Annotated in this window: 52 protein-coding genes, 1 pseudogene and 1 riboswitch (2 of these 54 cut by a window edge); of the genes and pseudogenes, 27 read left to right on the top strand and 26 right to left on the bottom strand. The window is 63.3% G+C overall.

Annotation, left to right across the window (positions count from 1 at the left end; genetic code table 11):
* From F3Y30_RS08005 to F3Y30_RS08015, 3 genes are all read left to right on the top strand, one after another.
* Positions 1-30, top strand: partial view of a F0F1 ATP synthase subunit C gene (locus tag F3Y30_RS08005; RefSeq protein WP_112598859.1) — the 3' portion only. It extends 198 nt beyond the left edge of the window; 30 of the gene's 228 nt are visible here — the last part of the coding sequence; its start codon lies beyond the left edge, outside the window; the stop codon is at positions 28-30.
* A gap of 78 nt (positions 31-108) precedes the next feature.
* Positions 109-741: a F0F1 ATP synthase subunit B gene (locus F3Y30_RS08010; RefSeq protein ID WP_203425933.1), complete on the top strand. Its 633-nt coding sequence runs from the start codon at positions 109-111 to the stop codon at positions 739-741.
* A 12-nt stretch (positions 742-753) separates the two neighbouring features.
* A complete protein-coding gene (locus F3Y30_RS08015) occupies positions 754-1,239 on the top strand; it encodes a F0F1 ATP synthase subunit B (RefSeq protein WP_203425934.1) in 486 nt (161 codons plus the stop codon).
* Between the two features lie 444 nt (positions 1,240-1,683).
* Here F3Y30_RS08015 and F3Y30_RS08020 read toward each other — a convergent pair whose 3' ends face one another.
* Together F3Y30_RS08020 and F3Y30_RS08025 are read right to left on the bottom strand one after the other, a co-directional pair.
* Positions 1,684-2,403 (bottom strand): ribonuclease HII, encoded by a 720-nt coding sequence (locus F3Y30_RS08020; protein ID WP_203425935.1) that lies wholly within the window; start codon positions 2,401-2,403, stop codon positions 1,684-1,686.
* Between the two features lie 213 nt (positions 2,404-2,616).
* Positions 2,617-3,774 (bottom strand): PA0069 family radical SAM protein, encoded by a 1,158-nt coding sequence (locus F3Y30_RS08025; RefSeq protein ID WP_203425936.1) that lies wholly within the window; start codon positions 3,772-3,774, stop codon positions 2,617-2,619.
* Positions 3,775-3,975: 201 nt separating this feature from the next.
* Here F3Y30_RS08025 and F3Y30_RS08030 point away from each other — a divergent pair, with 201 nt between their 5' ends.
* On the top strand, positions 3,976-4,503 hold the full coding sequence (locus F3Y30_RS08030; RefSeq protein WP_203425937.1) for a glycosyl transferase: 528 nt from the start codon (positions 3,976-3,978) through the stop codon (positions 4,501-4,503).
* An 18-nt stretch (positions 4,504-4,521) separates the two neighbouring features.
* Here the strand turns inward: F3Y30_RS08030 and moaB are convergent, their stop codons facing one another.
* The 4 genes from moaB to F3Y30_RS08050 all read right to left on the bottom strand — a co-directional run bounded on the left by moaB (position 4,522) and on the right by F3Y30_RS08050 (position 8,985).
* Positions 4,522-5,064 (bottom strand): molybdenum cofactor biosynthesis protein B, encoded by a 543-nt coding sequence (gene moaB / locus F3Y30_RS08035; RefSeq protein ID WP_203425938.1) that lies wholly within the window; start codon positions 5,062-5,064, stop codon positions 4,522-4,524.
* Positions 5,065-5,973: a 4-(cytidine 5'-diphospho)-2-C-methyl-D-erythritol kinase gene (locus F3Y30_RS08040; protein ID WP_203425939.1), complete on the bottom strand. Its 909-nt coding sequence runs from the start codon at positions 5,971-5,973 to the stop codon at positions 5,065-5,067. It lies immediately after the preceding gene.
* Between the two features lie 6 nt (positions 5,974-5,979).
* Entirely contained in the window at positions 5,980-7,818 is a 1,839-nt protein-coding gene (locus F3Y30_RS08045; RefSeq protein WP_203425940.1) for a tetratricopeptide repeat protein, read from the bottom strand.
* 150 nt (positions 7,819-7,968) lie between these two features.
* Complete coding sequence (locus tag F3Y30_RS08050) at positions 7,969-8,985, bottom strand: polyprenyl synthetase family protein (protein ID WP_203425941.1); 1,017 nt, start codon at positions 8,983-8,985, stop codon at positions 7,969-7,971.
* A 110-nt stretch (positions 8,986-9,095) separates the two neighbouring features.
* On the opposite strand from F3Y30_RS08050, the gene F3Y30_RS08055 reads away from it, so the two are divergent.
* Positions 9,096-9,317, top strand: a complete 222-nt coding sequence (locus tag F3Y30_RS08055; RefSeq protein WP_203425942.1) for a DUF2007 domain-containing protein — start codon at positions 9,096-9,098, stop codon at positions 9,315-9,317.
* A complete protein-coding gene (locus F3Y30_RS08060) occupies positions 9,314-10,111 on the top strand; it encodes a methyltransferase (protein WP_246752908.1) in 798 nt (265 codons plus the stop codon). The genes F3Y30_RS08055 and F3Y30_RS08060 overlap by 4 nt, the downstream gene beginning before the upstream one ends.
* A gap of 7 nt (positions 10,112-10,118) precedes the next feature.
* On the opposite strand, the gene F3Y30_RS08065 is transcribed toward F3Y30_RS08060, so the two are convergent.
* Complete coding sequence (locus F3Y30_RS08065) at positions 10,119-11,447, bottom strand: Nramp family divalent metal transporter (protein WP_203425943.1); 1,329 nt, start codon at positions 11,445-11,447, stop codon at positions 10,119-10,121.
* Positions 11,448-11,679: 232 nt separating this feature from the next.
* Between F3Y30_RS08065 and F3Y30_RS08070 the strand changes: the two genes are divergently transcribed.
* The 4 genes from F3Y30_RS08070 (at position 11,680) to F3Y30_RS08085 (ending at position 15,212) form a co-directional block, all read left to right on the top strand.
* Positions 11,680-12,555 (top strand): S49 family peptidase, encoded by an 876-nt coding sequence (locus F3Y30_RS08070; RefSeq protein ID WP_203425944.1) that lies wholly within the window; start codon positions 11,680-11,682, stop codon positions 12,553-12,555.
* A gap of 148 nt (positions 12,556-12,703) precedes the next feature.
* Positions 12,704-12,895 (top strand): hypothetical protein, encoded by a 192-nt coding sequence (locus tag F3Y30_RS08075; protein WP_203425945.1) that lies wholly within the window; start codon positions 12,704-12,706, stop codon positions 12,893-12,895.
* A gap of 185 nt (positions 12,896-13,080) precedes the next feature.
* Entirely contained in the window at positions 13,081-14,151 is a 1,071-nt protein-coding gene (locus F3Y30_RS08080) for an NAD-dependent epimerase/dehydratase family protein (RefSeq protein ID WP_203425946.1), read from the top strand.
* Positions 14,152-14,249: 98 nt separating this feature from the next.
* On the top strand, positions 14,250-15,212 hold the full coding sequence (locus tag F3Y30_RS08085) for a glycine--tRNA ligase subunit alpha (RefSeq protein ID WP_203425947.1): 963 nt from the start codon (positions 14,250-14,252) through the stop codon (positions 15,210-15,212).
* A 49-nt stretch (positions 15,213-15,261) separates the two neighbouring features.
* Here F3Y30_RS08085 and F3Y30_RS08090 read toward each other — a convergent pair whose 3' ends face one another.
* Both F3Y30_RS08090 and F3Y30_RS08095 read right to left on the bottom strand, forming a co-directional pair.
* The gene (locus tag F3Y30_RS08090) at positions 15,262-15,450 is read right to left on the bottom strand and encodes a hypothetical protein (RefSeq protein WP_203425948.1); all 189 of its coding nucleotides are present in this window, start codon (positions 15,448-15,450) and stop codon (positions 15,262-15,264) included.
* Between the two features lie 130 nt (positions 15,451-15,580).
* Positions 15,581-15,778 carry a hypothetical protein gene (locus tag F3Y30_RS08095; protein ID WP_203425949.1) on the bottom strand — a complete coding sequence of 66 codons (198 nt, stop codon included), beginning with the start codon at positions 15,776-15,778 and terminating at the stop codon, positions 15,581-15,583.
* A gap of 247 nt (positions 15,779-16,025) precedes the next feature.
* On the opposite strand from F3Y30_RS08095, the gene F3Y30_RS08100 reads away from it, so the two are divergent.
* The 4 genes from F3Y30_RS08100 (at position 16,026) to F3Y30_RS08115 (ending at position 21,422) form a co-directional block, all read left to right on the top strand.
* Complete coding sequence (locus F3Y30_RS08100; RefSeq protein ID WP_203425950.1) at positions 16,026-16,574, top strand: LemA family protein; 549 nt, start codon at positions 16,026-16,028, stop codon at positions 16,572-16,574.
* Between the two features lie 31 nt (positions 16,575-16,605).
* Positions 16,606-18,552, top strand: coding sequence for a DUF2207 domain-containing protein (locus F3Y30_RS08105; RefSeq protein ID WP_203425951.1), 1,947 nt, complete (start codon positions 16,606-16,608; stop codon positions 18,550-18,552).
* A 161-nt stretch (positions 18,553-18,713) separates the two neighbouring features.
* Positions 18,714-20,828, top strand: a complete 2,115-nt coding sequence (gene glyS / locus F3Y30_RS08110; protein ID WP_203425952.1) for a glycine--tRNA ligase subunit beta — start codon at positions 18,714-18,716, stop codon at positions 20,826-20,828.
* A 99-nt stretch (positions 20,829-20,927) separates the two neighbouring features.
* Positions 20,928-21,422, top strand: a complete 495-nt coding sequence (locus F3Y30_RS08115; RefSeq protein WP_203425953.1) for a DUF523 domain-containing protein — start codon at positions 20,928-20,930, stop codon at positions 21,420-21,422.
* A gap of 109 nt (positions 21,423-21,531) precedes the next feature.
* On the opposite strand, the gene F3Y30_RS08120 is transcribed toward F3Y30_RS08115, so the two are convergent.
* Positions 21,532-22,023, bottom strand: a complete 492-nt coding sequence (locus tag F3Y30_RS08120) for a plant virulence effector HPE1-like domain-containing protein (protein ID WP_203425954.1) — start codon at positions 22,021-22,023, stop codon at positions 21,532-21,534.
* A 126-nt stretch (positions 22,024-22,149) separates the two neighbouring features.
* On the bottom strand, positions 22,150-23,421 hold the full coding sequence (gene purD, locus F3Y30_RS08125) for a phosphoribosylamine--glycine ligase (protein WP_203425955.1): 1,272 nt from the start codon (positions 23,419-23,421) through the stop codon (positions 22,150-22,152).
* Between the two features lie 256 nt (positions 23,422-23,677).
* On the opposite strand from purD, the gene F3Y30_RS08130 reads away from it, so the two are divergent.
* The 3 genes from F3Y30_RS08130 to ubiA all read left to right on the top strand — a co-directional run bounded on the left by F3Y30_RS08130 (position 23,678) and on the right by ubiA (position 26,155).
* Positions 23,678-24,061, top strand: a complete 384-nt coding sequence (locus tag F3Y30_RS08130; RefSeq protein ID WP_203425956.1) for a VOC family protein — start codon at positions 23,678-23,680, stop codon at positions 24,059-24,061.
* A 337-nt stretch (positions 24,062-24,398) separates the two neighbouring features.
* The gene (locus F3Y30_RS08135; RefSeq protein WP_246752909.1) at positions 24,399-25,145 is read left to right on the top strand and encodes a MipA/OmpV family protein; all 747 of its coding nucleotides are present in this window, start codon (positions 24,399-24,401) and stop codon (positions 25,143-25,145) included.
* A 56-nt stretch (positions 25,146-25,201) separates the two neighbouring features.
* Positions 25,202-26,155: a 4-hydroxybenzoate octaprenyltransferase gene (ubiA, locus tag F3Y30_RS08140; RefSeq protein WP_203425958.1), complete on the top strand. Its 954-nt coding sequence runs from the start codon at positions 25,202-25,204 to the stop codon at positions 26,153-26,155.
* Between the two features lie 138 nt (positions 26,156-26,293).
* Here the strand turns inward: ubiA and F3Y30_RS08145 are convergent, their stop codons facing one another.
* On the bottom strand, positions 26,294-26,860 hold the full coding sequence (locus tag F3Y30_RS08145) for a DUF6101 family protein (RefSeq protein ID WP_203425959.1): 567 nt from the start codon (positions 26,858-26,860) through the stop codon (positions 26,294-26,296).
* A gap of 391 nt (positions 26,861-27,251) precedes the next feature.
* On the opposite strand from F3Y30_RS08145, the gene F3Y30_RS08150 reads away from it, so the two are divergent.
* On the top strand, positions 27,252-29,558 hold the full coding sequence (locus tag F3Y30_RS08150; protein ID WP_203425960.1) for a DUF1217 domain-containing protein: 2,307 nt from the start codon (positions 27,252-27,254) through the stop codon (positions 29,556-29,558).
* Positions 29,559-29,577: 19 nt separating this feature from the next.
* Here F3Y30_RS08150 and F3Y30_RS08155 read toward each other — a convergent pair whose 3' ends face one another.
* The 3 genes from F3Y30_RS08155 to F3Y30_RS08165 are packed head-to-tail and all read right to left on the bottom strand — an operon-like array spanning position 29,578 to position 32,359.
* Positions 29,578-29,949 (bottom strand): winged helix-turn-helix domain-containing protein, encoded by a 372-nt coding sequence (locus F3Y30_RS08155; RefSeq protein WP_203425961.1) that lies wholly within the window; start codon positions 29,947-29,949, stop codon positions 29,578-29,580.
* A complete protein-coding gene (locus F3Y30_RS08160) occupies positions 29,946-31,382 on the bottom strand; it encodes an FAD-binding oxidoreductase (RefSeq protein ID WP_203425962.1) in 1,437 nt (478 codons plus the stop codon). Before F3Y30_RS08160 ends, F3Y30_RS08155 begins: the two co-directional genes overlap by 4 nt.
* Before the next feature lie 2 nt (positions 31,383-31,384).
* On the bottom strand, positions 31,385-32,359 hold the full coding sequence (locus F3Y30_RS08165; protein WP_203425963.1) for an L-threonylcarbamoyladenylate synthase: 975 nt from the start codon (positions 32,357-32,359) through the stop codon (positions 31,385-31,387).
* Positions 32,360-32,531: 172 nt separating this feature from the next.
* Here F3Y30_RS08165 and F3Y30_RS08170 point away from each other — a divergent pair, with 172 nt between their 5' ends.
* Positions 32,532-33,623, top strand: coding sequence for a diguanylate cyclase (locus F3Y30_RS08170; protein ID WP_203425964.1), 1,092 nt, complete (start codon positions 32,532-32,534; stop codon positions 33,621-33,623).
* A 29-nt stretch (positions 33,624-33,652) separates the two neighbouring features.
* Here the strand turns inward: F3Y30_RS08170 and F3Y30_RS08175 are convergent, their stop codons facing one another.
* Positions 33,653-34,252: a DUF6656 family protein gene (locus F3Y30_RS08175; RefSeq protein ID WP_203425965.1), complete on the bottom strand. Its 600-nt coding sequence runs from the start codon at positions 34,250-34,252 to the stop codon at positions 33,653-33,655.
* Positions 34,253-34,585: 333 nt separating this feature from the next.
* Positions 34,586-34,783, top strand: a riboswitch (cobalamin riboswitch).
* 120 nt (positions 34,784-34,903) lie between these two features.
* Here F3Y30_RS08175 and F3Y30_RS08180 point away from each other — a divergent pair.
* Together F3Y30_RS08180 and F3Y30_RS08185 are read left to right on the top strand one after the other, a co-directional pair.
* Positions 34,904-36,148, top strand: coding sequence for an aromatic ring-hydroxylating dioxygenase subunit alpha (locus F3Y30_RS08180; RefSeq protein WP_203425966.1), 1,245 nt, complete (start codon positions 34,904-34,906; stop codon positions 36,146-36,148).
* Between the two features lies 1 nt (position 36,149).
* Entirely contained in the window at positions 36,150-37,247 is a 1,098-nt protein-coding gene (locus F3Y30_RS08185) for a hybrid-cluster NAD(P)-dependent oxidoreductase (RefSeq protein WP_203425967.1), read from the top strand.
* 95 nt (positions 37,248-37,342) lie between these two features.
* Here the strand turns inward: F3Y30_RS08185 and F3Y30_RS08190 are convergent, their stop codons facing one another.
* Positions 37,343-38,488: a GH25 family lysozyme gene (locus tag F3Y30_RS08190; RefSeq protein ID WP_203426529.1), complete on the bottom strand. Its 1,146-nt coding sequence runs from the start codon at positions 38,486-38,488 to the stop codon at positions 37,343-37,345.
* A 273-nt stretch (positions 38,489-38,761) separates the two neighbouring features.
* On the opposite strand from F3Y30_RS08190, the gene F3Y30_RS08195 reads away from it, so the two are divergent.
* Positions 38,762-39,340 (top strand): BA14K family protein, encoded by a 579-nt coding sequence (locus F3Y30_RS08195; protein WP_203425968.1) that lies wholly within the window; start codon positions 38,762-38,764, stop codon positions 39,338-39,340.
* Between the two features lie 83 nt (positions 39,341-39,423).
* On the opposite strand, the gene F3Y30_RS08200 is transcribed toward F3Y30_RS08195, so the two are convergent.
* Positions 39,424-40,416 (bottom strand): transporter, encoded by a 993-nt coding sequence (locus F3Y30_RS08200; RefSeq protein ID WP_203425969.1) that lies wholly within the window; start codon positions 40,414-40,416, stop codon positions 39,424-39,426.
* Positions 40,417-40,615: 199 nt separating this feature from the next.
* Here F3Y30_RS08200 and F3Y30_RS08205 point away from each other — a divergent pair, with 199 nt between their 5' ends.
* Both F3Y30_RS08205 and F3Y30_RS08210 read left to right on the top strand, forming a co-directional pair.
* Positions 40,616-42,397: an acyl-CoA dehydrogenase gene (locus F3Y30_RS08205; protein ID WP_203425970.1), complete on the top strand. Its 1,782-nt coding sequence runs from the start codon at positions 40,616-40,618 to the stop codon at positions 42,395-42,397.
* Between the two features lie 23 nt (positions 42,398-42,420).
* Positions 42,421-43,170, top strand: a complete 750-nt coding sequence (locus tag F3Y30_RS08210; RefSeq protein ID WP_203425971.1) for a crotonase/enoyl-CoA hydratase family protein — start codon at positions 42,421-42,423, stop codon at positions 43,168-43,170.
* Between the two features lie 68 nt (positions 43,171-43,238).
* Here F3Y30_RS08210 and F3Y30_RS08215 read toward each other — a convergent pair whose 3' ends face one another.
* The gene (locus F3Y30_RS08215; RefSeq protein WP_203425972.1) at positions 43,239-44,129 is read right to left on the bottom strand and encodes an SDR family oxidoreductase; all 891 of its coding nucleotides are present in this window, start codon (positions 44,127-44,129) and stop codon (positions 43,239-43,241) included.
* Between the two features lie 92 nt (positions 44,130-44,221).
* Between F3Y30_RS08215 and F3Y30_RS08220 the strand changes: the two genes are divergently transcribed.
* On the top strand, positions 44,222-45,049 hold the full coding sequence (locus F3Y30_RS08220; protein WP_203426530.1) for a helix-turn-helix transcriptional regulator: 828 nt from the start codon (positions 44,222-44,224) through the stop codon (positions 45,047-45,049).
* A 59-nt stretch (positions 45,050-45,108) separates the two neighbouring features.
* On the opposite strand, the gene F3Y30_RS08225 is transcribed toward F3Y30_RS08220, so the two are convergent.
* Together F3Y30_RS08225 and F3Y30_RS08230 are read right to left on the bottom strand one after the other, a co-directional pair.
* Positions 45,109-46,359 (bottom strand): class I SAM-dependent RNA methyltransferase, encoded by a 1,251-nt coding sequence (locus F3Y30_RS08225; RefSeq protein WP_203425973.1) that lies wholly within the window; start codon positions 46,357-46,359, stop codon positions 45,109-45,111.
* Positions 46,356-47,108, bottom strand: a complete 753-nt coding sequence (locus F3Y30_RS08230; protein ID WP_203425974.1) for a TlyA family RNA methyltransferase — start codon at positions 47,106-47,108, stop codon at positions 46,356-46,358. Before F3Y30_RS08230 ends, F3Y30_RS08225 begins: the two co-directional genes overlap by 4 nt.
* 463 nt (positions 47,109-47,571) lie before the next feature.
* Between F3Y30_RS08230 and F3Y30_RS08235 the strand changes: the two genes are divergently transcribed.
* Both F3Y30_RS08235 and F3Y30_RS08240 read left to right on the top strand, forming a co-directional pair.
* The gene (locus F3Y30_RS08235) at positions 47,572-49,785 is read left to right on the top strand and encodes a HAMP domain-containing methyl-accepting chemotaxis protein (RefSeq protein ID WP_246752910.1); all 2,214 of its coding nucleotides are present in this window, start codon (positions 47,572-47,574) and stop codon (positions 49,783-49,785) included.
* A 290-nt stretch (positions 49,786-50,075) separates the two neighbouring features.
* Positions 50,076-51,083, top strand: coding sequence for a DUF4424 domain-containing protein (locus F3Y30_RS08240; RefSeq protein ID WP_203425975.1), 1,008 nt, complete (start codon positions 50,076-50,078; stop codon positions 51,081-51,083).
* Positions 51,084-51,132: 49 nt separating this feature from the next.
* Here the strand turns inward: F3Y30_RS08240 and dxs are convergent, their stop codons facing one another.
* From dxs to F3Y30_RS08265, 5 genes and pseudogenes are all read right to left on the bottom strand, one after another.
* The gene (gene dxs / locus F3Y30_RS08245; RefSeq protein ID WP_203425976.1) at positions 51,133-53,052 is read right to left on the bottom strand and encodes a 1-deoxy-D-xylulose-5-phosphate synthase; all 1,920 of its coding nucleotides are present in this window, start codon (positions 53,050-53,052) and stop codon (positions 51,133-51,135) included.
* Positions 53,053-53,248: 196 nt separating this feature from the next.
* A complete protein-coding gene (locus F3Y30_RS08250) occupies positions 53,249-54,172 on the bottom strand; it encodes a pirin family protein (protein WP_203425977.1) in 924 nt (307 codons plus the stop codon).
* A gap of 108 nt (positions 54,173-54,280) precedes the next feature.
* Positions 54,281-54,535, bottom strand: a complete 255-nt coding sequence (locus tag F3Y30_RS08255; RefSeq protein WP_203425978.1) for an exodeoxyribonuclease VII small subunit — start codon at positions 54,533-54,535, stop codon at positions 54,281-54,283.
* Between the two features lie 2 nt (positions 54,536-54,537).
* Positions 54,538-55,464 carry a histone deacetylase family protein gene (locus F3Y30_RS08260; RefSeq protein WP_203425979.1) on the bottom strand — a complete coding sequence of 309 codons (927 nt, stop codon included), beginning with the start codon at positions 55,462-55,464 and terminating at the stop codon, positions 54,538-54,540.
* Positions 55,465-55,574: 110 nt separating this feature from the next.
* Positions 55,575-56,007, bottom strand: a pseudogene (locus F3Y30_RS08265) (biotin transporter BioY); it runs 130 nt beyond the window's last position.

Consider the following 56,007-nt stretch of genomic DNA (forward strand, 5'->3'; position numbering starts at 1 on the left):
ATCGCTCTCCTCCTCCTCTTCGCCGTCTAATATCGGCTGAAGTCTGGACCATGGCCCGGCAACGGGCCGTGGTCCATGTAACATCTGAGAGTGCACCTGGAGGTGAGCATGTCTGCGACCCCGGCTCTGGCCGAGTCCACCCCTATCAAGATCGCTCAGGCTGAGACGACGACGGAAACGCACGACGCCGCTCCTGCGGGCGAGGTGCATACCGAAACCGGTGTCCCGCACGGCGAAGAACACGCGACCGGCGTCTTCCCGCCTTTCGACCAATCCACATTTGCTTCGCAGCTCCTCTGGCTGGCGATCACCTTCGGCGTCTTCTACCTGATCATGTCGAAGATCGTCATTCCGCGTATCGGCGGAATTCTGGAGAACCGCCACGACCGTATTGCTCAGGATCTCGACGAAGCGTCCCGTCTGAAGGCTGAAGCCGACGCCGCGATCGCGACATACGAGCAGGAACTCTCGGCCGCCAAGTCCAAGGGTCATGCTATCGCCGCTGATGCGCGCGACAGCGCCAAGGCTCGTGCCGACGCTGAACGTGCCAAGATCGAAACCTCGCTCCACGAGAAGATCGCGGCTGCTGAAACCCGGATCGCCGACATCAAGTCGAAGGCCCTGGCAGATGTTGGCTCGATCGCCGAGGAAACGGCAGCGGCTGTTGTCGAAAGCCTCATCGGCGGCAAGGTCGCCAAGGCGGACATCTCGTCTGCCGTCAAGTCGGCCGCGGCAGAGTAAGGAGCGCTTCTCATGGCATTTGATGCAACTTTCTTTGCATTCGTCGGTCTCGTACTCTTTCTCGCCCTGATCGTTTACCTGAAGGTGCCGGGCATGATGGCGAAGTCGCTTGACGCGCGCGCCGACAAGATCGGCAACGAGCTGGCGGAAGCCAAGCGCCTGCGTGAAGAGGCCCAGCACCTGCTGGCCGAATACCAGCGCAAGCGCAAGGACGCCGAAGCCGAGGCTGCAAGCATTGTCGCTGCCGCCGAGCGCGAAGCGGAAATGCTGACCGCCGAGGCCAAGCAGAAGACCGAGGAATACGTCACCCGTCGCACTGCTCTTTCCGAGCAGAAGATCAAGCAGGCCGAAGCGGACGCGATCAATGCAGTTCGCTCCGCAGCGGTTGATCTCGCCATTGCGGCTGCCGAAAGCGTCATTGTCGCCAAGAGCGATGCCGAGACCGGCAAGGCTCTGTTCGACAAGGCGATCGGTGAGGTCAAGTCTCGTCTGAACTGAGACACCAGGCAGATTGCATGATTTCAAAAGGCCGGAGAGATCCGGCCTTTTTTCGTTGTTGAACGTTCCTCCGATCCCCCGCTTCTCCGGATTGCCGGTTGGGGCAGCGCGACACCACTCAGGTGACGACGCTCCTTCTGCATGCTCCGACAGGCAGAGGAGGGTGGTAGATGTCCACCTGGATCACTCGAGGCTTCTCTGTCGCTGCAAGCAGATGTACTCGCACGAACCATTCGCTCGGCTGCACAACGGCCGGACCAGCGCGCTCCCGCCGGTGAATTCTGCTGCAGCATGGCACCGAAAGGTGGAAGCGGTCTCGGGAACAGGATGTGCTGAAGGATAGCGGGTAGAAGCCTGCAGAGCCGAATTCACGGATAGCCGCACGTGTTTTGCAGCGTAGGAGACGACCGTTAGGTCTGCAGACTGCGTGCGAAGCGCCCCGTATCAAAGATCGATCGGCAGTTCACCTTCTGCCGCGGCGTGCAGGATGTCATCGTCGTCCGTCTTGAAGGGACGGAAGCTCATACGGTGAATGGAGCAGGCGCCGAGTGTCGTGATCGCCTGGCGATGGACCGCAGTGGCGTAGCCGGCGTGAACAGCGAAGCCGTATCCGGGGTGAGTGGCATCCGCGCGCGCCATCATCCGGTCGCGCACGACCTTGGCGACGATCGAGGCTGCCGAGATGGAGAGCGACCGGGCGTCCCCCTTCACCACGGCCCGCCCGTCGCAGGAGAGTCCCGGAGGAACGTCGCGTCCGTCGGCGAGCACCAGCTTTGGTGTCACTTCCAGCCCCGCAACGGCCCGGCACATGGCGTCGAGGCTAGCCTTGCGGATATCCGTGCGGTCGATATGGCGCGCACCACTGGAAGCGACTGAGACAATCGAGGAGGCCAGGATCATAGAAAACAGGCTCTCCCGGATCTCGGCCGTCAGTTGCTTCGAATCGTGCAGGCCATCTGGAATGTTGTCGGGATCGAGAATCACGGCCGCGGCGACGACAGGGCCCGCAAGCGGTCCGCGGCCGGCCTCGTCGGTTCCCGCCACCGGCCACAGCCCGGATTTCATTGCAGAGAGTTCCATCTCGAAGTCCGGCCCTGAGGGCAGGTCGAAAAGGAGGCGGGAATCGGAGGATGCGCGTCGAGACATGCGGCGAAACTCGCACATCCTGCCGATTCCCTGCAAGTCCCCGGCAAGGGGCGGCGCCGGGGGAGGCCGGCGCCGCCGGGACAGGAGGGCGGGGCCGGAAGGTCGAATGCCTGTTGCGCGTCGACACGCGCCGCAGTCGGGGTGATGGGCCGCTAGACGCCGCGGCCGTTTCGATATCGCACTGCGCTTGAAGCAGCTTCGCAGGCGGCGTCCGGTTCCGGACGGCGCATCTCAGAGCAAGGATAGCTGCACGCCGCTACCGGATGGTGGCACGAAGAGGTCTGTCGCAAGCGATCTGCGGCTGCGGGTCAGTTCCAGCCGCTTCGTCGCCATCTCGAAACGCCGCGCGATCTGCCATGCATAGGGGCCGGCGCCCTTCATCCGCTTGCCGAATTCGGCGTCATAGTCCTTGCCGCCACGCATCGAACGCACCAGCGACATGACGTGCCTGTAGCGATCGGGATAGTTTCGAAGCAGCCAGTCGCGAAACAGCGGGCTCACCTCGAGCGGCAGGCGCAAAAGCACGTAGCTTGCCTCCGAAGCGCCGGCTGCCTTGCCTGAATCGAGAACCCGCTCGATCTCGTGATCGTTGAGGCCGGGTATGACCGGCGCCATCATCACGGAAACCGGAACGCCGGCATCGGACAACGACCTGATGGCCTCGAGGCGCTTGGCCGGCGTGGATGCGCGCGGCTCCATCGTGCGGGCGAGCTTGCGGTCGAGCGTCGTCACCGAGAGACCGACCCACGACAGTCCGCGCTTGGCCATGCGCGACAATATGTCGATGTCACGCATGATCATGGCCGACTTGGTGACAATGGAGACGGGATGGTTGGCCGCTTCCAGGACTTCGAGGATCTGGCGCATGATGCGCCACTCCTTCTCGATCGGCTGGTAGGGGTCGGTGTTGGTGCCGATCGCGATGACCCGCGGCTTGTAGCCCGGTTTCGATAGTTCCCGCTCGAGCAGCCGCGGCGCATCCGGCTTCGCAAAAAGCTTCGCCTCGAAATCGAGCCCCGCGGAAAGCCCCATATAGGCGTGGGACGGACGAGCGAAGCAATAGATGCAGCCATGCTCGCAACCCCGGTATGGGTTGACCGAGCGGTCGAAGGGAATATCCGGCGACTCGTTGCGGGTGATGATCGTGCGCGGCTTCTCGACCTGTACCTCGGTCTTGAAGGGCGGAAGATCCTCGATCGAATCCCAGCCGTCGTCGAATGCCTCGCGCGCCAGCGGTTCGAAACGCCCGGAGAAATTGAGCCCTGCACCCCGCCCGCGCCGACGATCGATTTCGATCCTCATGCCCGACTGCGCCATCATGGCTTCGGCAACGTCTTTCGTATTGGCGGGCGCAAGCGCACCCTGCCTGATGTCGGCAAGTTCGTTCATGGGGTTCTCCTGGCGAAGAAGCGACTCTCCGTTCCAATGACTATATTCCTATCCGGAAAAAGAGAACATTGCAAGAACAAACTTTATCGCCCCGGCAAGCGAAACCCGCATGAGGCGTACTGCCGCGTTGTGCGGTAACCATGGTTGCATTCTGTGACAATGCCGGTGGCATTCGTTGGTGCGATGCGGTATGTCAGGAAAATGCTGACAATCATGATGGAATGCAGGGACAACGAGGCCGAACTGGCCCAAACCTTGTCCGCGCTGGTTTCGGGCGCGGTCGAGGGTCTCGTGCGTGACGTCATTATCCTCGACCTCGGCTCGCGTGATGGTTCATGCCGAGTGGCTGATGCCGCCGGCTGCCGGTTCCTGACGCATTGGGACATGAAGGACGTCGTGCGCTCGGCGCGCGGCGACTGGCTGATGCTGCTCGAGCCGGGTTCGCGGCCGCTCACGGGCTGGGTGGATGTCGTGCAGGAATATGTGGCCCTGAACCGTTCCCCAGCGCGTTTCACCGGTTCGCGCAATCACAGGCGACCGTTCTTCAAGCGCTTCGGAAGGCGGCTTGCACCGCTGGAACGCGGATACCTGGTGTCGAAGCGGCAGGCGTCAGCCGTCGTGCGCACGGGGATGCGACTGGAACAGATCGCCACGGGCCATGCGACGAGAAATCTCGTGGCGGAGATCGTTCCTGCCTGGGCAGTGAAGGCGCTTCGCGCCGAGGACTGACGGACGCAAGCGGCCGGTTCAGCCGCGTTTCAGATGCTCGTCGAGACGGGGCATGATCTCCACGAAATTGCAGGGCAGGTGACGATAGTCGAGCTGCAGTCGCAGGATGCCATCCCAGGCGTCGCGACAGGCGCCCGGCGAACCCGGCAGCACGAAGATGAACGTCGAGTTGAGAACGCCGCCGGTCGCGCGGGACTGAATCGTCGAGGTTCCGATCTTGTCGTAGGAGATGCGGTGGAAGACCTCGGAGAAGCCGTCCATGCGCTTCTCGAACAATGGCTCCAGCGCCTCTGGCGTGACGTCGCGGCCAGTGAAGCCGGTCCCTCCAGTGGTGATGACGACGTCGATTGCCGGTTCGAGCGTCCAATCCGTTACCTGGGCGCGGATGAGCGCAATTTCGTCCGGCAGGATCTGCCGTGCCTCGAGCCTGTGCCCCGCGTCCTGGATCCGCTGGGCCAGCAGGTCGCCGGAGCGGTCATCGGCCATCGTGCGGGTGTCGGAAACGGTCAGAACCGCTATTCCCACCGGTATGAAAGGTCTTGTCGTTTCGAGTGTTGCCATTCAGGGGCTCCCCGCAAGGGTTTCTGTCGCGGCGACGAACCAGTCCGGCCGAAGCCGCGAAAGCGTCTCCTGTGCCTTCACTGCATCGGACCGGGGCCCGTATATCCCAAAACACGTTGCCCCAGAACCCGACATCCGCACAAGGCTTGCCCCGCTCTCCTCGAGCAGCGCTGCCGCCTCGCCAATCTCCGGCACCAGCACCCGCGCGGGCGGCTCGAGATCGTTTCGCATGCCTTCGAGGATGAAGGGCCACTCGACCCGTGTCCGGGGACTGTCGGGAAGAACGAGCGGATCGTTCGCCTTGGAGGTGAGCAGCCGGAAGACGAGGGGCGTCGAGACGGAAACGAGAGGGTTGACGAGCACCAGGGAAAGCGCGGGGAAATCCCTGAGCGGCAGAAGCTCTTCGCCGATCCCGCGCGCGAGCAGTGGGGTGGAGGCAACGCACATCGGCACGTCTGCGCCGAGCTGAGCCGCCATATCCATCAGATCGCCTTCCGCTATCGGTGCCCGCCAGAAGCGGGGAAGGGCGCGCAGCACGGCCGCCGCATCCGCCGAGCCGCCGCCGATGCCGGAAGAAACCGGAAGGTTCTTTTCGAGGTGGAGATGAAGCGGCGGTGCGGCCATGGCGCGGCTGGCGAGCCGCTGGCGCAGGAGATCGCGTGCCCTGATCACGAGGTTGTTGCCGGCATCGCTCTCGCCGAGCGCACCCGCAAAGGGACCGGAAATGGTGAACTGGTCCTCTTCGGCTGCCATCACCCCGAGCCGGTCGCCGAAGGCGCAGAAAGTCACCAGGGTCTCGAGGAGATGATAGCCGTCCTCGCGCTGGCCTACGACGTGGAGCGCGAGGTTGATCTTTGCCGGCGCCGGCTCGACGATGGCAAAGCCGGCAAGCCCGTCATGTCCGCTCATCCGGAATCAGGACTTCTTGTCCGCCTCCGTTCCTTCCGGAGAAGGATTCTTGACCGGCTTGGCACCGTCGGAGGCTTCTGCTGCAGCCGGAACGCTCTTGGTCAACGGCGGAAGGCCGTTTGCGATCTTTTCCTTGATCTTCGGGATCTGGTCTTCTTCCGGCTTCAGGCCGAGCGCGCGGTTCCACTGGAAGGTCGCCTCGAGCTTGCGCCCGACACGCCAGTAGGCGTCGCCAAGGTGATCGTTGATGGTGGCGTCGCCGGCCTTCAGCTCCGCTGCCCGCTCGAGCTCGTTCACCGCGTCATCGAACTTGCTGAGGCGGAAGTACGCCCAGCCGAGCGAGTCGACGATGTAGCCATCATCGGGCTTGAGGTCGACGGCCTTGCGGATCATGTCGAGCCCCTCGTCGAGGTTCTCGTTCATGTCCACCCAGGAATAGCCGAGGTAGTTCAGCACTTGTGGCTGGTCCGGATTGAGCTCCAGCGCCTTGCGGAAGTTCGGCTCCGCGAGGTCCCACTTCTTCTGGCGCTCATAGGCGATGCCGCGCTGGAAGAAGACACTCCAGTGATTGCGGGAAGGCACGGAACCGATGATCTCGACGGCGCGATCGTAGTTCTCGCCCATCTCCTTGTATTCCTTGGCATCGGACAGCACGCTTCCGTAGGCGAGATAGCTGCGCAGGTCCGTGGGGTCCGCTTCGATCAACGCCTTGAGGTGCTTCTTCGCCTCGTCCACCTTGCCGGTGTCCGCGAGGTTCAGGCCGAGCTGCAGTTCGGAAATCCGCCGCATCGGCGATTTCTCGGGAACGGCGCGGTAGTACTTGATGGCGTTTTCCGGCTTTTGCTGGTTTTCCGCCAGGCCGCCGAGAAGAACCAGCACGTCGTCGCTTTCGGGGTCGAGCGCGCGGGATGCCTGCAGATAGAGCGTGACGATGTCTTCCGCGCCCTCGCGGTTCAGTGCCCCGCCGACGGAGAACATGACGGCCGCCGCACCCTGGGCTGCGGTGCGAACCTGCTGCTCCTGCTTCTCGCCCTTTTCGATGCTCTGGCGAAGCGCCTTCAGGGGCGCATAGCTCGGAACGAGATTCTCGCCGACGGCGATTGCGTCGAGTGCCTTCTGCTTGTTGCCCTCGCGAGCCTCGAGGCGCGCCAGCGCCTGGACCGCCCGCATGAACGTGTCGGGAGCGGCCGCGCCGCCGTTGCGATCGAGGATGGCGTCGTTGAGGCGCGCACGCGCGGTCGTCTTGTCACCGGCAGCCGCGGCCAGAACGCCGGCATGATAGTTCTTGAAGATGCCGAACCATTCCGGGCCCTTCATGCCTGAAATCAGCGAGAGCGCCTCCTTCGGATGGCCGTCGCCGAACTTGGCCCAGGCTACCAGAAGGTTGTTCATCAGCCGGTCGAGGTCGTTCGGTCCTTCATAGTTCAGGATCTTCTGGGCGCTCTTGTATTCCCGCTTGCGGATGGCTTCCATGCCGCGCATGACGGTCGTGATGCGCTCCACCGACGCGTCCGATTTGAGGGCGTCGGCGATCTTTACGCCTTCGCTGAAATCGCCGTTCATCAGCAGGGTGATCATCAGCCTCTGCTTGACGTCCGCATTGGTCGGATCGAACTGCAGCGCAATCTTGTACAGCGCGACGGCTGTCGCATAGTCCTTGTCGAAGTCCGCCGTTCTGGCAGCCAGGAAAGCGCCGGAGAACGAATTGGTCGTCATCGGGTCGAATGGCGTTTCGGCAGCCGGCGGAGCAGCATCCTCGGCAAGAGCGGGCGGGAGGGTCGCCAAGGCGACGCCAGCCACGACGGCCACGCTCGAGAGAAGACGGAAGATAAGTGAATGCCGCATCAACATGCCTTTCGATTGTGATCGCCCGCGCGCCCGCGCGGGCCATCTCCGTCATGACCGATCCAGAGGTGCTGGACTCATGACGTTAGAGAATGGCTTTTTTGGCGCGGTGCGGCAAGAATTTCCTGATGGTCCGAAAACAACTTTTGGTTAGCTGACGCGAGCGATCGAGAAGTCGATCACTTCAAGCAGCGCCGCTTTCCACGGTGTCTCCGGCAGAGGCGCGAGAGCGTCACGGGCGATTGTGCCGTAGTGACGTGCGCGTGCGATCGTATCGGAGAGCCCGCCATAGCGGTTGATGAGCGCGAGCGCACGTTCCAGATTGGCGTCGCTGCTCTGGCCGTCCTCAAGCGCCTCGCGCCAGAAAGCCCGGTCCTCCGCAGTGCCACGCCGCCAGGCGAGAATGACCGGCAGCGTGATCTTGCCTTCGCGGAAGTCGTCGCCGGTGTTCTTGCCGAGGTCGGCGGCCTTTCCGCCGTAATCCAGGGCGTCGTCGACGAGCTGGAAGGCGAGGCCGAGGTTCATGCCGTAGGATTTCAGCGCATTGCGCTCGGCCTTGCCCGCATTGGCAATGATCGGTCCGACTTCCGAGGCAGCTGCGAAGAGAGCCGCCGTCTTGGCCTTGATCACCTCCAGGTAATCGTCCTCGGTCGTCTCCATGTTCTTGGCGACCGAAAGCTGCATGACTTCGCCTTCGGCAATCACCGTCGCCGCGGTGGAGAGCACGTCAAGTGCGTCCAGCGAACCGACCTCGACCATCATCTTGAAGGCCTGCCCGAGCAGGAAGTCGCCGACGAGAACGCTGGCCTGGTTGCCCCAGATCATCCGGGCGGTCGATTTCCCGCGCCGGAGATCGCTTTCGTCCACCACGTCGTCGTGGAGAAGCGTCGCCGTGTGCATGAATTCGACGCTTGTCGCCAGCTTCACGTGATGATCGCCGCCATAGCCGAACATCGAGGCCGCCGCGAGCGTCAGCATCGGCCGCAGGCGCTTGCCGCCCGAGGAGATCAGATGGTTCGCCACTTCCGGAATCATCTGTACGTCGGAACCGGCCTTCGACAGGATCAGCTGGTTCACACGCTCCATGTCAGCCTTGGTCAGATCGACCAGCGGCTTCACCGAAGCCTGTTTGTTTTTGCTCTCTTCAAGCGGTATCACGACGCCCAACTGCCCGGACTCCTGTTCATTTCCGTCGCGAGACAATAGAAAGGGGGGCTTGGCCGGGCAAGAGGCGAAATGTCCCGACCTGCGAAAACTGACGGGAAAATGAAGAGAAAATGATCGAGCTGATACGCACCAACGATGCAGTCCTCCTGTCCTTCGCTGAAAGCCTGATGAAGGAAGCAGGCATTCATTGCTTTATCGCTGACCGTGCCATGAGCGTGCTTGAGGGTTCCCTCGGCATGCTGCAGCAACGCCTGATGGTGGACGAGGAGCGGGCCGACGAGGCGCGCCGCATTCTCAAGGATGCCGGCCTTGAGGGGGAGCTCCGGTCTTGACCACGCCGAGGCCGCCCAAGGCGGATACTGTCGATGCCTTTCACCGGGGTCGTTTCCATCTGGTGCAGCCAGGCGGCGAGGGACATCGCTCCGGGATGGACGCCATGCTGCTTGCCTCGCTTGTCGCCGCCGAAGGGCCGATCCTGGTCGCCGACCTCGGGGCCGGCGCGGGTGCGGCGGGGCTTGCCGTGGCGTCGCGGATCGAGGGCGCCGAGGTCCTGCTGATCGAACGCTCTCCCGTCATGGCGGAGTATGCCCGCAGGAGCATTGCGCTCGGGGAGAACGTTCGCCTCGCCGGCCGGATAACGGTTCTCGAAGCGGACGTCACGCTGACCGGAAAGGCGAGACTCGCGGCCGGCCTGCAGGACGAGATTCACGACCACGTGATCATGAACCCGCCGTTCAACGATCTGGCCGATCGCAGGACCCCGGACCGGCTGAAAGAAGAGGCCCACGCCATGGAGCATGGCCTGTTCGAGAGCTGGCTGCGCACGGCGGGCGCGATCATGAAGCCGGGCGGTCAGCTGTCCCTGATCGCTCGGCCCCAGTCCATTGCCGACATCATTGCAGCCTGCGGCAAGCGCTTCGGCGGCATCGAAATCACGCCACTTCATCCGCGTTCCGGCGAAAACGCCGTGCGCATTCTCGTGACCGCCATCAAGGGATCCCGGGCCCGCCTGTCGCTGCGGGCACCTCTGATCATGCATGACGGGGAGGGACACCGTTTCTCCGCCTTCGTCGACGATCTCAACAATGGCAGGGCGGCCTACCCGAGAAAGCGGCCGGCCGCTTAGCGGGTGGTCAGCTGACGAAATCGAACAGCAGCTTCACGTTCAGCACTGCGATCGTAACGGCAACAAGGTAGGCTATCGCCACGAGCCAGCGGGGTGCGACCATTTCCCCCATCTTCGCCCGGTCGGCCGTGAACATCACCAGCGGAAAGACCGCGAAGGACAGTTGCAGGCTCAGCACGACCTGGGTGAGGATCAGCAGCGCCGAGGTGCCGCCGTCGCCATACCATATGGTGACGCCGGCGGCGGGCACGATGGCGATCGCACGCGTCATGAGCCTGCGCATCCAGGGCTTCAGCCGTATGCGCAGGAAGCCTTCCATCACGATCTGTCCCGCAAGCGTCGCCGTCACGGTCGAGTTGATGCCGCAGCAAAGCAGGGCGATGCCGAACAGCACCGGTGCGATCGCGGCGCCGAGGAGCGGGGAGAGCAGGGAATGTGCCTCGCCAAGTTCCGCGACCTCCGTGCGGCCCGTGGCATGGAAGGCGGAGGCGGCCAGGATGAGGATGGACGAGTTGATGACGAGGGCGAAGGTGAGCGCGATCGTCGAATCGATCGTCGCAAAGGTCAGTGCCTCCCGTTTCTCGGCGAGCGTCTCGCCATAGGCGCGAGTCTGTACGATGCCCGAGTGCAGGTAGAGATTGTGAGGCATTACCGTCGCGCCGAGGATGCCGAGTGCGAGGTACAGCATGTCGGGATTCGTGACGATCTCGGTGGTCGGCGCAAAGCCCTTGATCACCTCGCCCCAATTGGGATCGGCCAGCACGATCTGGACCGCGAAGCAAATGGCGATCACGCCGAGGAGCGCAATGATCAATGCCTCGATCCAGCGGAAGCCGAGCCGCTGCAGATAAAGGATGAGAAAGACGTCGAACGCGGTGATGAGAACGCCGATTTCGAGCGGGATCCCGAAAATGAGATTGAGGCCGATCGCAGTGCCGATCACTTCCGCGATGTCGGTTGCGATGATGGCGATCTCGGCGAGAAACCAGAGGACGATCGACACGGGCTTCGGATAGGCATCGCGGCAGGCCTGTGCGAGGTCCCGTCCGGCCCCGATGGCAAGGCGGGCGCACAGCGACTGCAGTATGATCGCCATGATGTTCGAAAGCAGGGCGATGGTCAGGAGCGCGTAGCCGAATTTCGATCCGCCGGCGAGCGAGGTCGCCCAGTTTCCCGGATCCATGTAGCCGACGGCGACCATGTAACCCGGTCCCATGAAGGCTGCGGCCCGTCGAAATGCGGAACGGCCGCCGACCGCCACGCTGCGGTACACTTCCGAGAGCGACGGATCGCCCGGTTGGTGCTTCCATCCTGCCTGCCGATTGCGTTCGAGCATGGTGCTGGCCGTTATCCCAAAAGCATAAATGATAATAAGAATGATTTGCAATAATGCCGCATTCGCGCGCTTTGACAAGGCCGTATCTTCGCGAAGATGGCTGAAACGCCTCGTTCGGTGCCGCCGGGGCGCAGGTCCAAGGGGTTTTTGAGTTGTCGGCATTGTGTTTTTCGGTCGCGTGCATACATCTGGCGCATGTGGTGAATGAATGAACGGGAGACCGGAAGTCGACATGGGTGGATTACTGAGGAAGCTGGTGCCGAAGCGGTTCCGCAAGGAGGGCATCACCATTCCCGTCGTGAGACTGCATGGCACGATCATGGTTGGCGGCAACCAGTTTCGGCCGGCGCTCAATCTGGCTTCCGTATCGCAGCCGCTGGAGCGGGCATTTTCCTACAAGTCTGCCCCCGCCGTCGCAGTGTCGATCAACTCGCCCGGCGGCTCTCCCGTACAGTCTCGGCTGATCTTCCAGCGCATCCGCGACCTCGCAGCCGAGAAGGACAAGCGCGTTCTCGTGTTCGTCGAGGATGTCGCGGCATCCGGCGGCTACATGATCGCTCTGGCCGGAGACGAGATCATCGCCGACCCCACCTCGATCGTCGGTTCCATCGGTGTGGTTTCGGGCGGCTTCGGCTTTCCCGAACTCTTGAAGAAGATCGGCGTCGAGCGCAGAGTGTACACGGCCGGCGAAAACAAGGTGATCCTGGATCCCTTCAAGCCGGAACGCGAAGCGGACATCGAGTATCTGAAGTCGCTTCAACTCGAGATTCACGACGTTTTCATCCGCATGGTCCGTGAACGCCGTGGGCCGAGATTGGCGGACGCTCCCGATATTTTCTCGGGTCTGTTCTGGACAGGGCAGCGGGGGCTTGATCTGGGCCTGGTGGACGGCCTCGGCGATATGCGCAGCGAGATCCGCAAGCGCTTCGGCGACAATGCGCGTCTTGAACTCGTCTCAGCTTCGCGCGGGCTCTTCGGTCGCAAGCTTCCGGGCGTGATCGGCGGCGGGTGGGGCGCCGACATGCCGGAACGGCTCGGTTCGGCCGGCGTTCAAGCCATTGCCGAACTCGCCGAGGAAAAGGCGCTATGGGCGCGTTACGGCCTGTGAGTACGGAGCTGGTGATTGTCTCCCGAAGGCAGGGAACGGTTTCGGGACTAGACAAGCGCGAAGACAAGAACACGCCATGCGTTGTACACGGATCTGAAAGACTGCGCCACGCAACAAAGAAACGGAACGACCCCAGGGGAATGTGCAGATGCCGCAACTGATATTCCTGCTCATCGTGGCGGCCGTCATCTGGCTCGGTTACCGCAAGTTCGTAAAGGATGCGGAGCGTCTCACCCGCGCCCGCCGGCAAGCGGAGAAGGAACGGGAAACCGGCGCGATCGGTACGCTCGTAAAGGACCCGGAAACCGGCGAGTATCGGGTGCGCCGAAACGGGGAATAGGCACCAGGTCATTCTGTTCCCCTTCGGGACGCGCCATGCCTCGACCTGTCGCAGGATGAGGCATTAACCACGCGGCGTAAGGTTAACCGTCGATAAAGGTTCATCGAGCGGGGCTGCACCATTGGTGGCGGCTACATTTTCAGCGAACGTGTGCCCATAGAGGCTCGAATCGCTGTGCAGGTGCCATGTCGTCGCTTGATCTATCCAGTATCCGTACAATCGTCGTGACCGGCGGTGCCGGCTTCGTCGGCTCGCACGTGGTCGACGATCTGCTGCGAACCTGCCCCCAGGCGCAGATCCGCGTGGTGGATGCGTTCACCTCCACAGGCCTGATGTCCAATCTCGATGCGGCGTTCCTTACTGGAAGGGTGATGTTGCGCCAGGGCGACGTCGGCAATCTCGATCTCATGACCGAGGTCATGAGGGATGCGGACCTGGTGGTGCATGCAGCCGGTGAAAGCAGTCTGGAACGCTCCTACACGGCTCCGGAGCGCTTCAGTCTCTCCAATGCCATCGGGACGCAGGTCGTGGTCGAGGCCATGGCGCGCACCCGGGTGCCCTTGATGATCCATATGAGTTCGGTCGAGGTGTATGGCTCGGGCGCGGTAACTGCGCTCTCGGAACAGGCGGCGCTCCGCCCGGACAATCCCCGGGGCGGATCGAAAGCCGCGGCCGAGATGCTCATCGCCGGGCTTTGCCAGTCCTATGGTCTCGACATTCGCGTCTTGAGGCCCGTCAACATCGTCGGGACCCGCCAGAATGTGGACAGGCTCGTCCCGCGTTTCGTCGAGTTCGCACTGGTAGGCAAGCCGTTGACCATCCACGGCGATGGCATGCAGAGGCGCGGCTTCGTGACCGTTTCGGATTTCTGCGCGGCACTTCGCACGGTCGTCTCGCGCGGGATGCGCAATGCTGTCTACAACGTCGCGAGCGGAGAGGACCACGCGGTGCTCGACGTCGCGCAGATGGTCCTCGATCACCTGCCTGGCTCCGGTTCCGAAATCGTGTTTTCCGGCGGACGCGCCCAGAATGTCAGTCATCCCGAGATCGACGCCTCCGCGCTCGAGGCCCTCGGCTGGAAGGCGACGGGCAGGCTCGCGAGCGCACTCCCGGCAATTGCCTCCTGGCATCGGGGGCGCATGCCGGCCGCCGCACGTCAGGCGGTCGCCGCGGTGCCGGAACTCGCGCCAAGAAGCGTTCGCGCGGTTGTCCAGCCGGCAGGCTCCGGCCTGTTCCGCTCACTCGAGCGCCATTGACAGGGACCTCTGCAGGAAAGCCGGGTCGCGGCCCTTGACCCTTCGGTCGCGCCGTGGCACCTGTCCGCCACCTCTTTGACGACTGCCGGACCGGACCGATGACCTCTGCCGCCCTTCCAGATCACATGCACCCCACGCGCTCCTTCCAGGGGCTGATCCTGACGCTCCACAACTACTGGGCGGACAAGGGTTGCGCGGTGCTGCAGCCCTACGACATGGAAGTCGGCGCAGGGACGTTCCATCCCGCGACCACGCTGCGCGCGCTCGGCCCGCGCCCCTGGAAGGCTGCCTACGTGCAGCCGTCCCGGCGTCCGTCCGACGGACGCTACGGCGAGAACCCGAACCGGCTCCAGCATTACTATCAGTATCAGGTCATCCTGAAGCCGAATCCTTCCAACCTGCAGGAACTCTATCTCGGGTCGCTTGCTGCAATCGGCCTCGATCCGCTGCTGCACGACGTCCGCTTCGTAGAGGACGACTGGGAAAGCCCGACGCTCGGCGCCTGGGGCCTCGGCTGGGAGTGCTGGTGCGACGGCATGGAAGTATCGCAGTTCACCTATTTCCAGCAGGTCTGCGGCATCGAATGCTCGCCGGTTTCGGGCGAGCTGACCTATGGTCTCGAGCGCCTCGCCATGTACGTGCAGGGCGTGGACAACGTCTACGACCTCAACTTCAACGGCCGCGAGGGCGACGAGAAGATCACCTACGGCGACGTCTTCCTGCAGGCCGAGCAGGAATATTCGCGCCACAATTTCGAATTTGCCGACACCGAAATGCTTCACCGTCATTTCATCGACGCGGAAAGGGAGTGCCTGGCGCTTCTCGCGGCCGGCGCTCCCGGCGACGAGGGCAACCAGCAGCTCCACAAATGCGTGCTGCCCGCCTATGACCAGTGCATCAAGGCATCGCACGTCTTCAACCTGCTGGATGCGCGCGGCGTCATCTCGGTCACCGAGCGCCAGAGCTACATCCTGAGAGTACGCACTCTGGCGAAGGCCTGCGGCGAAGCCTTCCTGCTGACGGATGCGGGTGGGGTGAACTGGGCAAGCAAGGCGGCCTGAACGAATAGGGGGCTGTTCTGCCCTCTGCCTGGACTTTCGACTGACGGATCTAGCGTGACCGGCGCTTCTGGACCCTGACCGGGACTGGGCAGCGCTTCACGGCCCTCTGGCGAAGCACGAAGCTTGCACCCCAGGCGGCGGCGAGGGCGAGGATAACGGGATACAGCATCTCTATGGTCGTCATGGCCGGCTGCGCTTCTGCTCTGGAGTTGGTGGCAAACGCGGTGGATACAGGCATGTACCGCCCTGTGGCGGGCATTCGACTTGGTATGGTTCAGAGATAGCCTATTTCAGCGGATCGTCATATCGCGAGAATCAACTAGATCCGATCCTCGCACGGCAGACGGCTCTTCGGCAACTGGCAGTTGTCAGACGACATCGCTCCACTTGATGCCGAGTTCCCACATTGGCTTCAGCGTCGGGAAATCGCCCGTCGGAACCTGGCCGGCGTAGGTCTGGAGCGCCCGGCGCACACCCGTCGGCCGGTCGTCTGCGGAGCCCGTCGTGTAGGCGAGGAACAACGCGCTGAAAGCGATGATGTTGAGGGTGAGCGCGAAGGTTTTCATGGCGACGGTCTTCGGATTGGAGTGGCTGCTATGACGCCACTATCGACCCGATCGCCGGTTCGCGCGGTTCCCTGGGAAACATCGTGGTGGAAGGGTGGGCGTGCGCAGGTTTCGCTCACCACAAAGTCCAAAAATCGGCATCGATTTTCCGGATGGATTGTGCACTAACTGAACGCACCCGCCACTGGTCGTGCGTGCCGGTCGCGAAACGCCACGCGGGAGCGAGAAAAAGACAACGGAGGGTGGGATGATCGGTTTGGCAATTGCCGTCGTGGTGGTTCTCTACGGAGTGATCATCTACAACGGGCTGGTCAAGGCGCGGCAGACCAAGGAAGAGGCCTGGTCCGGCATAGACGTCCAGTTGAAGCGGCGTGCGGATCTCATTCCCAATCTCATCGAGACCGTGAAGGGCTATGCGGCCCACGAAAAGGGCACGCTGGAAAGCGTCGTCGAACTGCGCAACAAGGCCCAGTCCGTGCCGCCCGGCGACGTTGCGGGGCGCGCCCAGGCGGAGGGCCTGTTGAGCCAGGCGCTTGGAAAGCTCTTCGCGCTCGCCGAGGCCTACCCGGACTTGAAGGCCAACCAGAACTTCGCCGAACTTCAGAAGTCCCTCGAAACGATCGAGGGCGAGATTCAGATGTCGCGCCGCTACTACAATGGCGCGGCCCGCGACCTTAACGTCAGGGTGGAGAGCTTCCCCTCCAATCTCATCGCCAACGTCTTCAAGTTCGACAAGGCTAGTTTCTTCGAGATCACCAATGAAGCCGACCGGGCGGTTCCGAGCGTCAAGTTCTGATACCGGCAGAAGGGAGCTGGGAGGCGCGCAGATGACGAGATGCGGGGTTCTTCTCACGGTCGTTCTGGCGCTGTTTTTCGCCGGTGCCGTCCGGGCGGCCGAATTCATCGACAGTTTTCACGCGGAGATCGTCGTCGCCAAGGACGGCACACTGACGGTCACGGAGACGATCAGGGCGAACGCCGAGGGCAACCAGATACGGCGCGGCATCTATCGCGATTTTCCGCTGACGTTTCTCGATGACGCGGGCCGCAAGCACTGGGTCGGGTTCGACATCGTGCGTGTCGAACGCGACGGCAAGGAGGAGCCCTACCATACCGAGAGAAGCAGCGACGGCATCCGCATCTATTTCGGCGCCGAGGATGTCTTTCTTTCGCCCGGCATGCACGACTTCCGCCTGACCTACGAGACAACGCGTCAGATCCGCTTCTTCGAAGGCCATGACGAGCTCTTCTGGAACGTCACCGGCACGGAATGGGCATTTCCGATCGAGACCGCCACCGCGAGCGTCTCGCTGCCGACAGGTGTAGAGCCGGACGACCTTACCGTGTTCACCGGTGCCTATGGCGCGACCGGCAAGGATGCCAATGCCAGCTACGAGGGCGGAAAGGCGGAATTCATAACGACCCGGCCGCTGCGTGCCCACGAGGGATTGACGATCGGCGTCCGGATGCCGTCGGGGAGCATCGATCGCCCGTCAAAGACCCAGGAGCACATGTGGTTCCTGCTGGATCATCTCAACGTCATCCTCGCTTTCGCCGGGCTCGCCGTGGTGGGCGCGTACTATACGACGTCGTGGACGTCCGCCGGGCGCGACCCTCCAGGAGGCGTGATCGTGCCGCGGTGGGATGCCCCGGAAGGGGCTTCTCCAGCGCTCGTCAACTACATCGACGGCAGGGGGTTCGGGGGGCAGGGCTGGACGGCCCTTTCCGCCTCTTTCCTCAATCTTGCGGTCAAGGGCTATGTGGTGCTCGAAGACCTCAAGCAATCGATCGTGGCGACACGGACCGAAAAACCGGTGCAGGACAAGCTTCCGACCGGTGAGGCGGTGCTGATGAAGGCGATCGGCGGGACGGGCTCGCGGTTCATCATCGACAAGGGCAACGGCACCCGAGTCCAATCGCTGGGGGGTGATTTCCGTGATGCGATGGAGAAGGAGCACCGCAACCAGTACTACCACGCCAACTGGGGATACATTGCAGGCGGCATCGCGCTTTCGGCCGCCTCGATCGCCGCGCTGGTGATTTTCGGAAACCTGTCCGAGAACGGCATCGCCATGGTGGTCATGCCGGTGTTCATTTCCTTTTTCGTGGCGATCTTCGCCGTGACCTTCGGGCGATCCCTGAAGGGCACGCGCGACATCAAGTCGAAGATCCTGGCGATCGCCGTCATCGCCTTCATCCTGTTCGTCGGCTTGAGCATCCTGGTCTCGATCGTCGTTGCCGTGATGACGACGGCGTCGCTCACCGACGATCTGCCGCTCCTGGGCGCCATCGGCGGAATCATTCTGGTCAACCTGCTGTTCTATTTCCTGATGGGCGCTCCCACTCCGATCGGCCGCAAGATGATGGATGGCATCGAGGGGCTTCGTCGCTATCTGACGCTCGCCGAGCAGGACCGGATGAACATGATGGGGGCGCCGCAGATGTCGCCGCGCCACTTCGAGACCCTGCTGCCCTATGCCGTGGCGCTCGGAGTGGAAAAACCCTGGACCGATACTTTCGAGCGCTGGCTGGTGGCAGCCACTGCCGCCGGCGTCGCGGCGGCGGCCTATCAGCCCCTCTGGTATGCTGGCGACCGCTTCAATCCTGATCGCTTCTCCGACCGTATCGGCGGCTTTGCCGGCTCCATGGCCGACAGCCTCACCTCGTCCCTGCCGCCCCCGCCGAAGAGTTCGTCCTCGGGATTTTCCTCCGGCAGCAGCGGCGGCGGCTTCTCCGGTGGCGGTGGAGGCGGTGGAGGCGGAGGCGGATGGTAGTGCCCGCGATCCGGTGACGGCCGCTGAATACGCAAAAAAGCTGCCACCACTCCGGTGCCTACGCCACGCGGTCGACTTTTCCTCATTGCATGGATGACTTTTGCCGCGTGGCTTGCTAAGTCCGCCCCAGTCCAACGATCCTCACGAAAAAGCATCCATCCATGCCCGATCTCCTGCTCGAACTCCGCTCCGAGGAAATCCCCGCCCGCATGCAGCGCAAGGCTGCCGGGGATCTGAGAAAGCTCGTCACCGATGCACTCGTGGATGCGGGGCTCACCTACGAAGGTGCCAAGGAATACTGGACGCCGCGTCGCCTTACCCTCGACATCCGCGGTCTGAACGCCCGGTCGGCCGATATCCGCGAGGAGCGCAAAGGCCCGCGAACCGACGCCAACGAGAAGGCGATCGAAGGATTCCTGCGCGGCGCCGGGCTGAGCTCGATCAGCGAGGCGCACGTTCACAGCGATCCCAAGAAGGGCGATTTCTATGTCGCCCACATCGTCAAGCCCGGCCGCGGAGCCGAGGAGATTATCGCTGAGGTCATGCCGGGCATCGTCCGCGACTTCCCCTGGCCGAAGTCGATGCGCTGGGGGGCAGCGTCCGCAAGGCCGGGCGCGCTGCGCTGGGTTCGCCCGCTGCAGTCGATCGTCTGCCTTTTCGGCTCCGAGACCGAGGAGACGCGCGTCGTTGCCTTCGAAGTCGACGGGATTGCTGCCGGTAACGTCACCTTCGGGCATCGCTTCCATGCGCCCGAGGCCTTCACCGTCCGGCGCTTCGATGACTACGTGGCGCAGCTGGAAAAGGCGAAGGTGATCCTCGATGCGGAGCGCCGCAAGCAGATCATCGCGGCAGATGCCGCCAATGTAGCCTTCGCCAACGGCCTTGAGCTGGTCGAGGATGAGGGCCTTCTCGAAGAGGTCTCCGGCCTCGTCGAATGGCCGCAGGTGCTGATGGGCACCTTCGAGGAGGAGTTCCTGGCGATCCCCTCCGAGATCATCCGCTTGACGATCAAGACCAACCAGAAGTGTTTCGTCACGCGCGCGCCCGGCGAAGAGAAGCTCTCCAACCGCTTCGTCCTCGTCTCCAACATCGAGGCAAAGGACGGCGGCAAGGAAATCGTTCACGGCAACGGCAAGGTGGTGCGCGCGCGCCTTTCGGACGCCAAGCACTTCTGGACCCGGGACCAGGGGGACCTGCCGGATCTCGAGACGCTCAAGCCGTCCGCGGAAAAATTCGGCCTCGATCTCGCCAGACCGCTCGACCAGCGCATGGCCAAGCTCGACGCCCTGAACGTGACCTTCCACGCAAAGCTCGGCTCGCAGGGCGAGCGCGTGGCGCGCATCCGGACGCTGGCCGCCGCTCTTGCAAAGGCGACCGGCGCAGATCCCACGCTGACGGACCGGGCGGTCGTGCTTGCCAAGGCCGATTTGCGCACCGAGGCAGTCGGGGAGTTCCCCGAGCTCCAGGGCATCATGGGCCGCAAGTACGCCCTTCTCCAGGGAGAAGCGCCTGCCGTCGCGGAAGCGATAGAGGACCACTACAAGCCGCAGGGACCCTCGGACCGCGTCCCCACCGATCCGGTGGCGGTAACGGTGGCGCTCGCGGACAAGCTGGATACGCTCGTCGGCTTCTGGGCCATCGACGAAAAGCCGACGGGATCCAAGGACCCCTACGCCTTGCGCCGGGCAGCACTCGGCGTCATCCGCATCCTTCTCGAACGCGGCATCCGGTTGCCTCTGTTGACGGTTGCAAGTGATCTCGACCTGCTCTCCTTCTTCCACGATCGTCTGAAGGTCTATCTCCGCGATCTCGGCGCGCGCCATGACCTGATCGATGCCGTCCTGACTCCCGACGCCGACGACCTCCTGATGGTCGCGCGCCGCGTCGAGGCGCTCACGGCCTTCATCACCTCGGAAGACGGCCAGAACCTGCTTGCCGGCACGAAGCGCGCCACGCAGCTCCTCGCCGCTGAGGAGAAGAAGGGCACGACGATCGCGGCTGCCGTTTCGGCGCATCTGTTCCGTCTCGACGCGGAAAGGGCACTGTTTGCAGCGGTCGAAGTCGCCGCCCGGGATGCTGCCGCCGCTGTCGCGGGCGAAGACTTCCGTTCCGCCATGGAGGCGCTGTCGAAGCTTCGCGCACCCGTGGACACCTTCTTCGACGACGTTCTCGTCAACGACGAGGATCCGGCGATCCGGGCCAACCGTCTGGCCCTTCTGAAGATGATCCGTACCGCGACCGGCGCCGTCGCCGATTTCTCCAAGATCTCGGGCTGACGGAAGCGCTCGAGCGACGGCTGCATGTCAGTCGGCCGTCGCCGCCACCGCGCCAAAGCGCGCTTGCGCCTGCGCCCCGGTTGGGATTAACAGATCGGCATGCTGCCGAAGATCCTCATCAGTGCCTGTCTCATGGGACTGCCAGTCCGCTACAACGGTTCTGCGAAGCCGCTCCTGCACGAAGCGGTCGACCGTTGGAAGGCGGAAGGCAGGCTGGTGAGCCTCTGCCCGGAGCTTGCGGGTGGCTTTGCCGTGCCGCGTCCGCCGGCGGAAATCGAGCGCGCGATGAACGGCGACGATGTTCTGGACGGCCGGGCCCGGGTGCTGGAGGTGACCGGCGGTGACGTGACTGCAGCCTATATCGATGGCGCGCGGATCGCCCTTGCGGTGGCGCGGGAAAACCACTGTCGCTTCGCACTCCTGATCGATGGCAGCCCTTCCTGCGGGTCAGGCTTCGTGTATGACGGCAGCTTTTCTGGGCGCAGGCACGCCGGGCAGGGGGTCACTGCTGCCTATCTCCAGCGCAACGGCGTGGAGGTGTTTTCCGACAGCGAAGTTGATTTTCTTGTTGAGAAAATCGCGGCATTACCCTGAAAACGCTTGCGCCCCCGCTTCTCTTCAGGGGCGCAAGACATCCGCCGAGGCGGATGCCCGATCGGGCCCGTGGGGGCCGATGGGGCAGGGAACGTTGATAAATATGCGATCAATTGAGGCGTAATTCAAACCGGGACGGATCAAACTCGCGTGATTCGCCCGCGGAGGCGGCATTGGCCGGCATGGCGCCACTTGCCGCCGCCGCATCCAGCGCACCCGTCTTGAGATTGGAGTCGACAGGGGTGATCGCCGCATCGACGGCGGTGTCCGCCGCTTGGGGTTCCGCCTTGGCCGCTGCCGAGGGTTGGTCCGGAGCCGTGTTGACGAAGACAACAGGTGAACCGCCGAACCAGGCTTCGGTGCGGAACATTTTCTTCTCGCCGTTGACGTCGCGGATCTCGATCTTCTGCGTTCCCGGAGCGATCTCGCCCACGTTATAGCTGTGGGCCTTTTGCTCTTCCTTGAGAGCCGGGCAGTGGTCGCAACTGATCACTTCCACGCTTTTTTCCGACTGGTCGCCGGGTACAAGGCGCTCCACGGACCCCGCCAAGGCTGGCGTGGCAAGGACCGCAATCGCAAATGTGGACAACAGACGGCGCATTCGGAGCTACTCCCCTGATCTTTCAACCGGAGAATATGCGTTCTCCGTTACGTTCCGGTCAGGAGAAATGGTAAAATTTGAATGACTTGCCGGTTTTTCTTCGTAAACCTTTGAAAGGCCTCGAGGCTACGCCTTCTCGCGCGCCACCGCCCGCCAGCCGATGTCGCGACGGCAAAAGCCGTTCTCCCATACGACCTTGTCGAGCTCGGCATAGGCTGCCTTCTGTGCCGCCTCCACGGTCGAAGCCACGGCGGTGACATTGAGTACGCGGCCGCCGGTCGCCACCAGTTTGCCGTCCTTCAGCGCTGTGCCGGCATGAAACACTTTGGTGGAGGCGCCATCGGCCGGGATGCCGTCGATCGGCGTATTCTTCGCGTACGAACCCGGATAGCCCTTGGAGGCCATGACGACGGTCAGTGCCGTATCGTCCTTCCACTCCGCGGAGACCTGGTCGAGCGTGCCCGTCGCAGCGGCGTAGAGTAGCGGCAGAAGGTCGGTCTTCAGCCGCATCATCAGCACCTGGCATTCCGGGTCGCCGAAGCGGACGTTGTACTCGATGAGTTCGGGCCCCTTCTTCGTCACCATCAGCCCGGCAAACAGCACGCCGGTGAAGGGATGGCCGTCCTGCTCCATGCCCCGTATGGTCGGCTCGATGATCTCCTTCATCGTCCGCTCGACGATGTCCGCGGTCATCACCGGCGCCGGGGAATAGGCGCCCATGCCGCCGGTGTTCGGTCCCGTGTCGCCGTCGCCGACGCGCTTGTGATCCTGGGCGGAGGCAAACGCCAAGGCGGTCTTGCCGTCGCAGAGGCAGAAGAAGCTCGCCTCCTCGCCGTCGAGGAAGGCCTCCACCACCACCTCGGCGCCCGCGGAACCGAAGGCACCGTCGAAGCAGTCGTCGATCGCAGCGAGAGCTTCCTCGAGCGTCATCGCCACGGTCACGCCCTTGCCGGCGGCAAGTCCGTCTGCCTTGACGACGATCGGCGCGCCTTCGGCCCTGACATAGGCCTTGGCCGCCTCCGCATCCGTGAAGCGCTGATAGGCACCGGTCGGGATGTCGTATTTGGCGCAGAGATCCTTGGTAAAGCCCTTCGAGCCTTCCAGTTGTGCGGCAGCGGCCGATGGGCCGAAGACCGCTACGCTAGCCGCGCGCAGCTTGTCGGCAATACCAGCGACGAGCGGCGCCTCAGGCCCGACCACGACGAAGGTGACGCCGTTTTCGCGGCAGAACCGGATCACCGCCTCGTGATCGTCGGTATCGAGCGCCACGAGTGTCGCGCATTCCGATATGCCGGGGTTTCCCGGGGCCGCATAGAGCGTCGTAAGCTGCGGGGATTGCGCCAGCTTCCACGCCAGCGCGTGTTCGCGTCCACCAGATCCGATCAGCAGAACTTTCATTGCAAGACCCTCGAGCCACTGTTTGAAGGCGGGTTAAGGGCGTGCGTCCCAAAGGTCAAGGGCCGGGGCACCCAAAGGATCCCGCGGATGCGTCTCTCCTCTGGAAGGGAGGGCTTCGGCAATCTACCCGAGGTCAAACGCGGACGTTCACTTCATTCCCTGAAAATTCCTCTGTAGAATGCCGGTGACTTCCATTTTCAACCCGCGCCGCGGCCGCCGGAAGGTGGCCCGGCAATTCCAGTGTCGGGAGACAGGAATGTCAGACACTTCAGTCAATGTGCGTTACATGGTCGACGACGTCGATGCTGCCGTCGAATGGTATGTCCGGCATCTGGGCTTTTCGCTTATCTCCAACCATGCCCCCGCTTTCGCTGACGTCAAACGGGGGGCGTTGCGGCTGTTGCTCAGCGGGCCGACCAGCTCGGCGGGAAGGCCGATGCCCGACGGCGAACAGCCGCGGCCCGGCGGCTGGAACCGCATTCACCTCGTCGTCGATGACTTGCTTGCCGAGGTCGCTCGCTTACGCATTGCCGGAGTGCGCTTGCGCAACGATGTCGTCACAGGGCCCGGCGGATCGCAAATTCTCCTGGTTGACCCCTCCGGGAACCTTGTAGAGCTATTCCAGCCGGCCCGGCGCTGACCTTCGATCTCGTGGCAAGGTCATCGACGCGTCGCCACGCGGCATGTCGGCCACCATGGCAAGGTCCACCCATCCGCAGGCTTGCCCATTGCGGGCAATCAGAAGAGTTGCAGTATATTTTGGCCACAATGCCGGAAAATGTGGGTCACCTTTCTCCGGACTTAAGGCGAATGGTTAGTGCATCGGTAACGCAACCCGGTTAGTGTTCGCCGTCCCGCCCGGATTCGTCCTGACGATACCGGGGTGAATGTCGTTGCATCGTCGAGGTTTCGTTTTGAGTTTCTGCTTCCGTCCCGCGCTTTCGATAGGTCTTCTTCTGGCATCCCCGGTGGTCTCCTTGGCCGCCGATGGTTCCCACTGGTGGTCGGGCGACTGGTACCTGAAGCTCGGAGCATCCGGTTTCTATGCGCCGCGCTACGAGGGCTCCGACAGTTACCTGCTGCAGGCGAGCCCGATGATCTCTCTCGGCAAGCATGGCAATCCCGTGCGCTTTTCATCGCGCAACGACAATGCATCGTTCGGACTGTTTGACTATGGGGCAATGAGGGCCGGCCTCACCGGCAAGCTCGTCATGCCGCGGGACAAGGACGATTCCGATGATCTGAAGGGCCTGAAGCCGATCGATTTCGGCGTCGAGATCGGCGGTTTCGCCGAAGCCTATCCGACCGACTGGCTGCGCGTTCGCGGCGAAGTCCGCCAGGGCATCCGCAGCCACACCGGCGTCGTCGCTGACTTCGCCGCCGATGCGTTCACGGATGTGGCGCCGGACATCCGCATTTCCGCCGGCCCGCGCCTTTCCTTCGCGTCGAACGACTACATGGACGCCTACTACGGTGTGAACGCGTCTGAATCGGCCAAATCCGGGCTGAGCCAGTACAATCCGGGCGGTGGCATCCATTCGGCCGGCGTCGGTGCCGAGATCACCTGGAAGGCGACGGACAAGATCGATACGAGCGCCTTCGCCGAGTATACGCGGCTCCTCGGGGATGCCGCCGATTCCAGCCTGGTCAAGGAGCGCGGCTCCGCCAACCAGTTCCTGGTCGGGGTGTCGGCGACCTATCGCTTCGATTTCACCGTTCCTTGACGGCGGGCCGTTCGGTCGGGGTTGACGAACGCTTCGCTTGAGTTCAGACCTCGCCAATGAGCTTCCATTCCTCCGACAACGGGCGCGTCGCCGACGCGCCATCCGACAACTGGGTTTACCGCGTTCTGCCGCGCTCTGCCTGGCCCTATGCGCAGCTTGCGAGATGGGACAGGCCGATCGGCTGGCAGTTGCTGATGTGGCCGTGCTTCTGGTCGGCGGCCCTTGCGGCCAATGTCGCCCGTGAGATCGGAACGCTGGATTTCGGACGGTTCGCCTTCTACCTGTTCCTGTTCTTCGTCGGCTCGGTGGCCATGCGCGGCGCCGGCTGCACCTACAACGACCTTGTCGACCATGAGATCGACCAGGCGGTGGCGCGCACGCGTTCGCGCCCCCTGCCGTCCGGTCGTGTCAGCCGCGGGCAGGCAAAACTGTTCCTCGTGCTCCAGGCCCTGATCGGGTTGGTGGTGCTGCTGCAGTTCAACGTCTTCTCGATCGTGCTCGGGATCGCGTCCCTCGTCGTCGTCGCGATCTATCCCTTTGCCAAGCGCTTCACGGACTGGCCGCAGTTCTTCCTCGGTCTCGCATTTTCCTGGGGTGCCCTGATGGGGTGGGCCGCGGAGCTTGGTAGCCTTGCGCTTGCGCCCCTCTGCCTCTTTGCCGCGGCGGTGACCTGGACGGTCGGCTACGACACGATCTACGCCCACCAGGACAAGGAAGACGATGCTCTGATCGGGGTGCGGTCGACTGCGCGCCTTTTCGGCGAGAACACGGCACGCTGGCTGATCGCGCTCTATAGCGCGACCGTGCTGCTGATGGCTCTTGCCTGCTATCTGGCAAATGTCGGGATCGTCGCCTATCTCGGCCTCGGCGTTGCAGCGCTCCTGCTCGCATGGGAGATCGTGACGCTCGACATCGACGATCCGGAGCAGTGCCTCGTGCTGTTCAAGTTCAACAGCGTCGTCGGCCTGACCATTTTCGCAGGCTTCGTCGCGGCACTTCCCTTTGCCTGAGCGGTGAGGTGCCGGTTGCCGGACCGGAGCGTCTGACGGCCAAAATCCAAACGTAGAGTAAGTCTGCCGCTCTCCGAAAACGGCGAAAGCCGGCCGCAGGGACGGCCGGCTTTCGGTGGAGGTCATGCCTTGGAGCGATTAGCTCCGGGCGATGATCTCGCGACCGTTGATCCGCAGCTGGCATCCGAGATTGCCGATGGAACGGCGTACCAGGAAGCGCGGGCGGCGATCCGCGAAATAGGAGTGGCGGCGGCGGGGCTTGGCCGGCCGGGTCTGCACTTCGCCGAGGTGCTCCTCGAGCGGGCGGGCGATCCCGTCTGCTTCGACCATCATCATCGGGATGCGGTAGGCTTCCGCCCAGCTGCGCCAGTCGGCGGCGATGTCGCACAGGTCATGCGCCACCAGCAGCGGGATGCAGAGATCCGGATCGTCGTGATGCAGTTCGAGCGTGACGGTCACCTGGCCGTTTCCGTGATCGATCGCACGGGCGGCGACACCTTTGAAGGCCCGGGCCGGAAGCGCGATGGAGAGCGGAAGCCCGCTCGACGGAAGGATCTTGCGCAACACTGCGCCTCGCTCGTCCAGGCTGATGGTGACATCGCCCACATGTCCGCGCAGCGCATAAGTGACCTGCTGGGGAAACCGCTTGGGGTCCAATCGAAGCGTGCTGCCGGCCCATGCCGGCTTGGTTACAGTGTTCAACATGTCTTTCACCCTTGTCTTCCTTGAGAGCCGTTTCCCGGTCTTCTCGTTGGGACTTTTTCGTCCTCTGTAGGCTCAGACTAGGGCCGCCCCCTTCCGGCGAGCTTAAAAATCGCGGTTAAGAAAACTTTGCGTTCCCCGATGGTTAGCGAAAGTAAATCCGACAGGGTTTCCAAGAAATAAAAACTGCCGCCGGTCGGGCGATGCTGGACGAAATCGAAACGGCCTGCGGCAGGCGCCCATGCAAAAGGTCGAGGCAAGCCTCGTAGGATACAATGCGCGCGTGTAGTCAGGCATTTCTCCGTTTCGCACCTGCGCCGAAATGGGATGCCTTCAAGTGTTTGCCGTGCCTTCGGCTGGGGTCGTCGGTCGTCGGGGAAGAGGGTGGTCCGGGATGGTGTCGACCTACACCAGCTATAATTCCATTATCAACAATCTTCTGGTGAGCCTGAACCGGGTATCCGAAGACAGCGTCAATGCGCGCGAGGAATCATACTTCAAGGAAAACATCGCCAAGGTGACGTCCGTCGATGAGTTCCTCGACGACTACCGGCTCTACAGCTACGCCATGAAGGCATACGGTCTCGAGGAGATGACCTACGCGACCGCCTTCATGCGAAAGGTTCTCGAAAGCGACACGACGGACGAAAGCAGCTTCGTCAACATGCTGTCGGACAACCGCTACCGTGATTTTGCGCTGGCCTTCAACTTCCAGGAAGATACGGCAACTGCCCAGACCGATGCCCAGCTCGACGATGTGATCGGGCTCTACACCGCGTCCGTCGAGGGGGCGGGTGCGGCGATCACGGAGGAGAACCGCTACTACAACATCGTCATCGACGAGATCTCGTCGGTCGACGAACTCCTGCAGAATGATCGCATGCGGGACTATGTCTTCTCGGTTTTCGGAATTGACGAGAGTACTTACTCTTACTCCAACGTCAAGAACGTCCTGACCAGCGACTACGACGACGAGAACAGCTACGTTAACACGACCTATCTGCCCTATATCGAAGAGCTCGAGGCGAAGGTCGAGACGCTTACGACCAAGTTGTCCGATTCCACCCTGACGACGGCTGAGAAGACCGCGATCAGAACCCAGATCTCGACCTATAACGGTTACATGTCCAACGCGGAGAACATGCTGGCGCTTTCCGCGGCCTTCAATTTCAACACGGACGGTACGGTACCGACGGGCGAGACGGCGCAGACGGAAGAGCAGAAGGCCACGATGAACGAGGCCTATACGCTGTCCACCGATCGCGTCACCTCCGCTGCAGCCTTGCTGAACCAGGCCTATTTCGAGGAGCAGATCGCAAGCATCACGACGGTCGATGAGCTTATCAGCGACGACCGGCTGCTGTCCTATATCAAGACCTCCTACAATCTGACGTCCGTGACCGTCGTTTCCGCGACGATCGAGAACATCCTGACGAGCGACCCCGACGATCCGGATAGCTACGTCAATACCTTTGGCGGCGGCGACGAGAACTACCTCGCGCTCGCAAGGGCGTTCAACTTCCAGGATGATGGCACGCTTGCGACGGGCGATTCGGCGCAAACCGCGGCGCAGACCAAGGCGACGAAGAACCTCTATATGAGCCGCTACAACGACGCGGACGATGAGGCCGACGAGACACTGATCGCCAACTACAAGTCCGACATGTCCGAAGTGACGTCTGTCAGCGATTTCATTGATAGCGACGACGTCTATACGCTCGCACTGACCGCGTTCGGCCTCGATCCCGATACCGAGTGGCCGTACCGGATCAAGCAGGTTCTGATGAGCGACCTCAACGACCCGAACAGCTACGTCTACAAGCTCAAGGACGAGCGCTACGTCGAGCTTGCCAAGGCCTTCAACTTCGACAGCGAAGGTAACATCGACGCTCCTGTCCTCGCGCAGGGCGAGTCCGAGATCCTGGCGATCTCGAAGGCTTACGTGGTCGAGAAGTCGCGTTTCGCGACGGAGGACGAGCAGACCGCGGCGGAGGAGGAGGCGACTTATTACTCCGAGCAGATGCAGAGCATCGAGTCGGTGGACGATCTCTTGTCCAATTCACGCCTCACGGATTTCATTCTGGAGGCCTACCGCATCGATCCGGAAACCGTCGATGAGGAGTTTCTGCGCAACATCTTCTCCTCCGATCTCGACGACCCCGATAGCTTCGTCAATCAGCAGTCGGACCGCTCTTACCGCCAGATCGTAGCGTCGTTCAACTTTGACGAAGACGGCAATGTCGTTGCCGAGGAAACCGCCGGCGCGATGAGCAGGCGCGGTATCTACGAGACGATAGACAACTACGTGCGCCAGATGATGGAAGAAAACGCCGGCGATCAGAATGCCGCCGTGCGACTGGCTCTCTATTTCGAGCGGACGGCACCGACTATTTCGAGCGCCTACTCCATCATTGCCGACGACGCTCTTTACGAGGTGTTCAGAACGACCTTCGAGATAGCGGACGAAGTGGCGAACTCCGACGTCGACGCCCAGGCGGAGATGATCGAGCGGTACCTCGATCTCGAGGATCTCCAGGACCCCGAGAAAGTTCAGAAGCTGATCGTCCGCTTCTGCGTTCTCTATGATTCCGAGAACATGACGGACCAGTCCGGCGCGCTCACGCTGTTGTCGGGAACCAGCGGCAACATCAGCGCGGACACGCTGCTCTCGATGGCGCAACTCAAGACCGGCGGGCTCTGACCGCCGGCGCGCCCGCGGCTCAGTCCTGCTCTTTTTTGAACGCCGGGTTCATGTGCGCGGCAAGCCAGGCAAGATCGTCGGCATGGATAAGCCGCGCTTTGGCTTCCATGTCCCGGTAGCGCGAAAGCACCTGCTCCCCGAAAGGAGTGAGCGCCGCACCGCCGCCGCTCTTGCCGCCGTGTCTCGCGGCGATGACCGGCTCGTTGAACATCCGGTTTGTCTCGTCCGCGAGCAACCATGCGCGACGATAGGACATCCCGATCGCCGCTCCTGCTGCCCGGATCGACCCATGCTCGCGCACGAGTGACATGAGTTCGATCTTGCCGGGACCGAGCCGCGCGCCGGTCGCAAAGTCGAAACGCAGACTCGGCCAGGTAGTCTCATCCGTCATTGCGATGTTCCGATCACTTTGCCGGGGTTCATGATGCCGGCGGGATCGAAGCTGCGCTTGATCCTGCTCATCAGGTCTATCTCGATCGCGGGTCTGATCTCCGCCAGTTCGTCGCGCTTCAGCTGGCCGATCCCGTGTTCGGCGGAGATCGATCCGCCGTACTTCAGCACGATGCCGTGGACGATCGCGTTGAGCTCCCGCCAGCGGTCCAGGAACGCCTGCTTGTCGGCGCCGACGGGCTGCGAGATGTTGTAGTGGATGTTTCCGTCGCCCATGTGGCCGAAGGAGCAGATGCGCGCTCCCGGCATCGCCTTCATGACGGCTGCATCGGCCTCGTGCATGAAGGCCGGAATGCTGGAGACCGGCACGGAGACGTCGTGCTTGATCGAGCCGCCTTCAGGCTTCTGTGCCGGCGACATGCTCTCGCGCATGTGCCAGAGCGCTCTGCGCTGCTGCTCGCTTGCAGCTATCACCGCATTCTCCGCAAGCCCGCTTTCGATTGCGTCGTTGAGCAGCGCCTCGATCATGCGGGTGGCCGTCTCGGCGGAGTCGGAGGTCGAGATGTCGATCAGGGCATACCAGGCATGCTGCGTCGCGAGCGGATCGCGCACGCCCGGAATGTGGCGGGTGGTGAAATCGACGCCGATGCGCGGCATGAGCTCGAAGCCGGTCAGAGCGGTCCCGCAGAGGCTGGAGGCCTTGTCGAAGAGGCTGAGCGCGTCCTCGACCGTCTTCAGTCCCACGAAGCCCACTTCATGACCGAGCGGCCGGGGGAAAAGCTTCAGCACCGCACCGGTGATGATCCCGAGCGTGCCTTCCGCGCCGATGAAAAGGTCGCGCAGGTCATAGCCGGTGTTGTCCTTCTTCAGTCGGCGCAGGCCGTCCCAGATTTCACCGGTCGGCAGCACCACTTCCAGCCCGAGGCAGAGATGGCGCATGTTGCCGTAGGCAAGCACGGCCGTGCCCCCGGCATTGGTGGAGAGGTTGCCGCCGATCTCGCAGGAACCCTCCGAACCGAGCGACAGGGGGAAAAGCCGGTCGGCGCCCTCGGCGGCTTTCTGGATATCGGCGAGTATCACGCCCGCATCCGCCACCATCACATTGCCGACGGGATCGACGTCGCGGATGCGGTTGAGACGGGAAAGCGAAAGCACGACGTCCGAGCTGCCGTCACGCGGCACGCCCCCGCCCACGTGGCCGGTGTTGCCGCCCTGCGGCACGATCGCGGTACCCGTCTCGGTCGCGAGCTTCAGGATCGCGGAGACTTCCTCGACGCTGCCCGGCCTCAAGACGAGCGGGGAGGTCGGGTGATACATCCCCCGGCTCTCGACGAGATAGGGTGCGATGTCGGCCTGTTCCGTCAGCGCGTGGGACTGGCCGGTGATCGCAATGAAACGCTGGACGAGATCGGAGGGGAGGGTGGATGGCTTCATTGTTATTCCCTTGGTGCGGCGGCGCGTTGCAGCCGGTCGTTGATCGCCTCGCCAAGCCCGTCCATGGGGACCGGCGCGAAGGCAATTGCGGTCGCACCGCTGGCATCCGCCTTCTGCATGTAGCCGAAGAGGTTGGCAGCCGCCTCGCGGAGGTTGCCTGAGGGACTGAGATCGAGCACGATCGCCGCCTGCTCTTCGCCCGGAAGCGGCTTTCCTCCGAAGCGGATCAGCGCTTCTCCGGGACGCACGTCCTTGGCCATCAGGCGCACGCCGGCGCGCGGCGCGTAGTGGGATGCGAGCATTCCAGGTGCTTCGATCGCTGCCCCGGCAGTCTCCGGACGGAGCACCTTTTGGCCGGCGATCCGCTCGGCGTCGGCGATGTCGAGCCCGCCTGGCCGCAGCATCCGGATCTCGCCATCCTCCACTTTGAGGATGGTGGATTCGAGGCCGATCCCCGCCGCGCCCCCATCAAGCACCAGCTCGAGCTTGCCGCCGAGATCGGCTGCCACATGCGCGGCCGCGGTCGGGCTGATGCGGCCCGAGGTGTTCGCGCTCGGTGCGGCGAGGGGACGTCCGTAGGCGGCGAGCAGACGGCTCGCGAAGCCGGTCGGGACCCGGATCCCCACGGTGTCCAGTCCGGCACGCGCAAGCGGGTGGATCGAGCTGTCCGGTCGCACCGGCAGGACAAGCGTGAGAGGCCCCGGCCAGACCGCTTCGGCAAGGCGTCGCGACAGCGGATCGAAGATTGCATGTCGTTCCGCCATCGCGAGATCGGCCATGTGGCAGATAAGCGGGTTGAAACGCGGCCGTCCCTTCATTTCGTAGATGCGGCCGACGGCTTCCGGATTGGTTGCGTCGGCGGCCAGCCCGTAGACGGTTTCCGTCGGAATGGCGACAGGTTCGCCGCGCGCGAGCGTCTCTGTCGCGAGCTCTAGGGCCAGCTCGGGCTCCACGCGTGTATCGACGATCCTCGTCATCAGTCTCTGTTCCTGGCTTCCCGTTCCTTGCTCGACCGGTTCTTTACAGGTCTAGCGGGGCAGATGCCAAGAGGTCGGGGCCGAAGCGGGCCACAAGTAGGGAGGCCAGAAGGAATTCGCTAAAAATAGCAGGGGCATCTTAGAATAATCGAAAGGGGGGAGATGGTAGTCCTTGAAAAACACTGCCGGAACCTTGCTGATGGTCAACAAGAAAACCTCCACAAACGACATAGCGCTTCGCGTGGCGACTGCCATGCAGCAGATGGGCATCGACGGATTGCCCCGCAATTACGAACTCGTCTACGAGGCTTACGCCGGATCCAACCCGGATCTCGTCCGCGATTTTATTGGGCTCGGTAAGTTCAAGACCCAGGCCGCGCTCGACGAGCTCGGCCGCAAATACCTGCCGCATCATCATGAGACCGGCGTTCTCCAGCGTTCCGCCGGGGCCGTTCGCAACGAGATGAGCAACTTCATGCTGCTACTGAAACAGGAGAAGTCCTCGCTCAGCGACTATGGCCGCATCATCGGCGAAGCCGAGCGCGCCTTCCACGATGGAGAGGAATGGAACAGCGCGACGCTGGGAAGCTCGATCGAGGCCCTGCGACGGGCGACGGAGCAGCAGGTTTCGCGCAATGCCGCCATGGCGGAAAGCGTCACGGAACAGACCAACGTTGTAAGCGGGCTCGAGCAGGAACTCGCCGCATTCGAGGCGACCAAGTTCGCGGATCCCTTGACCGGGCTGGGGAACAGGCGTGCCTTCAACAAGGCGCTCGCCAAGGTCTATTCCAATCCGGAGATGCCGCTCCTCTGTGGCGTGATCGTTGCGGATGTCGATGCCGGGCGTCGCTTCTCGCCGCAGCAGATCGCGGTTCTTTCCGACCATATCGCCCGCTACACCGGCGAAGCTCTGAGGCCCGCGTTTCCGGCGAGCGATCTCGCCGTCCGCTTCGATGGCCTGCGTTTCGGCTTCCTCTTCTATACCTCGGAAGAGACGGAAATCCTGAGGATGATGTCGCTGATCTCCGGCGCAATGCGCATGGCGACGCTGCGCCACCCGCAGACCGGGCGGGCGCTGGGCTCGCTCACGCTGTCAGCGGGCCTCTGCATGTCCAATCTTGCGGGCAATTCCTTCGATCTCGTCAGCGCCGCCGAAAAGGCACTCGCGATCGCGCGCGATGAGGGAGGCGATCGCGTGGTCGTCTACAAGGATAGCGACGAAGGACAGTCGGGCAAGGAATGGATGATCTACCGGGCCTCGTGAGCCCGGATACATCCTTGCCGGCCAAAAGTTCAAAGCGTGCGGATGATCTTGCGCAGTTCCTCGTTGCGCGCGCCGAGCATCAGGACATTCTTCATGGCGATCCGGGGGTCGGGCGTGCGGAAGATGACGCCGTTGCCGCGGACCTTCTTGTTGATTTCCAGGCGGCCTTCCTGCTCGCTCGGATTGATCGCAACGGCAAAGTACATGCGCCCGTGCTGGTCGCTGATCTTCTGGAAGAAGCTGTCGCCTTCGCCGATCTCCGAAAAGAAGTTGGCCATGTAGAAGGCCCACTGCACGTTCTCGAACTGCGCGAAGGTCGAATTGGCGACCGTGATGTGACAGTAGCCGAGGTGCGGGGTGGCCAGCAGCGTGCGATGGAAGATCAGCTTCGGAAAGCGGATCGAACGGTGGAAGCCGTTGATGCGGTCATGCGTGACCTCGCCCGCCCTCTCGAGCTTGCGGCCCGTGCGAATGGCGACCTCTTCATAGCTGAGGTAGCGTTTCTCGACCTCGTTCCAGCTCTCCTTGCGCCGGTCGATACGTCCGGTGCGCAGGAATTCCGTATGTGACGCGGACGGGGGTGCCGAGCGCTTGTAGGCCACGGCATCGTAGTATTTGAACTTCTTCATGGGCTGCACGCGGGCGCTGCTCCCTCTACGCACTTGCTGAGGCCATCCTATGCAGGGATGGTTAACCAATACTTCCTTACATACCCGCCCGAAATTGCGCCGGGCTTGCTATCGCGGAAATCGCGCGAGGGGCGGGGAGGTGTGTCGTAAAAAGGATACCGCGAGAAATAGTGAGCATTTGCACAAATAAAGGTCAGTAAATCTGACATTTCTCTGTAGCCTGCTGTTTAAGCAGCCGAAATATGCATCAACGTTTCTGTGCGCTCTTTTCGACTTGTCGTGAAGTCCGAATTCGATGTCGTAATCCGGCATGGGCGGGCGGCCTGCGTCGTCGTAGGTTCCGCTTGTCAGGGTGCCGCCTCTTAGGGAAGGCGGAGAATTGGGAAGCCGGTTGAATTCCGGCGCTGCCCCGCAACGGTGATGGAGCCAATCACGGCAAAGGGCCACTGGATGAGAATCCGGGAAGGCGCCGTGTGGTCCGAAAAGGACAACTCCGAAGCCCGGAAACCAGCCATGACAACAGATAACCGAGTTGGCTGCGGCGGGCGGCCAGGATGCGGACCTGCATGTTCATGGCCGGCATTGCCGGATGCCTGAGGCTGGTTCCTTCCCTCCCGTCCGGTCGAGACCAGAGAGCTTAAGGAACCGGCAATGGATATTCGCAGCGACGTGCTTCGCAGACTAAGGAACAGGCGCGAAGGATACAGCCTCGATCAGGCCTTCTACATCGATCCCGATTTCTACAAGCTCGATCTTGAGACGATCTGGTACCGCGACTGGCTGTTCATCGGCCACGATTGCGAAATTCCGCGGGCGGGAAACTACTTCACGGTGCAGGTCGGCGATTATCCGGTTGTCATAACGCGCGACCGCCAGGGCACGGTGCGGGCTCTCCACAACTCCTGTCGTCACCGCGGTTCTCGCGTCTGCACCCAGAACAAGGGTGCCTCTGCGAAGCTCGTCTGTCCCTACCACCAGTGGACCTATGAACTCGACGGTCGCCTGCTCTTTGCCCGGCACATGCCGGAAGACTTCGATCCTTCCGCCCATAGCCTGAAGCCGATCCATTGCGAGACCGTAGGCGGTTACATCTTCATCTGCCTCGCCGACAAGGCGCCCGATTTCGCCCCCTTCCGCGCACTGGTCGAGCCGTATCTCGCAAAGCACCGCCTCGGCGAGACCAAGGTCGCCTTCGAAAGCACGATCATCGAGAAGGGCAACTGGAAGCTCGTCTGGGAAAACAACCGCGAGTGCTATCATTGTGCTGCCAACCACCCGGAACTCTGCCGCACCTATCCCGAAGCACCGAGCGCGACCGGCGTGCAGGGAGCGAAGGACGATCCTGTTATCGCCGAGCACTGGGCGAAATGCGAGGCGGCGGGCCTGCCGAGCGAGTTCCGCATGGATGCGACCGGCCAGTTCCGCGCCGCACGCATGCCGCTGATCGCCGATGCGGAAAGCTACACCATGTCCGGCCAGCGCGCCGTCAGGAAGCAGCTCTCGGCGGATGTGAGCGCAAGCCACATCGGCACGCTTCTTCTCTTCCACTATCCGACGACCTGGAACCACGTGCTGGCCGATCACGCCATCACCTTCCGCGTGCTGCCGCTCGGCCCCGAACTGACGCAGGTCACGACCAAGTGGCTGGTTAACAAGGATGCCGTCGAGGGCGTGGACTACACGCTCGAGGAACTCACCCACGTCTGGACGGAAACCAACGACCAGGACCGCCAGATTGTCGAGGAAAACGCCTTCGGCATTCGCTCGCCGGCCTACGAACCCGGTCCCTACTCGCCGGCGGACGAGGGCGGCGTGATGCAGTTCGTCGAGTGGTATTGCAACTTCATGCAGGAGCGGCTCCAGGGCGAGGCCCATCCGCTGATAAGGGTGGCCTGATATGACGATCGCCAGCAGCTTCCGGCATTTCGACGAACTGCAGCCATGGAACGACCGCCAGCATCTGCTGGAATGCACGGCCGTGACCGTGGAAGCCCCGGACGTGATGACATTCAGTTTCCGCTCAGACAAGGCGAACTGGTTCCGCTACCTGCCGGGCCAGTTCGTGACGCTGGAGCTGCCGGTGACGCCCGAAGACCCGGTGATGCGCACCTACACGCTGTCCTCCACGCCGTCGCGGCCCTTCTCCGTGGCGGTGACGGTCAAGGCACAGGCGAACAGCATCGGGACGCGCTGGATGTTCGATCACCTGAAGCCGGGAATGTCGCTGAAGGCCTTCGGGCCGCTCGGCGACTTCTCCTTCGTCCGCCATCCCGGTGAAAAATACCTGTTCATCTCCGCCGGTTCCGGCGTGACGCCGATGATGTCGATGACGCGGTGGATGTCGGATTGCGCACCGCAGAGCGATGTCGCCTTCCTTTCCTGCGCTCGCTCGCCCTCTGATCTCCTCTTCCGAAGCGAGCTCGAATGCCTTGCCGCGCAGATGCCCAATCTCGCCCTCGGCTTCGTCGTCGAGGGGCACAATCCGCGTGATGGATGGCATGGCCTGCGCGGACGCATCGACGTTGCCAAGCTCTCGCTGCTTGCTCCCGATTTCAGGGACCGCACCGTCTTCTGTTGCGGTCCCGAACCGTTCATGCGCGGCGTGCGGGAGATGCTCGCAGGCGCCGGTTTCGACATGGCGCGCTATCATGAGGAAAGCTTCCAGCCGGCGGCAGCGCCTGCCGCGGAGGAACTCGCTGTCCGCGCGGGTGCGGGCGAAAGTGATCCGACCGCGCTCCACACGGTGAGCTTCACCATGGCCGGCAAGGATGGCAAGTGTCAGCCCGGCCAGACGATCCTGCAGACCGCGCGCGCCGCTGGCGTGCGCATCGGAGCGGCCTGCGAAGGCGGCCTCTGCGGCACCTGCCGGGTCATGAAGGTGTCTGGCGATGTCGATATGAACCACAATGGTGGCATTCTCGACGAGGAGATCGAGGAAGGCTACATCCTCGCATGCTGCTCGCGACCGCTCGGCGACGTGCAGATCGAGGCCTGAGGCAGGCTCCCACTGCGGGAACCGGGTTTCGGAAAAAGACACCAGGAAAAGTCAGCGCAGGCGCCGAACAGACGGCGCCTGTCGCGTAGCCGTCCTCAGAAGTCCTGATAGTTCAACGGCGTCACTTCGCGGCCGTTGTGCGGGATGATTGCCCCGCGCCCGCCCTGCACCGTTGTGGCTGACCGGAAACCCGCCGCGGCAGAGGCCCTGATGATCTCCGCGCGGTCGATGCTGTGCGCGGTGACGGCGGCAACGACCGACAGGTCCGGCCGCGATCCGGCGCGCGCCGAAAGACCGGCAGCGACCTTTGCATCCAGCGTTTTCACCCGAATGGACGGCGTGCGCGCGCTATCCCCTGCGGAAGCGATCAGTGTCTCCTCGGGACGCGGGAACGGCTTCTGGGGCAGGAGCTGGCCGAAGGCCCAGATCTTCCTGAGTGCGGCAGCGCTCATCGACGCCACGTTGACATCAATGTCGCTGAGCGCCCCCTTCACGCGGTACGGACAGCGGCGCTTGGAACAGTTCGGCGAGGCCGAGAACTGCCAGAGCGCGTAGTTGTCCCAGTTGCCGAGGGGGAAGACGCCCTTGATGCCGGGCTTATAGCGCGCATACCAGAGCGGCAGGCGCGAGAGGATGGTGTACTTGTCCCGGTTGGCGGCGATGTGACGTGCCGTCGTGTGATTGGTGTAGAGCACAGGATAACGGCCGGTGCGCGCCTTGACGTGACCGGCGAAGATCTGGGCGTCTTCCAGCGACATGAAACGTTCGGGATCGATGGCCTCGATGTCGAGAACCATCATTTCGTCGGCGCGGGGGCTTGCGTAGTCGAGGAAATGATTGGCCTGATCTACCGGATTGCCGGGTCGGCCGAGGTGATAGGCGCCCCACAGCAACCCGTTCGCCCGGGCGACGAGCCGGCGCGTCTCGTAGAGTTCGCGGCTGACGGCGTATTTGCGCCACATGGTCTTGCAGTGCGCGAAGGTATCCCCGCTGTGATCGCCCTTGCAGCTGAAGCTTTCAGGCAGTCCGTCGGAGGCTTTCGAAATGAAGCCCACGATGCGCTTGTCGGTCAGCATCGCATCCCAGTCGATCGCATTGAGCTCGTAGGCGTCTATGACGATCGCATTGTCGGGCTTCTTCCAGGGCTCCAGATCGGCAGCCGCCAGTGGGGACGCCATCAGCAGGAAGGACAGAAAGCGCGAGACGAATCCGATTGCCATGGATGTTCCCCTTTTTCCGATACCTCCTGCCCCGGAAATCTTGCTTTACCACAGTTAACGAGTGGTGAATCCGCAAGTCGGCATTCACGACTTGGTGATCTCGGCAGTTTTCAGAATCGGATGGAACAAGGATAGCTCATACTGCGTTTAATGACAGCTTGGAGGACCCGGAAGGAGAGACGCCATGTCATTAAGTTTGAAGTGTATGGCAGTTGCGTTGTCGGCGTTTGTCGCCGCCACCCCGGCACCCCCGCGCAAGCCTTTGTCCCCGCCACGACGATCGCCCAGCCGGCGATGCCCGCAGGTGAGGGCGTCGTCCTGCAGGTCCAGAACCGCAAGTGGATTCCGCGCGGCGGACGGCACGGCGCCAACCGCCACTATCGCGGCAACCGCAACTACGGCGCAAACAGATACTATGGTAACAGGCGCTATAGCGGAAACCGGAACTGGAACCGCTATAGCGGAAACCGGAACTGGAACCGCTATAACGGCCGTCACTATGCCAATCGCTACCATGGCAAGAACAGGCACTATAACGGCTACTACAATGGCTACCGCGGCGGCTATGGGGGCTACTACGGTGGCTACTATAATGGTTATCGCGGCTATCCCTACAGATACCCGGGCTATCGCTACTACGATGGCTACTGGTTCCCGCTCGCAGCCTTTGGAGCCGGTGCCCTCATAGGAGGCGCCATCGCGAATAACTACGGCTGGAACAACTACTACGGGAACAGCTACGGGACGAGGGTCTACAGCGGAGATGCGCATACCAACTGGTGCTACAACCGCTACCGCTCCTACAGAGAATACGACAACACGTTCCAGCCTTACTACGGGCCTCGCCGTCAGTGCATCTCGCCCTACTCGTGAGGGATGAACGCCAGGGCGCATGCGCCCGCCTGGAGATACGCTTCAATATGGGCTGCCCGTTCGGGCAGCCTTTTTCGTTTCTCTCAGAGAATTCCGGCCCGTCGCAATACCCACCAGGCAATGGCGATCGACGCGAGGATGAAGGTGACGGCGATGGCGGTCGCGTGCTCCGCATTCGCGAAGGGCAGGCCGTGCGTGTTCATTCCGAAGAAGCCGGTTACCAGCGTCGGCGGCAGCAGAAACGCTGTCATCAGTGAGAGGATATACAGGTGCCGGTTTGTCTCGGATGACAGGCGCGAATCGATTTCCTCGTGCAGGAGGCGCGCGCGTTCTTGGAGCGCGAAGACGTCACGGTCCGCTGTTTCCAGTCGCCCGGTCAGGCGCTCGGTCACGTCGTTGAACCCCTCCGGAACCTCGTCCTCGTCAGCGGCTCCCGCGCGGCGGAGCAGAGCCAGAACGGTACGCAGGTGGCGATGAAGCCGGACGACCGTGCGTCTCAGCGGTGCCAGTTGCCGCCGCTCGTCGCCTCTGCGATCGCCATACACGGCATCCTCGATCGCGTTCAGTTCCTGCGTGATCTCGAGGACAAGCGCGATCATCGTGCGCTGGAACTCGATCACCAGCATCTCGAAGATGTCGATCGGGCGGCGGTTCTTGGGGTTCTTCTCGAGGGCGGCCTTCACCCGGTCGACGCTTCTGAGCGGATGGAGCCGTGTCGTTACGATGACGTCTTCGGTCACCACAAAATGGAGCCAGCCGATTTCCTTGGTGAGTTCGTCGAAGGTGCGTTCGAAGTCGACCAGTGTTCCGTGGACGATGTCGCTCGAAACGAAGATCGACGCCTGCGTGTCGCTGGACGTCAATGTCTGCAGGGCGTCGTCCGGCAAAATCCCGAGGCTCTCGAGGAAAGCCGGGACACGGGCGTCGCTGAGACCGAGATGCAGCCAGAGCAGTCCCTTGCCGGCGGCGAACTCCGAACGGGGTGCATGCGGATCCAGGCGCCGGCAGGCGCCATCGGCCGGGTCGATCCGGTAGGCCCACACGAGGCCCGGAATTTCGGCATTCAGGAGGTTCATGGGCGGCCGCAAGGGACAGAGGCTTCGGATCGGCAATGGATGTCCATTGCTCTATCGCCGAGGAATGACAGTTTTGTTACGGGGCCGTCAAGAATAGTTGTTAATTGACGTTTACGTAAAAATAAATAATCCTGACCGCGGACTTGCTGTGGCGGGATCGAGCCGGATACTCTGCCGCAGTCGCATGGAGGTAATGTGCATGTACAAGGCACCGGTCGAAGAAATCGCGTTCACGCTCAGGCACGTTGCGGGCCTGAAGGACGCCCTGGAGAGCGGCAGGCTGGAAACGCTCAGCGACGACCTGGTGGACGCCATCCTTCAGGAGGCTGGCCGCTTTGCGAGCGAAAAGGTGGCACCGCTCGCCGAAGTCGGCGACCGGCAGGGTGCGAGACTCGTCGACGGAAAGGTCATCACGCCCGAAGGCTGGAAGGATCTCTACAGGACCTGGGCCGAGGGCGGCTGGAATTCGCTGACGGCGCCCGCCGCCTATGGCGGCCAGGCCTTGCCCCACATGCTGCAGGTCGCCGCCCTGGAGATGTGGAACAGCGGTTCCATGGCATTTGCGATAGGCCCGACCCTGACGATCGGTGCCATCGAGGCGCTCGCCTCGCACGGTTCGGCGCAGCTCAGGGAAACCTATCTCCCGAAACTCGTCTCTGGCGAGTGGATGGGCACGATGAACCTGACAGAACCGCATGCCGGGTCCGATCTCGGCGTGCTGAAGGCGCGCGCAGAGCGGCGCCGGGACGGCACCTACCGCATTTTCGGACAGAAAATCTTCATTACCTACGGCGAGCATGACTTCACCGACAACATCATCCATCTGGTGCTCGCCCGCCTGCCGGACGCCCCGGCAGGAACGCGAGGGATATCGCTCTTCCTGGTGCCGAAGTACCTTGTGAACGACGACGGCTCGCCCGGTGTCCGCAACGACGTCTTCTGCCATTCGCTGGAACACAAGCTCGGCATCCATGCCTCTCCCACCTGCACGATGATCTACGGCGACGGCCGGTTCGGCGATGAGCCGGGCGCCGTCGGCTGGCTGGTCGGCGAGGAGAACAAGGGACTGGCCTGCATGTTCACGATGATGAACAACGCGCGCCTCGCCGTCGGTATGCAGGGGGTCGCGATTGCCGAGGCCGCCACCCAGAAGGCAACCGCCTTTGCGCGGGAGCGCGTGCAAGGAAGAGCTCCGGGCTGGGACGGGCCAGGCATGAGCCCGATTATCGAGCATCCCGACGTCGCCCGCACACTGCTGACGATGAAAGCGTTGACGCAAGGTGCCCGCGCGATCGCCTATTCCTGTGCCTTCGCTACCGACATGGCCCATGCAACGGAAGGAGATTCCGCCCGCCACTGGTCGGAGCGCGCAAGCCTGTTGACGCCGATCGCCAAGAGCTTCGCCACCGATGCCGGGGTCGACGTGGCCTCCATGGGCGTCCAGGTGCATGGCGGGATGGGCTATATCGAGGAGACCGGTGCCGCACGGCTGTTGCGCGACGCACGCATCGCCCCGATCTACGAGGGCACCAATGGCATCCAGGCGATCGATCTCGTCACCCGCAAACTCGTTCTGTCAGAGGGCAAACAAGTGAAGGGCCTGATCGCGGAACTTCATGAGATCGCCGATGCGGTGGACGCGGCCGGCAATCCGGCATTCGGAGAGGCTGCCGCCCGCCTGCGCAGCGCGCTCGGCGATCTGACAGCGTCGACCGACTGGCTCCTGGCCGCTCTTGCCGCCGGCCGCCAGGCTGAGGCCCTTGCCGGCGCCACGGCCTACCAGCGCCTGTTCGGTCTGGTCCTCACGGGCGCGTATGTCTCCAAGGGAGCGCTTGTCGACGAGGGCGACGGGCGAAGTGGCGCTCGCGTGGCGCTCTCCCGCTTCATCGCGGAGAACATGTTGGCGGAGACCGGCGGGCTGAGGGACCGGGTGGTGCATGGCGCGGCGAGCCTTGAGGCCGCGCGCGTGGTGTTGGCGTGAAGGCAAGCAGGGCAGGGTGCGGCATGACTGATCATATTGTAATAGAACGGCCCGAGGCGGCCCCTGGCGTGCAGGTCATCCGGCTGAACCGGCCTGAAAAGAAGAACGCCATCACCGGTGCGATGTATCGTCAAATGACGGAGGCCCTTGCAGCCGGTGAGGCCGACGAGGCGATCCGCGCGACCGTCTTTCTGGGTGCAGGAGGCTGCTTCTCCGCGGGCAACGACATGGTGGATTTTCTCGCTGTCGCCATGGGCGGCTCGATGGGATCGGAAATCGTCGATTTTCTGCACGCGCTCGCTATATACGGCAAGCCGCTGGTCTCCGGCGTCGATGGCGTGGCGATCGGGATCGGCACGACGATCCATCTCCACTGCGACATGACGGTCGCCTCGCCGCGTTCCGTCTTCCGTACGCCCTTCGTCGATCTCGCCCTGGTCCCGGAGGCGGCCTCCAGCCTGCTTGCGCCGCGGATCATGGGGCATCAGCGCGCCTTCGCGCTGCTCGCGGCGGGTGAGGCATTTACCGCGGAGGAGGCGAAGGCATGCGGCCTCGTCTGGAAGGTCGCGGATGCGGTCGAGGAGGCGGCGCTGGCAATCGCCGCGGGGCTTGCGGCCAAGCCGCCGCAGGCACTCCGGATCGCGCGTGATCTGCTGCGCGGCGACCGCGGGGTCATCGCCGCACGCATCGACGAGGAGGCTCGGCACTTTGTACAGCAGCTGGTCAGCCGCGAGGCGAGGACGGCCTTCGAAGCTTTCATGGCGAAAAAGTAATCCGTTTCGGGCTGCTCCTGCGCGGAAGACGCACCGGGGATACCCCGTCCATTCCGGTGCGCCATTCCTTAGTCGCAGTAACCTGCCTCCTCGATATCAGAGAGAAGTCCGGGCTGCCGCGGCACCCATCCGAGGAGCGACTGGGTCCGCGCACTCGATGCCGGTGCGTCCATTCCGGCGAACGATGCAAACCAAGTGAAGTGCCGGGAGGCCTCTTCCGGCGATATCGCGACAACCGGCACGTTGAGGCCACGGCCGATCGTGCCGGCGATCTCCTTGAATGGCAGGCCGTCTTCGGCGATCGCGTGATAGGGCCCGCCGTCCGCACCCCTTTCGATCGCCAGCCGGAAGACACGGGCGGCATCGAGCCGGTGTACGGATGGCCATCGGTTGTGCCCGTCGCCGATATAGGCAGACACACCCCTCTCGCGCGCCATGCGGATCAGGATGGGAACGAAGCCGCAGTCGCCGGCGCCGTGCACCGACGGCGGCAGGCGCACGGCCGTCGCGCGCACGCCGCGCGCTGCCAATGCGGCCGCGGCCGCTTCCGAGGCACGGGGATAGGTGACGCTGCTTGGGGGAGGACTGTCTGCCTCGACCGCCATGCGGCCGGGTGCCAGGTGCGCGAGCCCGGACGCGACGAGCAGCGGGCGCTCTGAACCCTCGAGCGCCGATCCGAGCGCCTCGATCGCGCGCACGTCCTTCCTGCAGTTTGCGGCGAAGTTCGAGAAGTCGTGGTCGAAAGCGGTGTGGATCACCCCGTCGGCGGAGTCCGCACCCCGCCGGAGGCTCTCGAGGTCATCGAGATCGCCGCGATGCACGTCGGCACCCACGGCCGCAAGCGCTGCGGCAGACGTCTCCGATCTCGCGAGCCCGAGCACCTGATGGCCCGCCCTGACCAGGTCCTGGACAACGGCTGAGCCGACGAAACCGGTGGCACCGGTGACAAAGATACGCATGCAGAAGTCTCCGTGATTTTGATGGAGACATTCTCGGCGGAGGCTTTATGCTGGTAAAGTAGTGATCTTATCATGGTATAATCGCTAACAGGATCGGCGCACCCATGGCGAATGACAATCCGCTCGGTCTTTATCTCAAGGATCGCCGGGCGAAGCTCGACCCGGCTTCCTTCGGCCTGTCGGGGCGCCGACGCACGCCGGGTCTGCGCCGCGAAGAAGTCGCCCAGCGCGCCAACATCAGCGCCACCTGGTACACCTGGCTGGAACAGGGACGCGGCGGCGCGCCATCGGCAGCCGTCCTGGAGCGTATCGCGCGGGCTCTGATGCTGACCGACGCCGAACGCGAGCACCTGTTTCTGGTCGGTCTCGGCCGCCCGCCAGAAGTGCGCTACCAGGTGGGGGAAGGGGTGACACCGAGGCTGCAGCGCGTGCTCGATGCGCTGGAGTTGAGCCCCGCTCTCGTCAAGACCGCCACCTGGGACGTGGTGGCCTGGAACCGTGCCGCGTCAATTGTCCTCACCGACTACGGATCGCTGCCCCCGGAAAGACGCAACATCCTGCGCCTCATCTTTCTCGACCCCCGTGTACGGGCCGCCCAGTTCGACTGGGAGGGCGTTGCCCGCTTCGTCGTTGCCGCTTTCCGCGCTGATGTCGCCCGTGCCGGTGCGACGGCACGGGCAGAGGCCCTCGTGGGGGAGCTTTGCAGTTCGAGCGAGGATTTCGAGGCGATGTGGCGCGACAACGACGTCCGCAGTTATGGAGAGGGAGTCAAGCATCTCCGCCATCCGGCGGCCGGCCCGATCGCGTTCGAATACTCGGCCTTCTCCGTAGACGGGCGCCCCGATCTCGGCATGGTCGTCTACAATCCGGCGACCTCGTCCGATGCCGAAAGGGTCCGCTCCCTGATGGAAGGCTCATAGGGAGCCGGGCACGCGGCCAGGCCCGGTCCGTCGGAGCGTACCAGGCCCGACGGGTGTGCTCACTTCTCGAGCGTTGCCACCGCCTCGACGTGGGGCGACCAGAGGAACTGGTCGATCGGCGTGACGGAGGTGATCCTGTACCCGGCGTCGACGAGGATGCGAAGGTCCCGCGCCAGCGTGACGGGGTTACAGGAAACGGCGACGATCTTCTTTACGCCGGAGCGTGCGAGCTCCTTGCACTGGTCCTCGGCGCCGGCGCGGGGTGGGTCGAACACGACGGCATCGTAGACCTTGAGTTCGGACGCCATCAGCGGACGGCGAAAGAGGTCGCGCTTCTCCACGCTGACCGGCTTCAGTCCCTGCGTGTTGCGGGCGGCATGGTCGAGCGCCTTCAGCGCCTTGTCCTCACCCTCGACCGCGTGCACGCGCGCGCTACGCGCCATGCGCAGGCTGAACGTTCCGGATCCGGCAAAGAGGTCGGCGACACGCTTTGCCTTGCCGATATGAGCGAGCACGATCTCCGCCATGGCTTCTTCCGCCGGTCTGGTCGCCTGCGTGAAGCTTCCCGGAGGCGGTGATACAGGCACTCCGGAAAACTCGATGACCGGCTTCTGCGGCTCGATGAGGATCTCGCCGTCGACGGATACCCGCGCGATACCCCGGAGGCTCAGCACGCATTCGGTCACGGCGCGTCTCTGCTTGTCGGCAATCTTGCGCACGCCATCGAATGCGAGGTCGAGGCCGGAAAGCGTCTCCAGCACGGTGATGCGGAACGGCTCCGCCGAGGTCGCGAGCGCAGTCGCGACCTGCCGGATGGCATCCAGCCGTGACACGATCCCGGCACTGCTGATCGGACACTCCTCGATGGACACGATGTGGTGGCTGCCTTGCTGGTTGAAGCCGAGCAGCAGGGCCTTTTCGGTCTTGCGGGCCGTAAAGACGACGCGCCGCCTTTCGCCGGGACGTGCGATGACAAGCGGTGCGATCTCCGGCCCAAGCCCCTTCGACCGCAGGGCATCGGCGACAAGCTCGCGCTTGAAGTCGTGATAGAGGCTGTCCGATGCATGCTGCAGATTGCAGCCGCCGCAGGTGCCGTTCCTGCCGTCGGGCCCGAAATGCACGCAGACCGGCTCCACGCGTTCCGGCGAGGCGACCGTGGTCGACATCACCGTGCCGTGGTTCTTGACGCGCGCGATCGCGACCGTTTCGCCGGGCAGCGCGAAAGGAACGTAGACCGGTCCCTCCGCAGTCGCGACTATGCCGTCGCCGCCGCTTCCGAGCCTGTCGATGGTAACTGTTTGCGTGCTCATGGCTTTGTCCCGCCCAAGAGATACTCCACATTGCCGTCGCCGCCAGTGATCGGCGACGGAACGAGCCCGAGGCTCCGCCAACCCATCTCCTCCACCAGCCATTTCTCCAGCGAGGCGGCGACATCGGGTGCGCTGGCGGGATCCTTGAGCAGTCCGGCCTTGCTGATGGCGTCGCGTCCGGCTTCGAATTGCGGCTTGACGAGGAGAACGCAGTAAGCTCCCGGCCGCGCAAGGGCGAGGGCCGGCGGCAGCGCCAGCTTCAGCGAGATGAACGAAACGTCCGACACGACGGCACCGATCGTTCGTCCGCCAAGGTGGCTCTCGTCCAGCACGCGCGCATTCAGACCCTCCAGGTTGGTCACGCGCGCGTCGCTGCGAAGCCGGGAGTGCATCTGGTCGTGCCCGACGTCGACGGCAACCACATGATGGGCGCCGCGATTAAGCAGGACCTCCGTGAAGCCGCCGGTCGAGGCGCCGATGTCGAGACAGTCGAGGTCCTGGGGAGAGAGCCCGAAATGGTCGAGCGCCGCGGCGAGCTTGAGCGCTGCCCGCGAGACATAGGGTTGCGCAGGGTCGTCTATCGCAAGGGCGACGCCTTCGGCGAAGGAGGCGCTCGGTTTGGTGACGATGTTGCCGTTCACCGATACGGTGCCGCGGGCAATCGCGTCGCGGGCGCGCGAGCGGCTGGCAACGAGGCCGGCGGTGACCAGAAGCTGGTCGAGGCGAATATGGGGGTTCTCTGAGGACATGCGCCCGTCATGGCGTGTCGTACCGACGCTTGCAAGCCGTTTGCGCGAGCGACCGAAAAAATTGCCGGCTGCCCCGCCGCGCCGACGGTGGCTGCGCGGGCCGGGCACACCCCGGTCCATCGTCCAGGTGGCTCGTTCTTATGCGGCTTTCCGCCCAGCTCGGCGTTACCCGGTCGGTTGCTGGGGGAGCCTTTGAAATGCTCTGTGAGGGTCGCGGAATCTCGTTGAAATTGCCGTTAACAAACCTATCGAAAGCATTAGTTGTATTGTGCTTTTTGCCTCTCTTCCCAGATTGGTGGAATCAATATTCACAAAGTCTTAAATGGCGAACGATAGGTTAACGACGATTTCGCCTGCATGAAGCAGGACGGGCAATTGGCCGCGCCGCGCGCCGCCTGAAGCCTAGTCTCCCCTCATTGTCCTGTCCTCGAAACCGGCCCCTCCGGCGCCGGAGGAGTATTGCATGCTCACACTCAAGCTTTCACACAAGGTCGGCCTGCTGGTTCCACTGGCGGTCACCGGCATTCTCACAATCGTGGGCATCTTCACCGTTCAGAAGGGACTGGAGGCGGACTATCGCAGCCAGGAGCAGATCCTCATCGATGCTGACAGAACCTTGCTGGTTCTCGAGGCCGGCTTCCTGCGCGAGCGCCGCGCCGAGAAGGACTTCCTGCTCCGCCGCGCCGAGTCCGACGCCGAGAAGCATGCGGCGATTTCCGCCGATGCCCACAATGCCATCGAAGAGTTGGGCAGGCTTATCGAAGACCCCGGCGAGCGCGAAATGCTCGAAACGATTTCCAAGGGGCACGATCTCTACCTCAAGGAGTTCGCGGCGCTTGCGGACGTTAACCGCACGCTCGGCCTCGACCCGTCGCAGGGCAGGGAAGGCGCGATGCGTTCCGCGGTCCATTCGATCGAGGAGCTTCTGAAGACGGTCGCCGATCGCGAGTTGCAGGTGAGCATGCTGAAGATGCGCCGGCACGAAAAGGATTTCATCGCCCGACGCGACCCGACATACGTCGATGCGTTCCTCGCGGAGGCAAAGACATTCGCGGGCTTCCCGCCCGCACGCTTCGGCAGCGCCGAGGCCCATGCCGAAATCATCGACGCCCTCGGCGCATACACGACTGCCTTCCAGGAATATGCCGAGGCTGCACAGTCGGAAATCGCCCTTCGCTCGAAGGTAGCCGAAACCTTTGCTTCCGTAGAGCCCGTATTCGAAGCCCTGTCAAAGCAGTTCCAGGCACAGAAGGCGAAAGCCGAAGCCGAGGGCGCCGAGGCGATGGCGACACTTGAGGACGTGGGCATCGGCGCGATCGCGGCGGCCATCCTCATCCTCGCCATGACGGTCTACCTCGTAGGCCGGTCGATCTCGCGGCCGATCAACGCGACAACCCACGCCATGTCGAAGCTTGCTGGCGGAGACGTGGAATCGGGCATTCCCTTTGTCGGACGCCAGGATGAGATCGGCGAGATGGCTGCGGCCGTCGAGGTCTTCCGCCAGGCCGCGATCACGAACCGGCGGCTGGAAGCGGAAGCCGAAGCCAACCGCGCCCGGGCCGAAAGAGATCGGATCCGTCTCCAGCAGGAAGCGGAAGCCGCTGCCCAGGCACGCCTCCAGGAGGCAACTTCCGGCCTCGCTTCGGGACTGCGCCGTCTTGCCGGTGGCGATCTCACCTTCCAACTGACCGAGCCTTTTGCGCCCGATTTCGAACAGCTTCGCCACGATCTCAATGCGGCAGTCGACCAGCTCGGCAGGACCCTTGCCTCCGTCGCCGCCGCAACCGCGTCCATCGACAGCGGTTCTCGGGAGATCAGCCGGAGCGCCGACGATCTTTCCCGCCGGACGGAGCAGCAGGCTGCCTCGCTCGAGGAAACTGCCGCCGCCATGGACGAGATCACCGTCAACGTCTCCAATTCGTCCCAGCGGGCGGACGAGGCCCGTATCATCGCCGGCCAGGCCGATAGCAGTGCGGCGCAATCCGGCGGCGTTGTCGCCAATGCGGTGCAGGCCATGCAGAGGATCGAGGAGTCTTCCGGCCAGATCTCGAACATCATCGGTGTCATCGACGAGATTGCCTTCCAGACCAACCTCTTGGCGCTCAATGCAGGCGTGGAAGCCGCCCGCGCCGGCGAGGCGGGCAAGGGCTTCGCGGTCGTGGCCCAGGAGGTTCGCGAGCTTGCGCAGCGTTCCGCTCAGGCCGCCAAGGAGATCAAGGACCTCATCCGCAAGTCCGCGGACGAAGTCGACAGTGGCGTCCGGCTCGTCAGCGAGACCGGCGAGGCGCTCGGTGCGATCGGAAAGTACATCGTCACCATCAACCAGCACATGGAGGCCATCGCCACCTCTGCCCGCGAACAGTCCGCAGGGCTCGGCGAGGTCAACACGGCCGTCAACCAGATGGATCAGGTAACGCAGAAGAACGCTGCCATGGTCGAGGAAGCGAATGCGGCAGCTGCGACGCTGGCAAGCGAGGCAGGGCGGCTGCGCGAGCTCGTCAATGGCTTCCAGCTGCCGGGTCAAAAGCCCGCCATGACGGCGGATCCCGTCCAGCAGCTTCGCGCAATGGGCCGCACCATGGCCGCCGCACCGCAGCCCTCCTATCGTCCGGCAAGGGTCGCCCGTTCCGGCGGACAGGCCGCAGCGGTCGCGAAGGACACCTGGGAGGATTTCTGAGACCCAGTTCAGCCTGCCGGATCCCGACCTTGAGCCGGGGTCCGCCAGCGTCGCCTTTGTGAAGTAAGAAACTTTCGCTTTCACAGAGGCTTACGCGAGTGAGTTACCGCATCAGGTCCGGCATGAACTCTCCTGTCGGAGAGTACCTCGCAAGGATGTCCAACGGCAATCGAAGGGTGCGCGCGGTAACGCGGGCACCCTTTTGAGTGTAGAGATTGCTTGTTGAACTCCGGGAATTCCGCTTTGATCGAGGTTCGGGATCGAGGTTTCCCGTTCGCTGGGGAGAGGCGATGAGACACGCGCTTTCAATTGCAGTGCTGGCCATGGTACTCGGCTCCGTGCCCGCCCATGCGAATGACACCATGGCCGAACTGCGCACCGGTGGGCTCACCTTCGTGCGCACGCCGGACATCGAGATGCTGAGCGAGGATCTCTTCATTTCGCCGGAAGAGATCCGCGTCGAATACGTCTTCCGCAACACCTCCTCGCACGACGTGAAAGGGCTCGTGGCGTTCCCCATGCCGGACATCGGCGGTGATCCCTATGCCAACGTCGCGATGGGCGATGTCGAGGCGGACAACTATCTCTCCTTCACCGCCGCGCAGGACGGTCAGGCCGTGGCAGTCGCCCTCGACCAGCACGCCTTTGCCGCAAGCCTCGATGTGACTGGTGTGCTCAAGGAGCGGGGCATCTCGCTCCTGCCGTACTCCAGGGCGGCAAGGGAGGGACTGGCAGGGCTTCCGGCCGAAGTGGTCGCGGACTGGGTCTCGCGGGGGATCGTCTTCGTGGATCGCTACGACGATGACGGCACGGGCATGAAGGACCACGTCACGCCGCTCTGGACGCTCAAATCCACCTACTGGTGGAACACGGTCTTTCCGGCGGGCAGGGAGGTCCGTGTCACCCATCGCTACGCACCGAGCGTCGGCGGCACTATCGGCATCAGCTTTCTCGAGGACGGCAAGGCCAGGGGCGAGCGCCTGGACGACTACCGCAGGCGCTATTGCATCGATGAGCCAATCATTCGCCGCGCGGTGCAATCGGCCGCGGCAATGGCGGCCAACAGGCCCTATCTCTCCGAAAGCTGGATTTCCTACGTTCTGACGACGGGTGCCAACTGGGGCGGGCCGATCGGAAGCTTCAGGCTTACCATCGACAAGGGCCGGCCGGAGAACCTCGTCAGCTTCTGTGGAGAAGGGGTGCGCAAAATCGGCCCGACGACATTCGAGATGCGCGCAACCGACTTCATTCCGCAGAAGGACATCGACATCCTCCTGCTGCGTCCCTCCGGTCCCTGACGCGCGCCCGGAAGGCCAGGGTCAGACGATCGTCAGATGGTTCGGGTTCTCAGCCCGCCACGCCCACGCCAATCGCCTTCTGGCCCAGCGCCTTGAACACCGTCTCCACGATGCCCGCGCGGTCTAGGCCCGCCTTGGCATACATGGTCTCCGGCTTCGCCTGCTCCATCCATACGTCGGGCAGAACGAGCGGGCGAACCTTCAGGCCATTGTCGAGCAGGCCCTCGAGAGCGAGGAACTGCAGTACGTGGCTCGCGAAGCCGCCGACGGCGCCTTCCTCGATCGTCACGATCACCTCGTGATGGCGCGCAAGCTGGCGGATGAGGTCATGGTCGAGCGGCTTGGCGAACCGTGCATCCGCGACGGTCGTGGACAGTCCTGCAGCGTCGAGTTCCTCTGCAGCCAGCAGACACTCGGAAAGGCGCGTGCCGAAGGAAAGCAGCGCCACCTTGGAGCCCTGCTTCACCACACGGCCCTTGCCGATCTCCAGGATCTGCCCGCGCTCGGGCAGTTCGACACCGACGCCTTCGCCACGCGGGTAGCGGAAGGAGATCGGGCCCGCATCGTACGCGGCGGCGGTACGAACCATGTGCTTGAGCTCCGCCTCGTCGGCGGCAGCCATCACCACGAAGCCGGGAAGCGTGGCGAGGTAGGTCGTGTCGAACGACCCGGCGTGGGTCGGCCCATCCGCACCCACGAAGCCCGCGCGATCGATCGGGAAGCGTACCGGTAGTCCCTGGATCGCCACGTCGTGCACAACCTGGTCGTAGGCGCGCTGCAGGAATGTGGAATAGAGCGCAGCGAACGGCTTGTAGCCCTCGGCGGCAAGCCCGGCTGCGAAGGTCACGGCGTGCTGCTCGGCGATCCCGACGTCGAAGAGGCGCTCGGGATAGACGTGCGCGAACTTGTCGAGGCCCGTGCCGGACGGCATGGCGGCAGTGATGCCGATGATCTTGTCGTCGAAACCCGCTTCCTGGACCAGCGCGTCTGCGAAGACCGAGGTGTAGGCCGGCGCGTTGGGCTTGGCCTTGGTCTGGGCTCCCGTGATGACGTCGAACTTGTTGACGCCGTGATATTTGTCGGCAGCGGCCTCCGCGGGCGCGTATCCCTTGCCCTTCTGCGTCACCACATGGATCAGCACGGGACCGTTGGAATTGTCCCGCACGTTGCGCAGCACCGGAAGCAGATGGTCGAAGGAATGACCGTCGATCGGGCCGATATGATAGAAGCCCATCTCTTCGAACAGCGTGCCGCCGGTCACGTAGCCGCGGGCATGCTCTACGGCACGGGTGATCGCGCGGTCGACGTTCTTGCCGAGATAGGCAGTCAGCTTCTTTCCGAGGTCGCGGAAGCCCATGTAGGTCCGGCCGGAGGCGAGCCGCGCCAGATAGGCGCTCATGGCGCCCGTCGGGGGAGCGATCGACATGTCATTGTCATTGAGGATGACGATCAGCCGCGCGTCGAGTGCGCCTGCATTGTTCAGTGCCTCGTAGGCCATGCCGGCAGACATCGCCCCGTCACCGATGACGGCGATGACGTTACGCGGCGTGGCCGAAAGATCGGCGGCCACTGCCATTCCGAGACCGGCGGAGATCGAGGTTGAAGAGTGGGCGGCGCCGAACGGGTCGTACTCGCTCTCGGCACGCCGGGTGAAGCCGGAAAGGCCATCTTCCTGGCGCAGCGTGCGGATGCGGTCGCGCCGTCCCGTCAGGATCTTGTGCGGGTAGCACTGGTGCCCCACGTCGAAGATCAGCCGGTCGTGCGGCGTATTGAAAACCTTGTGGATGGCGATCGTCAGTTCCACGACTCCGAGCCCGGCGCCGAGATGCCCGCCGGTCCGCGAAACCGCATCGATCATCTCCGAGCGCAGTTCAGCGGCGAGCTGCGGCATCTCGCGATCGTCCAGATTCTTCAAATCGGCAGGGAAAACCACCTGGTCGAGCAAGGGGGTGGATGGCAGTTGTGTCACTCTCGATGCCTCTTCTACGCGCCGTCAGGCAATGTGCGGCATGCGGGCTGTTTCTTTCGGGGTATTAACTTCAATGAAGAAGCGCTGTGTCTTTTACAAGCGTTTGTGACAATTTAGTGCGTATCGCGTCGAATTGAAGCGCTTGTGTAACTTTCTTCCCCTGACAAATTGGAAGAAAAGCAGCCGTCTTGCCGCTTCAGGTCGACGGAAGCGGGATGAACTCCTCTTCGTCGCCCGGCACGATATCGAACCGCCCGGTGCGCCACTCCTCCTTGGCCTGCTCTATGCGCTCCTTGGAAGAGGAAACGAAATTCCACCAGATATGGCGCTTGGATCCGAGCGCGGCGCCGCCGAAGAGCATGACATGACAGCCCTGTTCGCCGGCCTCCAGGCGGATTGCGTCGCCCGGCCTGAACACGAGCAGGCGGTCGGCCTCGAAACGGTCGCCTGCAACGATCAGCTCGCCCGAGAGAATGTAGACGGCACGCTCCTCCCACTGGGCCGCAAGCGGCGCGGACGCACCGGGTGCGAGCCGCAGATCGGTATAGAGCGTGTCGGTCAGAACCTTCACCGGCGAGCGGTATCCCTCGTAGCTGCCGATGACGACGCGGCCCTCCACACCGTCCGCCGAGAAGCTCGCCAGTTCGTCGACGGTGGTATGGTCGAAGACCGGATCGATCTCCTCGTGGCCGTCGGGCAGCGCCAGCCAGGTCTGCAATCCGGAGATCGACAACGGCGTGCCGCGAAGATTTTCCGGCGAGCGTTCGGAGTGGACGATGCCGCGCCCGGCCGTCATCAGGTTCACGTCGCCGGGACGAATGACCATTTCGGTGCCAAGGCTGTCTCGATGCTTGATCTCGCCGTCGAAGAGATAGGTGACGGTCGAAAGCCCGATATGCGGATGCGGCCGCACGTCGATCGCGTCCCCGGCCTTGAGCAGGGCGGGTCCCATGCGGTCGAAAAAGATGAACGGTCCGACGAGCCGGCGCTTGGCGGTGGGAAGCGCGCGGCGCACCTCGAAACCTCCGAGATCGGTGGTACGCGGAATGATCAGGTGCTCGAGTGCATCGCAGGCGGCGGAGTCGCCGGCCTCGGGGTCTTTTCCGGGAAAGAAGCTCATGCGCGTCACGTCCTTATGTTTTCCCGCCCGACAGTGAACAGGAGACGCATATGGATGGCAAGACCCCTGAAATCAAAGGGGCGTTATGGGGCGTGGAAAGACCGCCGCTCAGGCCCCGTCGAGCGGCTCGGTTCCTTGCGGCTTGCCCGCGCGGTCAAGGCGGATCTTCTCGATGCGGTTTTCAGCCGCGCCGAGAAGCGTCTCGCAATGCTTCTTGAGCGCTTCGCCGCGTTCGTAGATTTCAATGGACTTGTCGAGTGGCACATCGCCGCGTTCGAGCGCGGCAACGATCTTCTCGAGTTCGTCGACAGCCTGTTCGAAGGAGAGGGCGGATACGTCGGGGGCGGCGGTGGCGTCGGTCATGGTCAGCCTCTCATCAGGCGATAGATATGGGTGGCGGCCGATTCGGCGAGCCCCTGCAGGTCATAGCCGCCTTCAAGCAGGCTGACGACCCTATTGGATGCGGACCGGTCCGCAAGCTCGAGAATTCTACCGGTCGCCCAGTCGAAATCATCCGCAACGAGGTTGATTTGTGCCAACGGGTCGCGGTGGTGCGCATCGAAACCGGCGGAGATGATGATGAGGTCCGGCCGGAAGTTTGTCACGGCGGGGATCACGCGCGACTTGAACGCCTCGCGGAAATGGTCGCTCCCGTCATTTGGCGAGAGCGGTGCGTTGAAGATGTTTCCGACGCCAGTTTCGGTCTTCGCCCCGGTGCCTGGATAGAGCGGCATCTGGTGGGTCGAGCAGAACAGCACCGACGGATCGTCCCAGAAGATATCCTGCGTGCCGTTGCCGTGGTGGACGTCCCAGTCGATGATTGCGACGCGTTCGGCGCCGTGAGCCTTCTGGGCGTGCCTTGCAGCGATTGCGGCATTGTTGAAGAAGCAGAAGCCCATGGGCCTGTTCTTCTCCGCGTGATGCCCCGGCGGCCGGGCGGCGACGAAGACATTGTCGGCTCGCCCCGCAAAGACGTCGTCGATTGCCGCGGTCGCGGCACCGACCCCTGTCAGCGCGGCTTCGAAGCTCGCCGGGCTCGCATACGTGTCGGCCTCGAACTGGTTGATCCCCTCATCAGGGATCTCGCGCAGGATCGCGTTCAGATGCTCTTCGGGATGGGCAAGCAGGATGCGATCCTCGTCGCCCCGTTTCGCCTCGATGCGCTTGAGCGGCGAGAAGCGCTCGTGTTCGAGCGCAAGGTTCAGCGCCTTCAGCCTGTCCGGCCGCTCAGGATGCCCCTCGGGTGTCCGGTGCTCCAGGAAGATCGGGTTCTCGTAGAGGATCGTGGTCATGGATCGAAGCTATCGGTTGGCGTCCGGCGGGTCCACGGGAAATGGGTCGGGCGCCGGCCTTTTTCAACAGGGGTCGACGCCGTTCCGGGTCCGGTCGCAGTCTGGCCGCCTCAGGCGCGCTGCGGCAACAGCGGATAGCCGGCCAGCACTGCGCGACCGGCTAGCATCGCGATGAAGGCCTTGATCAGGTCGCCCGGAATGAAGACGAGGGATGCAAGCGCGACCTGGAAGAAGGCCTTGCCGCTGGCATAGGCGAGCCAGGCGATACCGAACGCGTAAAGCACCACGATCCCGCCCATGATGGCAGCGACCAGGAAGGTCAGATACTGGGCGAGTTCCCCCTGGCTTGGGCGCACGAAGCGCTCTGCTATCAGCCCGCAGACATAGGCGCCGACCACCCAGCCGACGAGGTATCCCGCGGTCGGGCCGACGAAGGAGGCGAGCCCCCGCGGCCGCCGGAGAGAACGGGAAGGCCGATCGCGACGAGGAGCAGGACGAGAAGGCATGCTGCCGCTCCGCGTTTGGCACCAAGAATGACGCCGG

This window comes from Sinorhizobium sp. BG8 (assembly GCF_016864555.1).
Classification (GTDB): domain Bacteria; phylum Pseudomonadota; class Alphaproteobacteria; order Rhizobiales; family Rhizobiaceae; genus BG8.

Excerpts from the sequence above, each read along its gene's own strand:
- F3Y30_RS08200 (WP_203425969.1), bottom strand. The coding sequence starts at position 40,416 with ATGAACCTCCTGAATGCCGAAATTCCGGGCCTCGTGTGGGCCTACCGG.
- F3Y30_RS08070 (WP_203425944.1), top strand. The coding sequence starts at position 11,680 with ATGGGTGGATTACTGAGGAAGCTGGTGCCGAAGCGGTTCCGCAAGGAG.
- F3Y30_RS08020 (WP_203425935.1), bottom strand. The coding sequence starts at position 2,403 with ATGTGCGAGTTTCGCCGCATGTCTCGACGCGCATCCTCCGATTCCCGC.
- F3Y30_RS08205 (WP_203425970.1), top strand. The coding sequence starts at position 40,616 with ATGTACAAGGCACCGGTCGAAGAAATCGCGTTCACGCTCAGGCACGTT.
- F3Y30_RS08155 (WP_203425961.1), bottom strand. The coding sequence starts at position 29,949 with ATGACGGATGAGACTACCTGGCCGAGTCTGCGTTTCGACTTTGCGACC.
- glyS (WP_203425952.1), top strand. The coding sequence starts at position 18,714 with ATGCCCGATCTCCTGCTCGAACTCCGCTCCGAGGAAATCCCCGCCCGC.
- F3Y30_RS08045 (WP_203425940.1), bottom strand. The coding sequence starts at position 7,818 with ATGCGGCATTCACTTATCTTCCGTCTTCTCTCGAGCGTGGCCGTCGTG.
- F3Y30_RS08250 (WP_203425977.1), bottom strand. The coding sequence starts at position 54,172 with ATGAGCTTCTTTCCCGGAAAAGACCCCGAGGCCGGCGACTCCGCCGCC.
- F3Y30_RS08185 (WP_203425967.1), top strand. The coding sequence starts at position 36,150 with ATGACGATCGCCAGCAGCTTCCGGCATTTCGACGAACTGCAGCCATGG.
- purD (WP_203425955.1), bottom strand. The coding sequence starts at position 23,421 with ATGAAAGTTCTGCTGATCGGATCTGGTGGACGCGAACACGCGCTGGCG.
- F3Y30_RS08240 (WP_203425975.1), top strand. The coding sequence starts at position 50,076 with ATGAGACACGCGCTTTCAATTGCAGTGCTGGCCATGGTACTCGGCTCC.
- F3Y30_RS08075 (WP_203425945.1), top strand. The coding sequence starts at position 12,704 with ATGCCGCAACTGATATTCCTGCTCATCGTGGCGGCCGTCATCTGGCTC.
- F3Y30_RS08100 (WP_203425950.1), top strand. The coding sequence starts at position 16,026 with ATGATCGGTTTGGCAATTGCCGTCGTGGTGGTTCTCTACGGAGTGATC.
- F3Y30_RS08055 (WP_203425942.1), top strand. The coding sequence starts at position 9,096 with ATGATCGAGCTGATACGCACCAACGATGCAGTCCTCCTGTCCTTCGCT.
- ubiA (WP_203425958.1), top strand. The coding sequence starts at position 25,202 with ATGAGCTTCCATTCCTCCGACAACGGGCGCGTCGCCGACGCGCCATCC.
- F3Y30_RS08065 (WP_203425943.1), bottom strand. The coding sequence starts at position 11,447 with ATGCTCGAACGCAATCGGCAGGCAGGATGGAAGCACCAACCGGGCGAT.
- F3Y30_RS08175 (WP_203425965.1), bottom strand. The coding sequence starts at position 34,252 with ATGAAGAAGTTCAAATACTACGATGCCGTGGCCTACAAGCGCTCGGCA.
- F3Y30_RS08040 (WP_203425939.1), bottom strand. The coding sequence starts at position 5,973 with ATGAGCGGACATGACGGGCTTGCCGGCTTTGCCATCGTCGAGCCGGCG.
- F3Y30_RS08080 (WP_203425946.1), top strand. The coding sequence starts at position 13,081 with ATGTCGTCGCTTGATCTATCCAGTATCCGTACAATCGTCGTGACCGGC.
- F3Y30_RS08090 (WP_203425948.1), bottom strand. The coding sequence starts at position 15,450 with ATGCCTGTATCCACCGCGTTTGCCACCAACTCCAGAGCAGAAGCGCAG.
- F3Y30_RS08180 (WP_203425966.1), top strand. The coding sequence starts at position 34,904 with ATGGATATTCGCAGCGACGTGCTTCGCAGACTAAGGAACAGGCGCGAA.
- F3Y30_RS08025 (WP_203425936.1), bottom strand. The coding sequence starts at position 3,774 with ATGAACGAACTTGCCGACATCAGGCAGGGTGCGCTTGCGCCCGCCAAT.
- F3Y30_RS08230 (WP_203425974.1), bottom strand. The coding sequence starts at position 47,108 with ATGTCCTCAGAGAACCCCCATATTCGCCTCGACCAGCTTCTGGTCACC.
- F3Y30_RS08030 (WP_203425937.1), top strand. The coding sequence starts at position 3,976 with ATGCTGACAATCATGATGGAATGCAGGGACAACGAGGCCGAACTGGCC.
- F3Y30_RS08150 (WP_203425960.1), top strand. The coding sequence starts at position 27,252 with ATGGTGTCGACCTACACCAGCTATAATTCCATTATCAACAATCTTCTG.
- F3Y30_RS08160 (WP_203425962.1), bottom strand. The coding sequence starts at position 31,382 with ATGAAGCCATCCACCCTCCCCTCCGATCTCGTCCAGCGTTTCATTGCG.
- F3Y30_RS08105 (WP_203425951.1), top strand. The coding sequence starts at position 16,606 with ATGACGAGATGCGGGGTTCTTCTCACGGTCGTTCTGGCGCTGTTTTTC.
- F3Y30_RS08115 (WP_203425953.1), top strand. The coding sequence starts at position 20,928 with ATGCTGCCGAAGATCCTCATCAGTGCCTGTCTCATGGGACTGCCAGTC.
- F3Y30_RS08210 (WP_203425971.1), top strand. The coding sequence starts at position 42,421 with ATGACTGATCATATTGTAATAGAACGGCCCGAGGCGGCCCCTGGCGTG.
- F3Y30_RS08255 (WP_203425978.1), bottom strand. The coding sequence starts at position 54,535 with ATGACCGACGCCACCGCCGCCCCCGACGTATCCGCCCTCTCCTTCGAA.
- F3Y30_RS08235 (WP_246752910.1), top strand. The coding sequence starts at position 47,572 with ATGCTCACACTCAAGCTTTCACACAAGGTCGGCCTGCTGGTTCCACTG.
- F3Y30_RS08120 (WP_203425954.1), bottom strand. The coding sequence starts at position 22,023 with ATGCGCCGTCTGTTGTCCACATTTGCGATTGCGGTCCTTGCCACGCCA.
- F3Y30_RS08145 (WP_203425959.1), bottom strand. The coding sequence starts at position 26,860 with ATGTTGAACACTGTAACCAAGCCGGCATGGGCCGGCAGCACGCTTCGA.
- F3Y30_RS08195 (WP_203425968.1), top strand. The coding sequence starts at position 38,762 with ATGCCCGCAGGTGAGGGCGTCGTCCTGCAGGTCCAGAACCGCAAGTGG.
- F3Y30_RS08015 (WP_203425934.1), top strand. The coding sequence starts at position 754 with ATGGCATTTGATGCAACTTTCTTTGCATTCGTCGGTCTCGTACTCTTT.
- moaB (WP_203425938.1), bottom strand. The coding sequence starts at position 5,064 with ATGGCAACACTCGAAACGACAAGACCTTTCATACCGGTGGGAATAGCG.
- F3Y30_RS08260 (WP_203425979.1), bottom strand. The coding sequence starts at position 55,464 with ATGACCACGATCCTCTACGAGAACCCGATCTTCCTGGAGCACCGGACA.
- F3Y30_RS08130 (WP_203425956.1), top strand. The coding sequence starts at position 23,678 with ATGTCAGACACTTCAGTCAATGTGCGTTACATGGTCGACGACGTCGAT.
- F3Y30_RS08225 (WP_203425973.1), bottom strand. The coding sequence starts at position 46,359 with ATGAGCACGCAAACAGTTACCATCGACAGGCTCGGAAGCGGCGGCGAC.
- F3Y30_RS08215 (WP_203425972.1), bottom strand. The coding sequence starts at position 44,129 with ATGCGTATCTTTGTCACCGGTGCCACCGGTTTCGTCGGCTCAGCCGTT.
- F3Y30_RS08165 (WP_203425963.1), bottom strand. The coding sequence starts at position 32,359 with ATGACGAGGATCGTCGATACACGCGTGGAGCCCGAGCTGGCCCTAGAG.
- F3Y30_RS08010 (WP_203425933.1), top strand. The coding sequence starts at position 109 with ATGTCTGCGACCCCGGCTCTGGCCGAGTCCACCCCTATCAAGATCGCT.
- F3Y30_RS08085 (WP_203425947.1), top strand. The coding sequence starts at position 14,250 with ATGACCTCTGCCGCCCTTCCAGATCACATGCACCCCACGCGCTCCTTC.
- F3Y30_RS08095 (WP_203425949.1), bottom strand. The coding sequence starts at position 15,778 with ATGAAAACCTTCGCGCTCACCCTCAACATCATCGCTTTCAGCGCGTTG.